Raw genomic sequence first — 57,671 nt, 5'->3', positions numbered from 1 at the left:
GTTGTCGAATGATATTTTCATCATGAATACCTTTCTTTTCAGGGCTAATATAAGGACCTTCAAGGTGCAAGCCAAGTGCTTGGTTTTTATGCGTCGTTAGATATTCACGCATCACTTTAACCGCTTTTATCATGAATTCATCAGTCGATGTGATTAAAGTGGGTAAATAACTAGTACAACCAGAGATAAGATTTGTTGCCTGCATTGCTTCTAATGTTTCAACACTTAGTGCATCAAGCGTTTCATTAAATTGTACACCGCCACAACCATTGACTTGAATATCAATAAACCCAGGCGCAACTATTGCGCCTTGTAAATTTTTAATGGTGATGCCCACCGGCAATTCGTTTTGTTTACAGATTTTTGCAATCTTATTGCCGTCGATAATAACAGCGTGATTTTCAAGGATTTCATAACCTGTATAAATACGGCAATTTGTTAATGCGTACATAAGTTTATCCTTTATAAAATGGTTACTTTAAGATTATCAGTTTCCATCTGTTTAAAATATTTTAAGGTTTTCACTTTAAGATCATCAGTACTTGGTTCATCACAAACAATAATTGATGCAGGGTGCATTTGTAGTGCAGTTACGGTCCAAAGATGGTTAACACTACCTTCAACACCTGCTTGTAGCGCTAAGCTTTTGTTATGACCGCAAACTAACAAAATCACTTCTTGCGCGTCCATTAAAGTTGCAACACCAATAGTTAATGCATGTTTTGGCACTTGATTGACATCATTATCAAAAAAGCGAGAGTTAGCAATGCGTGTGTCTTCGGTTAATGTTTTAATACGCGTACGAGAACAAAGTGAAGATCCTGGTTCATTAAAGGCAATGTGTCCATCTTGGCCAACGCCACCGACAAAAATATTAATTTTGCCATAAGCTTTAATTTTCGCTTCGTATTGACGGCATTCTTCATCAATATCAGGTGCATTACCATTTAGTATATGGATGTTATTTTTGTCAATATCAATATGGTTGAAAAAATTTTCATACATAAAAGTATGATAACTTTGCGGGTGATCTTCTGGAAGTCCTACGTATTCATCCATATTAAATGTAACAACATGTTTAAAGCTAACATTTCCGGCTTTATACTGTTTAATGAGTTGTTGATACATAACTAATGGTGAACTTCCTGTTGGTAAACCTAGCAAAAAAGGGCGCTCAGATGTTGGTTGAAATTGGTTAATTTTATTAACAATACGCTCTGCAACCCAAGCGCCGACTTCTTGTGCATTTTCTAAAGGAATAAGTCTCATGAGATATCACCTCTTTTGATATAATTAAATAAACTCTTTTTTTTTCAAGTAAAAAATGTTGAACATATTTTACTATATTAAGACAATAAATCAAAAAATATAGTGATTTTAGTCACAAAAAAGCAATAATTAATTTGCGAAGTAAAATAATATAAGATGAAATATAATAACCAAGCTGTTTTTACTTAAAAATATATAATTACATATACTTCTTTAAGTACCATTTCAACAAATATGAGGTAACACTTATGGGAATTTTAGCTTATATGCAACGTATCGGGCGCTCACTGATGGTGCCTGTTGCCGTTCTGCCGGCTGCGGCAATACTCCTCGGGATTGGCTATTGGATTGATCCCAATGGTTGGGGGCAAAACAATATTTTCGCCGCTTTTTTAATTAAATCTGGTGGTGCAATTATTGAAAATATGCCAATACTTTTTGCTATTGGTGTTGCTTACGGCATGTCTAAAGATAAAGATGGTGCGGCTGCCTTGTCTGGTTTGGTTGGTTTTTTAGTTGTTACAACCTTACTTTCTCCAAATTCTATTGCCTTATTTAATGGCATTGACACCAGTTTAGATGGGTGGGATGCTCAAGTTCCAGCGGCATATAAAAAAATAAATAACCAATTTATTGGTATACTTGTCGGTATTATTGCTGCGGAACTTTATAATCGTTTTAGCCAAGTTGAATTACATAAAGCATTATCTTTCTTCAGTGGTAAAAGGCTTGTACCTATTATTGTTTCAGTTGTTATGCTATTAATTTCAGCTATTTTATTTTTTGTTTGGCCGACTATCTATGATGCATTGGTCGCTTTTGGTAAATATATTAAAGAATTAGGCGCTGTTGGTGCAGGTATTTATGGGTTCTTCAACCGCTTACTTATTCCGGTTGGTTTACACCATGCTTTAAACTCAGTATTTTGGTTTGATGTGGCTGGAATTAATGATATTCCAAACTTCCTAGGTGGACAAAAATCTATTGAAAGTGGGTTAGCAACAGTAGGTATTACTGGCCGTTATCAGGCAGGATTTTTCCCTGTTATGATGTTCGGCTTACCTGGTGCAGCGTTAGCTATGTATCATACAGCTAAAAAAGGTAATAAAGATAAAACGGCTTCAATTATGTTAGCTGCTTCATTTGCTGCATTTTTTACAGGCGTTACCGAGCCGTTAGAATTTGCCTTTATGTTTGTTGCACCTATGCTTTATTTTGTACACGCTGTTTTGGCTGGTATCTCACTTTATATTGCTGCTGCAATGCAATGGATTGCAGGATTTGGTTTTAGTGCTGGTTTAGTGGATATGCTACTTTCAAGTCGTAATCCGCTTGCTGTTCACTGGTATATGTTAATTCTTCAAGGATTAGTGTTCTTTGTTGTTTATTATGTGGTATTCCGCTTTGTTATTATTAAATTTAACCTTAAAACACCGGGTCGTGAAGACGATGATACTACTGTTTCATCAACCGAAAATGTTCAGCAAAAGCAAGCTGTTGGTGATATTTCTAAACTTGCCGAGCAATATTTAGCAATTGTAGGTGGTAAAGAAAACCTAACTAATATTGATTCTTGTATTACACGTTTGCGTTTAGGTGTAAATGATTCTGATCTAATTGATGAACCAGCAGCCAAAGCACTAGGAGCAATGGCAGTTATTAAATTAGGTAAAACGGGTGTACAAATTGTCGTTGGAACGCAAGCTGAAAAAATTGCCGACATGATGAAAAAGCTAGTCTAATTAAGTTAAAATAAAACTTATTCGATTAAATCGACTTAACATGGTAATCCATCTTATTAATCAGCTTTGCTGAAAGGTAGGGTGGATTATTTATACTATATGAATTTATATCGTATAAAAATATAGCTAATAAAAATCAGATTAGTTTTATTGTTGAATATTATATTTGTAAAGAAGTTTCAGGAAATATATACTTTTCACTATAAAATCAAAACCGTAAGATGACATCTTGAATAGAAAGTAGTTGACTTATAGATAGCGCATCAAGCACTTTATTAGGAATATTTAATGTGGCATTTGCTAAATTTCGTGCTTCTAATGAAGATTCGCATACATAAACATCTTCGATATCATAAAGTTCAAGCATATTAAGTGTAGCAATATAATCACGCATCAAAATTTGATTAGGTTGTTGATTAGGCAATAAATGCAATACCCCATCATTTATGAAAAAAACCGAAACATGATTGATGGCTGATACAGCTAAAGCTACATCGAGCGCTTCTCGACCTTTAGCATTTCCATGCGGTGGTGAGCTAATAATAATTGCCACTTTTTTCATTCTAACGACCTTAAATCAAAATTGAACCGTACGATCTGACATAGCAATTGATTCACTCAGTTCACCAAGCCCTGTTAATTCAAAATGTTCAGCAAGATTACCCTCAGTAACACCACGTCTTTGCGCTGCTGCGACACACACAGCTAATGTTAATGAATATTTCTTTGCTAACTGTTGCCATGCTACAACTAAATTAAACTCATCATTAGCTGGATCTGTATAATGATTAGCATTATATATGCCATCAGCATAAAAAAAGATATTTTTAATTGAATGAGAAGTTTTTGTCAGCAATGTATGCGCAAATTGGTAAGCGCAATAAGCAGATTGGGTCCCATAAGCAGGACCCAAAACAACAAGTGTATAGTTTAATGAGTTCACAAAATTATTTTGCTTTCTGTGAGTTAGTTTCTTGTGAATTTTGATCCTTGGCATTACCATTATCAATGCCCAATAATTCAACTTCAAAAACCAAGGTTGAAGCAGGTTGAATAGAGGCTTTATCATTTTGACCAGGGAAACTTTGATCTCCATAAGCTAATTCAGGTGGAACCACTAGTTTAATTTTACCGCCAACGCCAATTAATTGAATGCCTTCTGTCCAACCTTTAATTACGCCGTTAAGTGGGAATGTTGCTGGCTCACCTCGATCATAAGAGCTATCAAATTTACGCCCATCAGTTAATGTCCCTGTATAATGAACAATAACTGTATCTTCAGCTGTTGGATGGCTCTCTGAACCCTCTTTAATGATTTGATAAAGCAATCCAGATTTGGTTTTTTTAACGCCATCTTGTTTAGCAAATTCTTCACGAAATTTATTGCCAGCAGCTGTATTATCTGCTTTTTCTTTTTCAAAACGGGCTTTACTTTCTTCTTGAATACGTTTACCAAACGCATCTAAAATAGTTTTAACATCATCTTTTGAAAGTTGCGATGCATCACGGAATGTTTCATTGAAACCACTGATTAAATATTCTTGATCAGGCTTAATTTCATTTTGTTCCAAATTTGATTTCATATAGGTTGCGAATGATGAACCTAAAGCATAAGCTTCTTTTTGTGCATCAGTTGAAAGAGTGACTTTGCTTTCCGTTGTTTCAGTATTCGATTCAGATGTTTTTTTATCATCACATCCCGATAATGCTAAAACAATGGCGCCACTTACTAAGGTCATTTTAATCAATGATTTCATTATACTTCTCCAAGTTATAAACTTTTTAGTTGATTATTTTAATTATTATATATGATTTGGTATAGGATAATATAGTGCTTGTGGATCATTTATTTTATAAATCTGTATTAATATGTTGATAACAAATTAGGGCAGACAATATTTCGCAATTTAAATCATCCTTGAGTGAAAGCGGTATCCTCAGTTATAATGTATAGAATTTAGAGTAAATAATGTATAAGGATAGCTATTTTGACTACCGAACTTAATGCCCTTGATATTGAAGAGATCATCAGTTTATTACCCCATCGTTACCCATTTTTAATGGTTGATCGCGTGATTAGTTATGAAAAAGGTAAAACATTAAAAGCGATAAAAAATGTGACGGTGAATGAGCCATTCTTTCAAGGACACTTCCCAAACAAACCGATTTTCCCTGGCGTATTAATTTTAGAAGCCATGGCACAAGCAACGGGTATTTTGGCATTTAAAAGCATTGAAGAGCTGTCCCCTGGGCAACTTTATTATTTCGCTTCAATTGACAAAGCACGTTTTAAACGTCCTGTTGTACCTGGTGATCAGCTTGTACTTGATGTTGAGTATATTAAAGAGCGTCGTGGTATTGCGCTATTCCATGGTGTTGCAACTGTTGATGGTAAGTTAGTTTGCGAAGCCGAAATGATGTGTGCTCGTAAATAACATTTGGTATTTTACATATTCCAAACTGTTTTAAGGAAATACTATGGCAACAGAAATACACCCAAGTTCAGTCATTGAAAAAGGTGCTAAAATCGGCGATAACGTCAAAATTGGTCCTTTTTGTTTTATTGGTGAAAATGTTGAAATTGGTGACGGAACATTTTTAAAATCGCACGTTGTCATCAATGGTCACACCAAAATTGGTAAAGATAACCAAATTTATCAATTTGTCTCAATTGGTGAAGTAAACCAAGATTTAAAATATCGTGGAGAGCCAACGCGTACCGAAATTGGCGATCGCAATATGATTCGCGAAAGCGTCACTATTCACCGTGGTACGGTTCAAGGTGGCGAGTTAACTCGTGTTGGTAGTGATAATTTATTGATGATTAATGCTCATGTTGCACACGATTGTTATATTGGTGATCACTGTATTTTAGCAAATAACGCTACTTTAGGTGGGCATGTTCAATTAGGTGATCATGTGATTATTGGCGGTATGACCGCAGTACACCAATTTTGTGTTATTGGATCGCATGTGATGGTTGGTGGTTGTTCAGGCGTTGCGCAAGACGTTCCACCTTATGTTATTGCTCAAGGTAATCATGCAACACCTCATGGCGTAAATTACGAAGGCTTAAAACGTAGAGGGTTTAGCAAAGAAGCTTTACAAGCGATTCGCAACTGCTATAAAACTCTTTATCGAAATGGTCTAACGTTAGAAGAAGCTAAAGTTCAAATTGAAGCTGCTGCAAAACAACAGCCTGAAGTCCAACTTTTTATTGACTTCTTTACTCGTTCAACGCGAGGCATCATCCGTTAATGGTCAATAAACCGTTAACTATTGCTCTAGTTGCTGGAGAAACCTCTGGTGATATTCTTGGCGCAGGATTGATTCGTGCGCTGAGAAAACATCATCCAAATATTGAATTTGTTGGTATTGCTGGCCCTCAAATGCAAGCCGAAGGTTGCCAAGCTTGGTATGAAATGGATGAATTATCGGTTATGGGCATTGTTGAAGTATTGGGGCGTTTACGTCGTATTTTATCAATCCGTCGAGATATCACTCAACGCTTAATTCAGCTTAAACCTGATATATTTATTGGTATTGACGCGCCTGATTTTAACCTTTCTTTAGAAGGTAAATTAAAGCAAGCAGGTATAAAAACCATTCATTACGTTAGCCCTTCGGTTTGGGCTTGGAAACAAAAACGTGTTTTCAAAATTAAACGCAATACCAATCTTATTTTAGCTTTTTTGCCATTTGAAAAAGCGTTTTATGATAAATTTGATGTACCTTGCCGTTTTATCGGTCACAAAATGGCGGATGACATTGCACTTAACCCAAATCAACACGCTATGCGCCAACAATTAGGTATTCCGCTTAATAGTCGTTGTATAGCTTTATTACCTGGTAGTCGTCATGCTGAAGTTGCATTATTATCAGCACCTTTTTTAAAAGCGGCAATACTCTTGCGTAAGCGCTATCCTGATCTACATATTGTTGTGCCACTAGTCAATGCGAAAAGACGACAAGAGTTTGAACAAATTAAAGCCGAAATAGCACCAACACTTGATGTACAATTATTAGATGGTCATGCCCGTGAAGCAATGATTGCCAGTAATGCTGCAATTTTAGCATCAGGCACAGTAGCACTAGAATGTATGTTAGCTAAATGTCCTATGGTTGTTGGCTATAAGATGAAGCCTTTCACCTTTTGGCTCGCTAAAAAATTAATTAAAACTCCTTATGTCTCTTTACCTAACATTTTAGCTGGTAAAGCCCTAGTTCCAGAGTTATTACAGCAAGATTGCACACCTGAAAATATCGCGAATCACATTATTGCTTTGTTAGAGGGTGATAATACTGAGCTAAAACAGACATTTTTATCTTTGCATAAACAAATCCGTTGTAATGCCGATGAGCAAGCAGCTAAAGCAGTACTTGATGTATTAGAGGATGCACATTGTTGTTAGAATTTACCTATCCAGATGCCACTTTAATTGCTGGTGTCGATGAAGTCGGACGCGGTCCACTGTGTGGCGATGTTGTTACTGCTGCCGTCATTTTAGATCCAAACAAGCCAATTAAAGGCTTAACTGACTCTAAAAAATTGACTGAAAAAAAGCGCGAACAACTGTTTGACATAATTAAACAAGATGCTTTAGCGTGGAATATTGCCCGCGCTTCAGTGGATGAAATCGATAAATTAAATATATTACATGCCACTATGCTAGCAATGCAGCGTGCTGTATCTGGATTAACTATTAAACCCAATTTTGTATTAGTTGATGGTAATCGTTGTCCTGATTTTGGTATTGAAACCAAAGCAGTCATTAAGGGCGATTTATTGGTGGCAGAGATTAGTGCTGCTTCAATTTTGGCTAAAGTTACACGTGATCGTGAGATGGTTGAGCTTGATAAGTTGTATCCACAATATGGTCTGGCTAAGCATAAAGGTTATCCAACTAAAGCGCATTTAGCGGCGATAAAAGAACATGGTATTAATCATTTATATCGTAAAAGTTTTGCACCAGTTAAGCGTTTAGCCGTATTTTAATTTACCATTGTTTGTCAACTGTTGTCAGTAAGGGGGAATTAAAAATAGAAACTGGTGAAATAACCGTTTCTTGATAAGGAATTTTGTTTCCATAACGCTCTTTTAATTTTTTCTTCACGACAGGTGATGAAAGATTAAAATCTTTGATAGTTTGTAATTGACCAATTTTCAATTTCAAAGCCTTATTATAAATTTTCCAGATTAACTCAGAACAATAGATATAATTATTGTCCCAACCAAACCAGATATCATAAGGTTTGCCTTCAAAACTACTTGCGACTTGCTTTAATTTAGCAATTTCGCTATGGGATAGATTGTGATTTTTTAAACGTTTTATGATGTAGTTTTTATTTTTACCACGTGCAATCCAACTATTTAGTGGTGTATAAACGACTTTATTAGCAGCTTCAAAAACATATGGCTTACCATTATTTTTAATAAAAATAATTCCCATATGACTGTATGGAGAGTTTGTAGCTTGTTCAACTGCCAGGCTTTGTCTTGATTGTGAGGATTGAAAAATAATATCCCCATCTTGAGGTTTATAACTAGCAATACTAATAAAGCTAGCTAAAGACAGCATAAACAATATAACAAAACGCATTAAATTTACCTTTAGCTGTAAATAATGCTATAAATTATAAAATAAAATAGCCACTTATAAAATAGTGTTTTGTAAGTAGCTATTTAAATGGGAAACTAGTCTTGATGAGTAAAGATAGAAGCAAATTTATTTTTATACGTTTCTTTACTGGTTTTAGCGAATCGAATTGTTTTGAATATACCCAATAAGCTTGCTTGATGCATGCGGTACAATAGGCGATGGATCGTTAAAGCAAAAAAGCCTTTAACGCTCATTTCTCCTTTTCCAGCAATTTTAACCACACCTTGAGCGGTATCATGCAAAGAAATAATTGTTCCATTATCTGTATAACTGAATGATTTCATGGATTTATTATTTAACATGTTAACAATGTTTTCATAACAAATTTTTGCCATTTGATGTGCGGCTTGTGCGGTAGCGGGAGCGGCTCGTCCGCTGTCTTGCATTGCGTAAGCACAATCACCAATAACAAAAATATTATCATCACGTGTTGTTTGTAATGTTGGTTTTACTACAAGCTGATTAGAACGACTTGATTCTAATCCAGAAATATCTTTTAAATAATCAGGTGCTTTTACCCCAGCAGTCCAGATCATAATATCTGCGTGAATGGTATCGCCTTCTTTTGGATAAAAGCCATCACTTTCCGCTTTAGTGATCATGGTTTTTGTTAATACGCGAATGCCACGGTTTTGTAAAGTTTCAGTGATACTTAATGCTGTTTTTTCAGGTAGGGCAGGTAAAATACGATCAGTTGCTTCAATAATGGATACATCTAGTAAATCTGAACACATTTTATTGTGACCACAAGCGCCGAATGTTTCAACCATGTGAGGTAATTCAGAGGCTAATTCAACACCTGTTGCACCGCCACCAACAATAGCAATACGAATTTTATCTTCAGTTTTTTCTTGTTTTTCATCAATAATTGAACAAAAACCAGCAAATTTGGCAATCAGTGTTTCACGTAAACGAATTGCAGCACTTTGGTCATCTAAAAAGATACAATGCTCTTTAACACCAGGTGTGCCAAAATCGTTTGAGGTACTTCCTATTGCTACAACTAAAATATCATAGGGTACAGAGATAGATTCGTTGTTTAAATCTTCAATAATAACTTGTTTTTCTTCACGGTTAAGATCTTTAAATGTACCTTGTGTAAATTGAAAGCTGTGTTGTTGCCCTTGTGTAGCATAATCAATTTTATCAGCTTGTTCGTTCAAAACACCTGTGGCAAATTCATGTAATAAAGGTTTCCACAAGTGATAGCTGTTTTTATCAATTAGTCTAATTTCGGCTTGGTTGTCTTTACCTAGTTTATCGCCAAGGTCTGTAGCTAGCTCTAAACCACCGGCTCCACCACCAATAATTATTATTTTTTTCATAAATTTCGAACCTTATCGTATATTAATTGAAAATATCATACTAAATAAGTAGGTTTTTATCTATTTCTTTTAACTAATATCAATTATAAATAAAACCTATTAAAGTGATGTTTTATAATTATCAAAATTTATTTAAAAGCTAAATAGAATATAGCCATATTGACTATTCATAATGTTAATATATTCTTATTTTTTAAAATAAAAATTCTGCTTTAGCTGTTGAAATAAAGCATTTTTGGTATAACCTATAATATAGTAATCGTTACAATTTAAGTATGTAAAATCTGTAATGCATACCATCGTCCTAATTGTTTAGGTCTTATCTAATCATTATCACTCTATACAAAATTTATGAATAAAAAAATTTTTATTACGATTGTGTTAATTGTTATTTTAATCTCAATGACAATTTTAATTCGCTCACACAATAGTCAGCTTATCTTACAAGGTGAGGTTGATGCTCCTAATGTTAGTATTTCGTCAAAAGCGAAAGGACGGGTGCAGGCTATCCATGTTAATCGAGGCGATGATGTAAAACCAAACGATATATTAATAACGCTTGATAGCCCAGAGCTATTAGCACAAGTCAAAGCGGCGCAAGCGGCTTGCGATCAAGCACGCGCCCAAGTCGCGCTTTCTGAACATGGAACACGTGAAGAAAGTATTCGCTACTATCAAGCGTTACTTCAACAAGCTAAAGTTGCTTATGATAATGCATCCAAAGAATATGATCGTAACAAAGCGATTTCGGCCAAAGGTTATGTTTCTCAATCTATCTTAGATAATGCATTAAAAACGCGTGATGCAGCTTTTCAACAAGTTCAGTCAGCACAAGCTAATTTAGATCAAGCCAAAAATGGTGATCGTATTGAACAACGTGAAATTTATAATGCTAAATTAAAAGAAGCAGAAGAGCAGCTTAAACAATTACAAATTCAATATGATGATTTACAAGTAAAATCTCCTGTTGAAGGTGAGGTTGGTTCAATACCAGCCGAAGTTGGTGAGTTATTTAATGCCAATAGCCCATTATTGACTGTAATTCAACTACCAAAAGCGTACTTTATATTTAATCTTCGTGAAAACATTATGCCTAATATTCATAAAGGCGATCATGTTAAGCTTGAAGTGCCTGCTCTTGGTAATAAGGAAATTGAGGCTGAAGTTCGTTATATTGCGCCTATGGGTGATTATGCAACAAAACGGGCAACGCGAGCTACTGGTGATTTTGATTTAAAAACCTTTGAAGTTAGGCTTTATCCAACAAAGCCTATTACTAATTTACGTGCAGGTATGAGCACACTATGGAAATTAGACAACTAATTTGGGATTTTTGGCACCGCTTTAAACAAGCGTTTAATGCTGAAATACCCACCATTTTTAAACGATTTACTTTCCATTGGCTAATGTGGATTTTGCCACTAATTATTTTTGTATTAATCAGTAGCATATTCCACCGCGGTGTGCTGTTTGATCTACCTGTTGGCTATATAGATCATGATAACAGTGTTTTATCACGTGAAATTGTGCGCAATCTTAATGCCGGTGCACATGCAAGCCTTGTTAACTATGATAGCCAGCTTTCAGAGGCCGAGCGCGATTTGCGAAAAGCAAAAATTTACGCCATTTTTTATATTCCCCCTAATTTTGAAGCAGATGTATTAGCTGGCCGTCAGCCCACTCCAATGCTATATTACAATGCGTTATACTATAGTGCGGGCTTGTATTCTATTATGGACTATTCTGGCCTTATTGCCGCATTAAATACTCAATACCGTAGCACAATGGCAACTAGTATTGGGATACCAGTACCTAAGCTTGCAAAAGTAAACTTCAATTATGATGGATTGTTTAATGCCAGTGGTAACTCAATGTACTTTCAGCAATTTTCTGCTGTTGTGCATCTACTACAACTGTTTGTTGTCACAATAACGATTCATCTATTAGCACAATTACCAAAGCGAACTCGCCCTAATTATCCTTTTGTTTTAGGGAAATTAGCGCCTTATACCATTTGGTTTACTATGTTACTTATTTTTGAAATTGCTATGCTGGTTTTATTTTCTGATGCGCGTGTATCAGGATCGCCCTTTGCAATGATGATAGTGGTGTTTTTCTATGTTATTGCTGCGCAAAGTATCGGTATTTTGCTGTACACTTTTACAAAAACGCCAATTGATGCTTATTCCTATATCGGTCTTTTAGTTGGACTGGCGTTAACTTATTCGGGCATTGTTGTGCCAGAACTATCAATGCCATGGATTGCGAGATTCATTTCATCTTTAGAGCCATTAACTTATGCACTTAATAAACTGTTTGATCTGTTTTTACGCCATTCTAGCTATCTTTCAGTGCTAAAAGTCTGTGGTATTTTAATGATCTATCCAATAATTATTACTGTGTTAGTAAGAAAACGTCTAGTAAGACGACTACATTCACAGTAAGGGGAAAAACCAAGATGCTTAAAATATTTTGGTCTTCATTTGTAAAAATATTTTTGCTTATGTTAGTGAGACCAAGGTGGTTATTGTTACTCTTATCTGTCTCATTGATGAGTTTAGTTTATAGTAATGGAACCATAACCAGCTTGCCAGTAGCCATCGTCGATCAAGATCATACACCAACAAGTCGAGGTTTAATTCGCTCTTTAAATACTAGCTCTAAAATCGAGACCATCATATATGAAAGCTCTCTGCAAGCTTATGATGATATTAATAATCATCGACTCTTTGCAGTATTTACAATTCCAAGAGATTTTGAAAAGCGGTTATTAAATGGCGAAGAAGTGACAATACCTGCATATGGTGATGCTTCAAGTCGTTTAGCCAATGGTTTAATACAAGTCGATATAAAAGGGATCTATCAACAGATATTAACTCAATATAATACTCGAATAATGCGTAATAGTGGATTCTCAGATAAACAGATCAATATTATTTTATCGCCAATAAATGGTCAAACTGAACCACTTTATAATCCTGGCGTCAGTTTTGCCGCTATTACCTTTCCGGGTTTATTAGTAATGTTATTGCAACACTCATTTTTAATTGCTTCAACGCGTACTAACATTACTTTAAACTCACTACCGAAAGGTAAACCGCCGAAAATAGTCATATTTGGTAGTTTATGTGGTCTTATACCGATCTGGTTATTTTTATCCATTGTTCTGTTTGGTTTATGGCCTTGGGCACTTGGCTATCGACAACTCGCTAATATACCCGAAATTCTAATTATGACATTTCCATTATTGCTTGGCGTTTTAGGGCTCAGTAAATTACTGACTGAATGTTTACGTAAAACCGAAATGATCTATTTGACACTCGCATTTTTGACAACCCCCGTATTTTATTTATCGGGTACAATTTGGCCGCTTGATGCCATGCCTTTTGGGGTACAAATAGTTTCTAAAATGTTACCATCAACTTGGGCAACCAATATGATAGCAGGTGTCAATCAAATGGGGTTAAGCTTAAAAGATAATTTATTTAATGTATTTATGATTTTGTTGCTTGGGATTATATACGGTTCACTTGGCTTTTTTATTGCAGCATTGCGAGAAGGTCGAGTAAGAAAATTTTTAAAAAACTCAACGTCTAAATCTAGAAAAATATAATAATCAATAGATTATCAATGATATAAAATATAAATCCAGTGGCTTATTGTTATTAGCTTTACCGATTGATATTAAACATTGCTATGATGATTTAAATTGATCGTTAATAACTTTTTATTAGTACAAGATTAGTACAAGCAGTTAGGCTTGTTTTATTGGTTAATTTATTTTATTGTTTGAGAATTATCTTGAATTAGCACTCGTTTATTTAAATTTAATATCGTTTTACTTGTATTCGCGTTATACTAAATAAACTTATATACCACAGCAAAAGGAGACTTGATAATGGAGTTTGATACTTCAGTTCTTTGCGATTATTACCCAGAAGACGTTAACGTTGTTGAACCGATATTTAGTAATTTTGGCGGTGTGACATCATTTTCAGGTCAAGCTGTAACAGTTAAATGTTTTGAAGATAACGGGCTACTATACGAAATTTTACAATCGGACGGTTCAGGTAAAATTCTTGTTATTGATGGTGGTGGTTCTGTTCGTCGTGCATTAATTGATGCAGAGCTAATCGATATTGCCGTGCAAAATCAGTGGGAAGGGATTATTGTTTATGGCGCTGTTCGTCAAGTTGATCACCTGGCTGAAGCTGATATTGGTATTCAAGCGCTGGCAGCAATTCCAGTTGGTGCTGAGGATCAAGGAATAGGTGAAATCGATATTCGAGTTAACTTTGGTGGCGTAACTTTCTTTTCTGGTGATTTTATCTATGCTGATAACACTGGTATTATTTTATCTGAAATTGCGCTCGAAATTGAAGATAAATAAAAAATAACCTATACCGCCGAAGCCTATCGGCGGGTTTTATATTTAGATGCGCGCTTTTCTGAAGTTTTTTAACAAGGATTTTGTTAATGCTAAATTATTCGATTACGAATATAACCGCCAGTTACCGTTTTAATCAGTCCCTCTAGTTCCATATCCAATAATTTAGTTGTCACTTCGGAAATCGGTAAATTGACTTGCTGGGCAATAATATCAATAGGAATAGGTTGGTGGTGAATCACAGCAAAAATTTCCGGATACAAAATAGAATGACTTGGCGCTTCTTTAATTGAATTAAGCGAGTTATTTACTACTGATAAATAGTTATAATAATGCTCTAAAATATCAGCAGGCTTAGAAACCAAATAAGCGCCTTGTTTAATTAAATAATGAGTTCCACTACAGTTTTCATTATCAATATCGCCAGGTAAAGCAAAGACATCGCGATTTTGTTCAAGTGCATAGCGTGCTGTAATTAGTGAACCACTTTTTTCTGATGCTTCAATCACAAAAGTACCTAAACTTAATCCGCTAATAATTCGGTTTCGACGAGGGAAATAGACTGATCTGGCTTTTTCAAATGGTAGAAATTCAGAAACAATGGCGCCACCTTGTGACAAAATATCATTGGCTAAGCTTAAATTTGATCTTGGGGCAATCTTGGCTAATCCACTGCCTAGAACTGCAATAGTCGGGCCAGATACTTCAAGCGCACCACGATGGCAAATTGCATCTAACCCTAGCGCCAAACCACTGGTTATGGTTAAACCATTAATAGCTAATTCGCTTGCAAAATATCGTCCCCATTGTGCTCCATATTCACTAAATTCGCGACTGCCCACCATAGCCAATTGAGGAGAATCTAGTAACTGCCGATTACCTAAAACAAATAATAATAAAGGCGGAGAATCAATTTGCTTAAGTAGTAAAGGATAATCATTATCGCAATAGGCAATAAGATATTTTGGTGGAAAAGGTGAATCTAACCATTCAAGTATTGGCTCAAAATGTAGGTATGATGTTTCATAAAAAAGTGCTAATTGAATGTCTGATAATCCTAGTTTATTTAATAGAAGAGAGACATCTTTTATGCTACTAGGTAAACCGTTAACAAAAAGTTGCATAATTTTTTCAAAAATGGCTCGTTTTCCATATCTAAGCATTGAAATTCGTAATAAAAATTCATATTTACTCATCATAACCCTTTTTTATATACAGCTTAAACAGGCGTCATATCTTGAATTGATAAGATATATTTTATCAATAGCCAACAAGGGCTATTCATCAGTATGATAAATGTTTACAATGAATAATAGATGGAATAAACCCGAAATTTGAGGAGTAGATCGAATAATTTATGGCTATTTTACCAGTATTACGTTTTCCTGATGAGCGACTTCGCAAAGTTGCTAAGCCTGTTACCAAATTTACACCAGAGTTACAAACCATTATTGACAACATGATTGAAACCATGTACGCCGAAAATGGTATTGGTCTGGCTTCTACCCAAGTCGATGTGCATGAACAAATTATCGTAATTGATGTATCAGAAGACAAAAGCCACGTTTATGTGATTATCAACCCAGAAGTCATTAGCCAAGACGGTGAAACAGGTATTGAGGAAGGCTGTCTATCGGTACCTGATTGCCGTGGTTTTGTGCCAAGAGCTGAAAAGATTAAAATTAAAGCACTTGATCGTAATGGCAATCCTTACGAAATTGACGCTGATGATCTATTGGCTATTTGTATTCAACACGAAATGGATCACTTAAAAGGTAAGCTTTTTGTCGATTATCTTTCACCATTAAAACGCCAACGAATCGAACAAAAAATGAAAAAACTTGCCCGAGAAGAGCAACGCAGTAAATAAAATTAACCGCCAGTACTTGGCGGTTAAACTCATTACGCTTAGCTATTTAGCGACAATAACCATGGCAGGGCGAATTAAACGGCCATTTAAGGTATAGCCTTTCTGAATGGTATTAACAATTTGTCCTGACTGATGTTCAGGTGATTCAACCATACTTATCGCTTGGTGTACATCAGGATTTAATTGAGAATCTTCGGTATTAATCACTTCAATACCAAATTTTTTGACAGTGTCTAAGAATGATTTTAATGTCAGTTCTAATCCTTCAACTGTCGCTTTATGTTCTGGATTCGCTTTGTCTGTCGATTCTAAAGCGCGTTCTAAATTATCAATAACGGGTAATAATTCGTTAGAAAATTTTTCGAGTGCAAACTTACGCGCTTTATCAACATCTTGCTCGACTCGTTTACGAACATTATCAATTTCAGCTCGCGCACGAATCATGGCTTCACTTTCATTTTTTTTCGCTAATTGCAATGCTTGTTCAAGCTCTGCAATACGAGCATCTTTTGCACTTAATTGTTCTTCAAGATTTGGTTGCGCAGTTACTTCTTGCTCGGCTGTTGCTTCTACTGGTGTGTCAATGTTAGTTTCATTTTCTGACATATTTTTATCTTGCTCTGTCATAGGGTACTCCAAATAATGTAGTCGAAAACTTAGTGAATAACGGTTATTATGGGGGCAATTTTTATGATTACAAGCCTATCATCATATTGATATGTGATTTTTTGAATTATTATCAAAAAATACAGATGGTTGTGTAAAAAATAACAAGGATATTTTATGGATACACCATTTAAATGTATTGGCTTAATTGGGCTTCCGCGTAAATTAGAAGCAATAGAAACTCATCAAGTGCTTTATGATTGGCTTGTTAAACTTGGTATTCGCGTGCTGGTTGAAGAGCGCTTAGCGGATCACATTCAATTTTCTGTTAGCCACTACGCCTCGTTGGAAACAATTGGTGAGCAAGCCGATCTCGCTATTGTTGTAGGGGGAGATGGAAATATGTTGCATTCAGCTAGGCGACTATCGCACTATAAAATCAAAGTTATTGGTGTCAATCGCGGTAACCTCGGTTTTTTAACTGATATTTCTCATGAACAAGTGATTGAACAATTAAGTCCTGTTATTGCTGGTAAATATGAGGATGATCCCCGCTTTTTGTTAGAAGTGTCTATTTATGATAATGGTAACTTGATTAACTCAAGTTTTGCCGTCAACGAAATTGTTGTTACTCCTAATACCGTTGCACATATGATTGACTATGATGTCTACATTAATGAACGCAATGCCTTTTCACAGCGAGCAGATGGGTTAATTATTGCCACACCGACAGGCTCTACCGCTTATTCACTATCGGCGGGAGGTCCTATTTTAGCTCCTCATTTAGATGCATTAATTATTACACCAATGTTTCCACATTCATTAGCGGTCAGACCATTAGTGATCAAAAGTGATAATGCTATCCGCTTAAAATTCCCAACGACAGCACTGGATCTTAATATTGCTTGTGATAGCCAAATTATTTTGCCTGTCAAACCCACACAAGATGTGATTATTCGCCGTTCTTCGTATGAGTTTAATTTAATTCACTCTAAGGATTATGATTATTTTAATAATCTTTCAAGCAAATTAGGATGGTCACAAAAGATGTTTTAGCTAGTGTTATTAAAAAATTTCAGAGAAATATGCATGTGAATATCAGATCATTGAGCCTTACCTTATTGGCGACATAAAACCCATCTAATTGCCCCAAGCTTAGTATACGATATTAGAAACTAGGGCTATGATGTATCAGAAAGAATATAAATTAAGCACGATAAAAACCATTCAGAAAAGCTATTGATTTTATTTTGGTTTTTTATTTAAGCGATTATAAACAATAATATTCATCTTTTTACCACAAGTCTATCGCATGAAGTACGACCCAATACATTAAATAGACCGTTTAATCCGGTTAAACTCAACCTAGTTTGGATGACCGACATCACTGATATCCCCCCTCTTGAAGGTGGATTATACTTCGGTGTAATGATTTATTCGGTCGAAAAGTGATCTGCCAGCAAATAAGCTCATATATTGATAGGTATTGAGTTTGTAGCATGCGCAAACATACCTTATTTCGTCGTCAATTTAGTGTATTGATAGTGGCGAGTATTGTCTTATATTTTGGCGAGGATCACGCTTCATCTCTTAAATAATTAATGTCATGACATAAACTGTGAATGATGAAAAGATAGCTGCAATCACATCATCTACCATAATGCCAAATCCACCGGGGATACGTTTATCAAACCAGCGAATTGGCCAAGGTTTTGCCATGTCAAACACTCTAAATGCCACGAAAGCTATGGCAATCCACATAACTGAAAGTTGCGGAATAAAAAATAGGGTGATCCACATGCCGACAAATTCATCCCAAACGATATGCCCTGAATCGTGCGTATGGGTATCATCCGATGTTTTTTGGCAAATAAAACAACCAAAAATAAAAGTCACTAAAATAAATATCCAGTATAAAGCTGGCTGTAAACCATAAAACAAAAGCCATAACGGGATAGCCATTAATGAACCCATAGTTCCCGGCATAATCGGTGACATGCCGCTACCCAATCCTACTGCTAAAAAATGAATGGGATTGGTCAGTTTTAGGTATTTTTTAAAATTTTTGTTTCGCTCTTGTTTGGTCATGATTCAATATTCTTTTAGATAAAATTATGCCGACATTAAGTCGGCAAAAAGAAAGGCGCTTATGTTAACAAAACACCTTTGTATTAATTGTGACAATATTATTCGTCTTTGGTTAATGTTGCAACCATTACCGCTTTAATGGTATGTAGCCTGTTTTCGGCCTCGTCAAATACAATACTATGCTCAGATTCAAATACATCATGAGTTACTTCAAGCCCATTGGTTAAGCCATATTGTGCTGCCATTTGTTTACCCACTGTCGTATTTATATCATGAAAAGCAGGCAGGCAGTGCATAAATTTGACATTTGGGTTACCAGTGAGTTTAATCACGTTTTGATTTACTTGATATGGTGTTAATAGCTTAACTCGCTCATCCCAAACATTTTTAGGTTCGCCCATTGACACCCATACGTCCGTGTATAAAAAGTCGACGTCTTTAACGCCTAAAGTCACATCTTCAGTTAAGATAATTTTTGCTCTTGTCATTTTGGCAATATCTTGGCACTTTTGCACAAGTTCGGCTTCCGGCTGACAAGCCTTTGGTGCAACTAATCGAATCTCCATCCCCATTAACGCTGCACCTTCCATTAATGAATTTCCCATATTATTCCGAGCATCACCTAAATAGGCAAATTTAATACTGCTTAATGGTCGATCTCCTATATGCTCTTGCATTGTCATAAAATCGGCTAATATTTGGGTTGGATGTGCTTCGGTCGTTAAACCATTCCAGACTGGCACACCTGCATATTTTGCTAAGGTTTCAACAATTTCTTGACCATAACCACGATATTCAATTCCATCATACATTCGACCTAGCACGCGCGCGGTATCTGCAATCGATTCTTTATGCCCAATTTGGCTACCACTGGGGCCTAAATAAGTGACATTCGCACCTTGATCAAATGCACCAACCTCAAAAGCACAGCGTGTACGGGTGGAGTCTTTCTCAAAAATTAACGCGATATTTTTACCAATCAAATGTTGTTGTTCTCGCCCTTGTTGTTTGGCTTGTTTTAATTCTATGGCAAGATTAATTAGTTGATTGATTTCGGTAGGGGTAAAGTCGAGTAATCGTAAAAAATGGCGCTGATAAAAACCGTGCATGATATTGCTCCTAATAACCGTAATTATTCAAAAGATTCTATTTGAATAATTATGCAAATTCAAGTTAAACATAATAATCATCCCAATATTTTGTTTTTACGTTGAGAACGTCTCAAAAATTAGACATGATTATCAAAGTAATTTTTATAATATTACTTTTTTTGTACAAAAAAGTGTAATAAAATGACCAATTATTATATCTTTATAGATAAGTAAATTTGAATTTATATTCAAAATTAACGATCATTTATTCAAAAGGTCTTTTTTATCATGCAAACTTATGCCCTCCTTATGTTACAAGATGGTTCGCAATTTATCGGAAAATCAATTGGTGCTGATGGGCACTCTGTTGGGGAAGTAGTATTTAACACCTCAATGACCGGCTACCAAGAAATCCTTACCGATCCTTCTTACTGTGAACAATTGGTTACACTGACCTATCCTCATATTGGTAATGTCGGAACAAATGATAATGATGCTGAATCCAGCCAAATTTATGCAAAGGGATTGATTATTCGTGATTTGCCATTATTAGCCAGCAACTACCGAAGTGAACTCGATCTTTCCAGCTATTTAAAAAAGCATAATGTTATTGCCATCGCCGATATTGATACACGGCGCTTAACGCGTATTTTGCGTGAAAAAGGAGCACAGCATGGTGTTATTATAACGGCAACGGATAAAAAGACCTTACTTGAAAAAGCCGAAATAGCCAAACAACAGGCAATAAATTTTAAAGGATTAAGTGGGCTTGATTTAGCTAAAGAAGTGACGTGTTTGACAAGTTATATTTGGACTCAAGGCATATGGACAAGACAACAACAGCCTAATCCAATACCAGAAAAACAATTACCATACCATGTTGTTGCTTATGACTTTGGCGTAAAACGCAATATTTTGCGCATGTTAGTTGAGCGTGGTTGTAAATTAACAGTCGTACCAGCCAAAACGACAGCAGAACAAGTCCTTGCATTAAAGCCAGATGGAATATTTTTATCTAATGGCCCAGGTGATCCAGCCCCTTGCCGTTATGCAATTGAGGCTATTAAGCAGTTTTTAAATGCTGACATTCCCATCTTTGGTATCTGCTTAGGTCATCAACTTTTAGCACTAGCATGTGGCGCTAAAACGATTAAAATGAAGTTTGGTCACCATGGCGGAAATCACCCCGTTAAAAATCTTGAAAATAATCAGGTTATGATCACCGCTCAAAATCATGGTTTTGCAGTAGATGAAGCAAGTTTGCCTGCTCATTTAAGAGCCACTCATAAATCACTATTTGATGGTTCACTGCAAGGTATTCATCACAATTACAAACCAGCTTTTAGTTTTCAAGGTCACCCAGAAGCCAGTCCCGGACCACATGATGCCGCACCTCTTTTTGATCATTTTATTGAGTTAATTAAAATTTATAAGCAGGAGCAATAATTATGGCGAAGCGAACAGATATCAACAGTATATTAATTATTGGCGCAGGTCCAATTGTTATTGGTCAAGCATGTGAATTTGATTATTCGGGAGCACAAGCCTGTAAGGCGCTACGTGAAGAAGGCTATCGCGTTATTTTAGTTAATTCCAACCCAGCCACTATCATGACGGATCCTGAAATGGCCGATGCCACTTATATCGAGCCAATTCATTGGACATGCGTTCGCAAGATTATTGAACAAGAAAGGCCAGACGCCATTTTACCAACCATGGGCGGTCAAACAGCGTTAAACTGTGCATTAGAGCTTGAAAAACAAGGTGTATTGAAAGAATTTAATGTTGAAATGATAGGTGCAACAGCAGATGCTATTGATAAAGCCGAAGATCGTAAACGGTTTGATGAGGCGATGAAAAAAATCGGCCTTGATACCGCTCGTTCAGGCATTGTGCATTCGCTTAAAGAAGCTTATGCCGTTCTTGAGCAAGTTGGTTTTCCTTGCATTATTCGCCCGTCCTTTACCATGGGGGGAACGGGGGGCGGAATTGCATATAACACAGAAGAATTTGATGAAATTTGTACCAGAGGACTTGATCTTTCACCAACCAATGAACTGCTCATCGATGAATCATTGATAGGTTGGAAAGAGTACGAAATGGAAGTGGTGCGAGACAAAAATGATAACTGCATTATTGTTTGTTCAATTGAAAACTTCGATCCAATGGGTATTCACACCGGTGATTCAATTACTGTTGCGCCGGCACAAACCTTGACGGATAAAGAATACCAAATCATGCGTAACGCTTCGATCGCGGTACTGCGTGAAATTGGCGTTGAAACCGGTGGCTCCAATGTACAATTTTCCGTTGATCCAAACACTGGGCGATTAATTGTCATTGAGATGAATCCGAGAGTATCACGTTCATCAGCGTTAGCTTCTAAAGCTACCGGTTTTCCAATTGCTAAAATCGCTGCTAAATTGGCAGTTGGTTATACACTCGATGAATTATCGAATGATATTACAGGGGGTAAAACACCCGCCTCATTTGAACCGTCAATTGATTATGTTGTTACCAAAATTCCACGCTTTAATTTTGAAAAGTTTGCTGGTTGTAACGATCGTTTAACCACACAAATGAAATCAGTTGGTGAAGTGATGGCCATTGGGCGTACCTTCCAAGAATCAATACAAAAAGCGTTGCGAGGGCTTGAAGTTGGTGCTTCAGGATTTGATCCTAAAATTGATAATTATACTGATGAAAAAAATATCACCAAAATTCGTTATGAGCTCCAAGAAGCGGGTGCTGATCGGATTTGGTATATTGCTGATGCTTTTAGGGCAGGATTCAGCTTAGAAGATATCTTTTTACTTACCAATATTGATCGTTGGTTTTTAATACAAATTGAAGAGTTGGTTAACCTTGAAAACAAGCTAAAGAAGCAGTCACTTGCACAGCTCGATTTAGAAACATTATGGCAATTAAAACGTAAAGGTTTTTCAGATTTACGCATTGCTAAACTACTTAATACCACCGAGCAATCGGTTCGCGATTTACGTCATCAATATCAAATTCACCCTGTTTATAAACGTGTTGATACCTGTGCGGCTGAATTTGCAACCGATACCGCTTACCTTTATTCAACCTATGAGCAAGAGTGTGAAGCCAATCCTCAATTTCGCCGTAAAAAAATTATGATCCTAGGTGGTGGTCCTAATCGAATTGGTCAAGGTATCGAGTTCGATTATTGCTGTGTGCATGCAGCATTAGCTCTGCGTGAGGATGGTTATGAAACCATTATGGTTAACTGTAACCCAGAAACCGTGTCAACCGATTATGATACTTCTGATCGCCTCTATTTTGAGCCAGTTACGCTTGAAGATGTGCTTGAGATTGCGCATGTTGAAAAGCCAAATGGTGTTATCGTGCAATATGGTGGGCAAACACCACTAAAACTCGCCCGTGCACTTGAAGCGGCAGGTCTAGCTATTATTGGTACTTCACCCGATGCTATAGATAAAGCCGAAGATCGCCAGCGTTTTCAAGAAGTCGTCGATAAATTGAAATTAAAACAACCAGCCAATGCAACGGTGACCGATATTGATGAAGCTATCACCAAAGCGGAAAAAGTCGGTTACCCATTAGTGGTTAGGCCATCTTATGTATTAGGTGGTCGGGCAATGGAAATTGTCTATAATGAGCAAGATTTACGGCGTTATTTTAAAACAGCGGTAAGCGAATCGAATAATGCCCCTGTCTTACTTGATCACTTTTTAGATGATGCCATTGAAGTAGATATTGATGTGATTGCTGATGGTGAACAAATTGTCATTGGTGGTATTATGGAACATATTGAACAAGCAGGGATCCACTCTGGCGATTCAGCTTGTTCATTACCTACACACACACTAACCCCAGAGATTTTAGACCAACTCAGGCAACAGGCTAAACAGTTAGCACTTGAGCTTGATGTGAAAGGCTTAATGAATGGACAGTTTGCTGTTAAAGATAACCAGATTTATTTAATCGAAATCAACCCGCGAGCAGCTCGCACTGTCCCTTTTGTCTCAAAAGCAACTGGCTTACCTCTCGCTAAAATCGCCGCACGAGTGATGGTAGGAACAACCTTGGCACAACAAAATGTAACTAAAGAAGTCATTCCTTCTTATTACTCAGTAAAAGAAGTGGTCTTACCGTTTAATAAATTTAGTGGCGTTGATCCTATCTTAGGACCTGAAATGCGCTCAACGGGTGAAGTTATGGGCATCGGTAAAACCTTTGCTGAAGCCTTTGCTAAAGCACAACTTGGTAGTTTATCAAATATGAAAAAATCAGGGAAAGTGCTACTATCTGTGCGTGACCAAGATAAAACAAGGCTGTTAGGCGTTGCTAAACGATTAATTGCTCATGGATTTACTATTGACGCCACCATCGGGACGGCAAAAGTGCTACAACAAGCTGATATACCATGCCAAATTGTTAAAAAAGAAAACGAAGGGCGTCCAAATATCCACGATCATATAAAAAATGGGGAATATAGTTATATCCTTAACACCACATCAGGACGAGCAGCTATTGAGGCATCCAAAATATTGCGCCGAAGTGCCATTCAATATAAGGTGCATTACGATACGACAATGAATGCAGCTTATGCCACAACAGCAGCGTTAGATTACGATCCTACGCATAACGTAACACCACTACAGGCGCTTTATCCATAGCCTAAAAGACGAGCAATGCTCGTCTTTTATAATCTATTAACTGATATAATCGATTAACTTAAATTAGCTTGCTGGTGAAGGCTCTGCTGACATCGCCCAAATATCTGCCTCAGCTAAATCATGAATATGATTTGCAAAATTATAACAACGTTGAAAAATCTTATTATCAAAATTGCTTTTATACAAGATTGCTTTGCTAGAATAAAAAGAATGAACTTACTGCTTGTAACCACAAGAAAAAGCTCGTTTTTTCTGCAATATCGTGTTAATTTATTTATTATATTTTAATTAATTTAACAAGTTATCATATATGGATATGATTCATTCCTCTGATCTAAAAACGATCATGCATTCCAAGCGTGCCAATATTTATTATTTAGAACATTGCCGTGTTTTGGTTAATGGTGGGCGTGTTGAGTATGTGACGGAGCAAGGGCAACAGTCTTTATATTGGAATATCCCAATAGCTAATACTACCTGTATTTTATTAGGCACCGGAACGTCATTAACGCAAGCAGCCGTGCGAGAGCTTTCACGTGCAGGCGTCATGATTGGTTTTTGTGGAGGAGGCGGAACCCCACTTTTTTCATCAACTGAATCTGAGTTTGCCTGTCAATTTTTTTCGCCACAAAGTGAATATCGTCCTACAGAATACCTACAAAGCTGGTGTCAATTTTGGTTTGATGACAAGCGTCGGTTACAAGCAGCTAAGTTATTGCAACAAACCCGGCTTAAGATTATTAGCGAATGTTGGCCCAAATTTGATTGGGATATCGATAAAATGAAATTAGAGCAAATCCTTGTGGATGCAACACAACAATTTACTGATGTGGATAATAGTCAAGCACTTTTAGCTGCTGAAGGGCGAATTAGCAAACGCCTTTATGGCATAGCAAATCAATTAACACTACAAGATGATAAATTTAAGCGTGAGCATGGTACGCATGGTAAAAGTCATGACCCGGCTAATCAATTTTTAGATCATGGTAACTACTTAGCCTATGGTCTTGGTGCAACGGCTTGTTGGGTGTTAGGTCTCCCTCATGGGCTGGCTATTTTACACGGAAAAACTCGGCGCGGTGGTTTAGTTTTTGATGCGGCCGATATTATCAAAGATGGCATTGTATTACCCCAAGCCTTTTTATCAGCTAAACAAGGGGATAGTGAAAAAGAATTTCGTATGGCGTGCATTGCGCAATTTGCCCAATTAGAAGCACTTGATAAAATTATTGATACCTTAAAACAGATAGCCGATCAAATATGAATATTTTACTTGTTAGCCAATGCAAAAAGAACGCCTTAACTGAAACACGGCGGATTATCGATCAGTTTGCTGAACGTTGTGGAGAACGCACATGGCAAAGCCCAATGACCGAAGCTGGTCTACAAACACTCTATAAATTGTTACGCAAAACCGCACGAAAAAATACCGCGGTTGCCTGCTATTGGACACATGGTAAAAATTTAACTGATCTTTTGTGGATTGTGGGTGATCGCAGTCAATTTAATCAAGAAGGGCGCGTCCCAACCAACCGTACGTGGCGTAATATTTTACGCAGTGACAGCGAAAATTGTTGGCAATATGCAACCACTATTCAATTAATCACAACCATAGCAGCATTACTTCATGATTTAGGTAAAGCAACGATTGGTTTTCAATCTAAATTACGAGCAGAAACAGCTGTGGCTGCTGATCCTTATCGACATGAATGGATTTCGTTGCAATTATTTTTATTAATGATTCAAGACTGCCCCACCAACGAAGCCTTATTTAATCGATTAGCAAATTTTACTGAATATCGACAACAGCATCCTCATTGGTACAAACAGCTCACCCAAGTCGAAAAAAATGATCTTACCCAATTGCCTTTATTGGCACAGTGGATCGCGTGGCTCATTGTGTCGCATCATCGAATGCCGTTTTTATCGGTCTCATTAGATGGCGATAAAGGAAAGAAGCAAAAGCAAGAATTATATCTTTCAGGTTTAAAAACAACAACTTTCTATAGAATACTAACAGCTGTTGATAAATGGGTTAAAAACAGCTATAGCCAACACTCATCCCCCAACGATTTTTGGCAACTAAAAAGTGATATCACCTTAAGCCAACCTTGGCTTAAAAAATTAAGCCGTTATGCAACCAAAGCCCTAAACCATATTCCTTTAATGCACTTATCTACTATTGACCCGTTTGTATTGCATATTTCGCGTTTAAGTTTAATGGTGGCTGATCATAACTACTCAAGCTTGTCTTTAGCATGTGAAGAGGCAAAAGAAAATGAAACAATACTGATTGCTAACACAAATTACCAAAAAAAGCCTAAACAGTGTTTAGATGATCATTTAATTGGGGTCGCTAATTTAGCGGCTCGCTTTACTCGTTTATTACCTAAAATAATCACAGAATTACCTGCCATCAATCAACATAAACCTTTCACCAAACGAACAACTATAAAACGATTCCAATGGCAAAATCACGCGTTTGATTTAGCCAAAAGTTATCAACAACTATCTGATGAATGCGGCTTTTTTGGCGTGAATATGGCATCGACTGGCTGCGGTAAAACCTTAGCCAATGGGCGGATTATGTATGCACTTTCTAACCCTAAACGGGGCGTGCGTTTTACCATTGCATTGGGATTACGTGTTTTAACGTTACAAACAGGTAAAGCATTAAGAGAAAGATTACACTTAAGTGATGAGCATCTGGCGATTTTAGTGGGTGGGCGTGCCACAAAAACCTTGTTTGAACTGAGTAATGAAGAAATTCAACAAAACGATTCTCAAAAAAAATCAGAAAACCAAGGTAGTGAATCTATCGAATCGTTACTTGATGAATATATTGATGTAGCAGAAAGTGGTATTGCGGATTGTGAGTTAGGGACGATTATCGAAGACAGTAAAGCACGGCAATTACTTTATGCGCCCATTGTGACATGCACTATTGACCATATTATTCAAGCGAGTGAATGTGGGCGTGGTGGTAAATATATTGCACCCACGTTAAGATTGTTAACCTCAGATTTGATTTTAGATGAGCCGGATGATTTTGATCAACATGACTTACCTGCACTGGCTCGCTTGGTGCATTTAGCTGGGTTATTTGGTAGCAAAGTGCTACTCTCATCAGCAACCTTAACACCAGATTTAATTGCCGGATTATTTGATGCTTACCAAGCAGGGCGAAAAATTTGGAATCAAAATAACCAATATGCCAATAATGCCATTGTATGTGGTTGGTTTGATGAATATGAACAGTCGATATCACCAATTGCTGATACTAAAACGTTTAGCGATCACCATCAACAATTTGTAGCAATGCGCATTCATCAATTAGCACAAAGTGCAATCCGTCGCCAAGGACATATCTTAGATCTATTAAACTACCAAGAAAAGCAAACCGAGAACCAACAAAAACTCAATTATAGTGTACTTGCTGAGCAACTATTAGCACAAGCTTATCAATTCCACCAAGATCATCATCAAATAGATAAAGAATCACAAAAAAAGGTAAGCATTGGTTTAATGCGTTTTGCCCATACCGAAGATGTTATTTCACTTACAGAACAAATTTATGCCCAAACCAAGTTACCTACTGATACTGCTTTTCATATCGTGGTTTATCATGCTCGGCAACTGCTGTTATTGCGTAGCCAGTTAGAAGAAAAACTTGATAGAATTTTAAATCGTAGTGATGAACAGGCATTATTTCATCAGCCTGAAATTATCGATGCCATCAAAGATAGCGATAAACAAAACCATATTTTTATTGTTATCGGTACGCCAGTGACCGAAGTCGGACGCGATCACGATTATGATTGGGCAATTGTTGAACCATCATCCATGCGCTCTATTATCCAGCTAGTGGGGCGAGTATGGCGTCACCGACCACAAAAAATGGCACAAAAAGCCAATGTGGCGATATTAGGATCGAATTTAACGGCAATTAAAGCTAATTATCGTACGGATAAGGCCTGTTTTACTAAGCCTGGATTTGAAGAAGAGTCATTATTCTTGCTGAAAACCCATAAAACAAATGAACTCATTCCTGCTCATCAGTTAGTGAATATAGATGCGGTTCCTCGTATTAAGTCTTGCCCTGAAGATGGGCTAACGCTCGCCGAATTAGAACATAAGGTCATGGCAAATCTCTTTGCGATTCATGCCCGTAAAAGTAATTATGTTACCAGCTATTGGCAACCAGACTTAGCACATCACCATTGTGTGCATTTACAGGCAATTTCACCATTTAGAGGGAATAATAAGACACAAGATGAATATATCTGCCAACTTAATGATGATGGCGATTATCAATTTAGCTATGCAGATATCGCATGGCAAACACCAGATGAGCGCTGCCCAAGTACTCAAAATAACCAAATCAAATACAAACACTGGTTATTTGAAAATCCGCAAGTGAAACCATGGTTAGAAAATAGTGTAGAACAAGCCATAACAAAAATAGCGGAACATTTCCCCAATAAAAACTTATACCGATTAGCCAATGAGTTTTGTAGTGTCAGCTTATATCGGAATAGCAATTGGCATTTTCATCCTTATTTTGGTTTTTATAAAAAGAAAGGATAAAAGAATATTGTTTTATACTGAAACACATAGTTACCTGAAACTTTTTTGAGAAAATATCAGCAGGTGAATAATGGTTGCTAGTAAAAGCGAGGTAATTCTTTTATACTTGATGGCACTGCTGTGTAAGCAGTTTAGAAACATTAAATTTTTGTTTTAATTTAATAGTTCCACCGCCGCATAGGCGGTTTTTATTTGTCAATAACGCTTAATTTATTAAAATAACATTCCCATTAAATTTTATTTTTAATTTATTATTGATCTATTTGCTTCTTTCGTATATATTTGTTTCGTGATTTACTCACAAATATTAAGAAGCTCTTATCCGATGTTTACGTCATTTGATAAGAGCATATTTCAACCTAGGCATAAATGAAGGAGAAATACTATGTCTAATAATAAATATTTTGTTATACCTCGTCAAATTTCTTTTGATAAAGAATTACTAAATCAAGTACAAAAATTTGTTATTGATTCACCCGCTGCTAATGATGAATTGATTGTTTTATCAGTGCAGTCTAAATATTATTCAATTCGAGATCTAATGAAAATTCTAAATATTTCGACAATTAAAGAAATTAAATATTTGATTAAGAAATTAAAGCTTGAACAAGATAATTATAGATATCTTAATTCCAATAAAGAATGGGTGTATAACAGTAATGCTTTAAATATATTGAATTTATACTTAAAATTTAAAGCAGCATAGCATTAAATTAAAGGCTTATATTTAATGATATAAGCCTTTTTAATTTCGAAAAAATATAAGGAGGGTCAATGAACAATATTTCTTGGCAAGATATAAGAAAGGTAATTTTAGACTTTCTACAACAACGGCTTGCCAATAATAGTAATTATAAAAGTGAAACTGCTAAGCTAGAAAAAGCAAAAGAGGCGGGTGATTTAGTTGCAGTTAATGAAGCTCAGCAAAAATTAGATGAGTTAGCCAAGCGATTTGATTTTGAAACGTGGATGGAAGATGCAGCAACAAGGAGAATATTTTGGATTTCTTTATGTCATTTTATATCAAAAGGAATTCATTCTTCTAGCTTGGGTGATAATATTAATCATTCAACACGATCTCAACCAACAGGACAGCAATATATTTCTTCAGCAACACCTACAATTATTCCGATAGATTGCTCAGGGAATGCGGCTGCTCTTGATATTTTTTCTTTATTAAATCAATCTATTAAAGATGATATAACATTTTTACAATTGATAGTAGATGAGCATCCAGCTATTTTACCCGCTCTTTCAGATGATCGACAAAAAGCATCGCTTTATTTAGCTAATTTTAAAAAAGCAATCTTTAATGATTTTAGCAAACCTAAAACCTCGGAATTGAATAAGCAATTATATTGGACGAATAGTGAAGAGACTTATTTATCTGATCAAGAAAATAATTATCGATTATTAATTCCTTTGCATCCGAGCTCATTGTGTCATTTGGTTTATCAAAAAGTACAATCACGATTTTCAGAAGAAAATAAATATGCACGAGAATTGCGTAAGAAAAAGGATGTTGTACATCAGCCTTATTTTTCTTTTCATGATTTAGCCGTTGTTAAATTGGGAGGAAGTAACCCTCAAGGCGTAAGCCAGTTAACTAGTAATCAGGGCGGGCGCAACTTTTTATTACCCTCAATGCCGCCAAAATTGGCTAAAACTGCTTTTCCTTCAATTTCAAACTTTAAGGAAACTATTTTTGATCAAGCTCTTCAATATTATTGCCGATATGGTTTTAAATTATTATTTGAGACAGTTCAAGACAAAAAAAATAATTTCTTAGTAAGAAATAAGAGAAAAGAGGCATTTTTTATCATTTTAACATTAGTTCTTAAGTTTGCGGCACATATCCAAAAAACCAAAGATGCCGGTTGGAGTCGGGAATCTTCGCTTAAATTTTCGCAACAACTTTGGCTTGATCCAAAACGAGCACTATTGGATGGTGAAACAGATTTTAAACTAAGATACGAACAAGGTGATTGGCAACAAGAGCTAGAAAAACAATTTGCCTCTTGGATTCAAACGATTTTAAAAAATAAATTCAAAAATATTGAAAAACAATTTGATGATGTTGAATATAGTGAATGGCGAAGTGAATTTAATGCGGCAGTAAAAGCGAGCCAACGCAAAAGAGAGGGGATATTTTAATGGCATCATTAACTTATTATTTATTCTTTGATCATGTCCAAATTCATAATGCTAATGCAATCTCTAGCCCATTAACCTATGGATTCCCTGCTATTTCAGGATTTTTAGGGGCGATTCATGCTTTAAGTCGAAAAATTGAATCAGAAAATCCCATTTACTTAGATGGTGTGTTAATTGCATGTCATGAATGTGATGTACAAGTTTATCGACCAAGCAACTATGCGGATTATACGTTTCGATTAACGCGCAATCCACTCTCTAAAAATGGCAGTACTCGTTCCATTATTGAAGAAGGGCGCGCTCATTTAGATGTTTCATTACTTGTCGAGGTAAAAATTGAAGATCCGGAGACATTATATGACGTCGAGCAAAAACAAGCATTTATCCAACAAATGGAACAGAAGCTTTACCAACAACGTATAGCGGGTGGTCATGTGGTATTTATTGGCGATGTCAAATTAATTTCTTCTGATGAACCAGATATTGATTTAGCTAATTTATTATTACCGGCATTTGTTTTAGTTGAAGCACCACAAGATTTACAAGATATTACTGCTGAATTACAGCAACAAGATCCTAATGCTACCGCACTGGATGCATTAATTGAAACGGCAATGCTACACCATAATCCGCAAGAAGATGGGCATTGGCAAACCACGTCGGTTAAGCAAGATCGTGGTTGGCTTGTTCCTTTACATTTGGGCTATCAAGCAATTTCGCCGCTGTTTGCCGCAGGTAAGGTTGAACATGCACGCAGTAATGAACATGCCACGCAATTTGTGGAGTGTATATATGGGCTGGGTAAATGGGTCTTTCCTTTGCGTTTGCAAAAGAATTTATCACAGGCTTTTTGGCGTTATCAATGTAGTGAATTGCAATCTAATGATGCAGAAATTTATATTATTAATCAAGAAACCAATTAAGTAAATTTAGAAAATTATAGAATAAGGAATACATTATGAGTAAAGATAAAATTACCACCGCCAGCGTACTTGCTTTTGAACGTAGTTTTGATATTTCAGATGCCATTTTTGCACAGCAGGATCCTAAAGATAGCAATAAATTATCCCCTGTTGTGGTCACTGAAAAATCAGTGCGAGGCACTATTTCAAATCGCCTTAAAAATGCAGTAGCCAACGATCCAACCAAATTAGATGCTGAAATACAAAAACCAAATTTACAGACAGTTGATGTTGCAGCATTAGATGCCGATAAAGAGACTTTAGTGATTAAATGGAGCTGTAAAGTGTTACCTTTTTTAGGTAAACCGTCGGTATGTAATGAAATTGAATATCAAGAAGCGTTAGAAAAAACAACCCAAGACTATATCCAAACACAAGGGTTGACTGCGTTGGCTAAGCGTTATGCCATTAATATCTTAAATGGTCGTTGGTTATGGCGCAACCGTATGGCAGCGGAGCAAATTAGCCTGTCAATTACTCGTAAAGTTGATAAAGATAATAAAGGTAGTAAGGGTGAAAAAACAATCGTCGAAGTGAGTGATGTTAAGCAATATCAACTGAACTCATTTGATTATGATGATAAAGCAGTAAATGATCTCGCAGTGCTGATTGAAGCAGGCTTATTAGGTAAAGAATTTGTGATTTTTAATGTTGAAGCTAAACTAAAAATGGGCTTAGGGCAAGAAGTTTACCCGTCACAAGAATTAATTCTAGATACTGGCAAAACTAAAAGTAAAGTATTGTATGAGAAGAACAAACAAGCGGCTATGCATTCCCAAAAAGTCAGTAATGCCATTCGAACTATCGATACTTGGTATGACGATAATGCACCATTCCCAATCGCAATAGAACCGTATGGCTCGGTCACTTCAATGGGGCATGCTTTCCGTCAACCAAAACAGAAATTAGATTTTTATACTTTGTTTGATAATTGGGTATTAAAGGGTGAAAAACCAACGCTTGAGCAGCAACATTATGTGATTGCGGTATTAATTCGTGGTGGTGTATTTGGTGCCAGCGGTAAGGAGTAAATAATATGCACTCACACTATTTAGAGTTGCGAGCGATTTCGCAAATTGAAATCACCGAGGTGGATGTGATGAATCAAGTGATGCAGTCTCTCCACCAAATTTTGGTCAATCATCAAGGAAATATTGCAATAAGCTTTCCTTGCTATAATGTGCACCGAACATTAGGCGGAGTAATTCGCCTATTTGGTACCGAGCAGGAGCTACAAAACCTTAAAGCAGATATACAGCAAAAATCATCAATTAGTGATTATGCTTTACTGATGTCTATTGAAGCTATTCCCGTTACGATAAAAGGTTATTTACGTTTAATTCGTATTCATCCAAAAGGGCAAAGCGCATTGAGGCGTGCTGAAAAACGATTAACAGCACAAGGTAAATGGTCGGCAGAGGTTAAACAAAAAATGATAGAAAAATGGGGAAGCGTTAATTTGCAATATCCTCATATTCACCTTGCCAGTAAAAGTACAGGGCAAAAGTTTATTTTGTGGTTAAAACAAGAAAAATGCTTAAAGCCTGTATCAGGTACATTTAATAGCTATGGGTTAAGCCAAACAGCTACCGTTCCCGATTTTTAAATTGGCAACCCTTTTTTTGAGGATAATTTTAACTAATTGATTATTATTGATATTAATATGAGCTCAAAAAAAGGGTAAAAATAGGGGAAAATATCGAAAGCTCTTTTACAATAAGGCAATTTTGCAAAAAAACTCTAGTTTACTGCCGCATAGGCAGTTTAGAAAACGGCCTGGCAGCTGCTTGTTCTTCGATATAGGTTTACTGCCGCATAGGCAGTTTAGAAAAATGGTATTGTTTATTACTTTCAACTGCCCAAGTTTACTGCCGCATAGGCAGTTTAGAAAATTGCCGATACAATACTTTGTGCAAGGTTTAAGTTTACTGCCGCATAGGCAGTTTAGAAAATTCTCGACCTCTACTATCATGATATTTATCTGTTTACTGCCGCATAGGCAGTTTAGAAATAACAACTTCTGAAGTGAATGATAACAAGTGGGTTTACTGCCGCATAGGCAGTTTAGAAAGTTATTCTCAATCAAATAAATGTTACCGGTACGTTTACTGCCGCATAGGCAGTTTAGAAAACGATTGTATTTTCTATTCTACCGCCGACTAAGTTTACTGCCGCATAGGCAGTTTAGAAATTTGTAGAATTCGAATTGTGTTCCCAGACTTGGTTTACTGCCGCATAGGCAGTTTAGAAAACTGTAAATTTCAGTCCAATTATCTCCAGAATGTTTACTGCCGCATAGGCAGTTTAGAAATCAACAAGTAACATATCTGGATGTGGTTTATAGTTTACTGCCGCATAGGCAGTTTAGAAATACAACTCATAAAAAAATCTGTAATGATTTGAGTTTACTGCCGCATAGGCAGTTTAGAAATTGAAAAAGCCGAAGAAGTTAAGAGTGAAAGTTTACTGCCGCATAGGCAGTTTAGAAAAGAGTGGGGGTTAACCTTGCTTGATAATATAAGTTTACTGCCGCATAGGCAGTTTAGAAAAAAGTGTTTCTAGTTTTTATTAACTGAAACACTTTATTATTAGTATCATCAAGTAACTATTCTGCGCCAATTTGTGTACTCATTTTTATCTCTCGATTATCGGCGATTTCTAAATTTGACAATACGGCTAATTGAGGAAAATTCTGACGTAAAAATTGTGATAACATCGGTCTTAGTGTATGGTTCACTAATAATACTGGTGGAGCACCGATTGCTTCTTGTTGATTAATGGCTTGCTTAACTTGCTCTATGATATGCTCAGCTAGTCCTGGCTCAAAATTGCTTGTATTTTGTAGAGCTTGTAATAATAAGCGTTCTAAATTGATATTTAATCCTATTACACTGATTGGATCTGAACCTGGAAACCATTGTTGGGTGATAACTCTGCCTAAAGCCATTCTGACCATACTAAGTAATTGATAAGCATCATTTTGGGTAGGCGCATGTTCACAGATTGTTTCAATAATGGTACGCATGTCACGAATTGATACTTTTTCGGCGATCAAGTTTTGTAATATTTTATGAAAAGTGGTTAGTGTAATAACCCCAGGGATAAAATCTTCCACTAGTTTTGGAATATCTTGTTTGATTCTTTCGAGCAACTCTTGGGTTTCTAAGCGCCCTAATAGATCGCTGGCAAATTGTTGTAATAAATGATTAAAATGAGTGGCAATCATGGTACTTGTATCCACAACAGTGTAACCTAATATTTGTGCATTTTCCTTATTGCTTTCATCAATCCATATTGCAGGTAATCCAAAGGCGGGTTCAGTTGTTGGAATACCTTCGATAGTTTCGGTGACATTACCCGGATTAATAGCTAACCATTTATTATTAACAATTTCACCTTTGCCGATTTCGCCACCTTTGATAAATATCTTATATTGATAAGGTGCTAATGAAAGATTGTCTCTTATATGAACTTGGGGCGGTAAAAATCCCAGTGTTTGCGCAAATTTTTTGCGTAAACTGCGGATCCGACTGAGCAATTCACCGTTTTGGGTTTGATCTACCATAGGGATAAGCCCATATCCTACTTCCATTGCTAATATATCTTCAATATTAACATCTGACCACGTCGCTTCGATATTGGTTGGTGTAGTTGCTTGTGCATTAACTTGTTTGGGTTGCGTTGTTTGTTGTGTTTTTCTCTGTTTAGTTAGCCACCAAGAAAGTGATGATAAAATAGCGGTAAAGAGTAAAAATACTAAATTGGGCATACCAGGAATTAGCCCAAGTAAACCAATGACAACCGCGGTTAAAATTAATACTTGTGGATTGTTAAATAGCTGGCTGAGCATTTGTTCGCTGATATTGTCTTGTGATGATACACGCGTAACAATTACACCAGCTGCTGTTGAAATGATTAATGAAGGAATTTGCGCAACTAACCCATCACCAATAGTGAGTAATACATAGGTTTTACTCGCATCAGATAGTGTCATATCATGTTGGATAACTCCAACGAGTAACCCTCCAATAATGGTAATTGCCATTATCAATAACCCAGCGATAGCATCGCCACGGACAAATTTACTGGCACCATCCATTGAGCCATAAAAATCTGCCTCTTGACTTACTTCAGCTCGGCGTGCTTTGGCCTCGTCTTCTCCTATTAAGCCAGCGTTAAGATCGGCATCAATAGCCATTTGTTTACCTGGCATACCATCTAAAGCAAAGCGTGCACCAACTTCAGCTATTCTACCTGCCCCCTTGGTGATGACCATAAAGTTAATGATAACTAGAATGATAAATACGACGATACCGATAGCAAAATTACCACCAACCAAAAAGTGCCCAAAGGCTTCAATAACTCGCCCAGCTGCAGCGCTACCCGTATGCCCTTTTAGTAATACCACTCGTGTCGATGCAACGTTTAACGATAGCCTTAGTAAAGTTGCAAACAATAAAACAGTTGGAAATGCTGCAAAATCAAGCATGCGTTTAGTAAATAATGCCACAATTAATATAATAATTGATAACGCAATATTAAACGTAAAAAATAGATCTAAAATAAATGCCGGAAGTGGTAATACCATCATTGAAAGAATCAATAAGATTAGCATTGGGCCAGCTAAGATCTGATAATGTCCACTCTTTAATGTATTTATTGATAATAAAGTTAGTAGTTTAGATTTAATCATAAGATTAGTAATTACCTTTATTTATTTTCGGATAATGATTCAGGTACAGGTAAATTATTCGGCACAGGTGGTTTATCACCGCCGTATTTATGCCAATGTTTTAATTGATATACCCAAGCTAATATTTGTGCGACAGCAGTATATAATTCAGTTGGAATCGTTTCACCTATTTCGCCATGGCGATATAAAGCCCGCGCAAGAGGAGGGGCTTCTAATTGGGGAATGTCATGTTTATTAGCAATTTCTTTAATGCGCAGTGCAAGTTTGTCAGTACCTTTTGCCAATAACTTTGGTGCAATCATTGTTTTTTCATCATATTGCAGAGCAACGGCGTAATGGGTTGGGTTGGTAACAATGACATTGGCTTTTGGCACATCTTTCATCATTCGTCGCCTAGCAATTGCTTGTTGCATTTGGCGAATACGTCCTTTAATTTGCGGATTTCCCTCTTGCTCTTTAAACTCATCTTTAATTTCTTGTTTTGACATTTTCAGTTTTTTTAAATTGCTCCATATTTGATGAAAGATGTCAAAACCCACCATGGGTATTAACGATATAACGCTTAGTATTGCGCAAAGGATCACTAACTGTATTGCTTTAGCTAGTGCATCATTTAAATGCATATGGGGCAACGAAAGCATGTCAGGAAAATGGTGCATTAAAAACAATGTTGAAGTGATAGCAATTAAAATAACTTTAAGTATACTTTTTAGTAACTCAGAAAAAATTTTAGTACTAAATAACCTACTCAACCCAGATATTGGATTGAGTTTTTTAAAATTTGGTTTAATTGATTGTAGGCTAAAAAGCAATCCCCCCACACAAAGTGGTGCAAAGAGAGCAATAATCACTAAACCCAAAAAAATTGGCGCAATTGACAAAAAACCATGGGTGAATGAGTTAACTAAATTGGAGATGATTAACTTCTCATCTTTGACTTTGTACGAAAACTTCATTGCCGTTTTTATGATTGCGATTAACTGGTTAACTAAATATGAGCCCATCAACCAAAATAATATCGTACCGATTAACAAGATTAATAACGAAGTTAATTCACGAGATCGAGGGATCTGTCCTTTTTCCCTAGCCTTTTTTATTTTGCTATCGGTGGGATGTTCGCTTTTATCTAGATCATTATCGTCAGCCATGATGAATTAAATGAAACTTCATAGTTTAATTAACGTTTACCATGCTAACAGTATGAACTAATCGCTAATAAGTTATTGGCTTAATAAGAGGGCATTTTTGGGGGTATTTATCTCGTTTACCATCGACAAAGATCAATTTTCTCAAACTTTGGCTCGCTTAGATAAGATAACATCGGTTTGTTGATAACCATTATTAGTATAAATAGCAGGGCTATTTAGGCCTTTAAGATAATTAATCGTTTGTTGGGTTATATTCATACGATTTTGGATAATTAATCCATTATCGCGATTTATATTGGCTAACAATTTTGTTTTATCAGTAATTAATTGCCAATGTGTTGCGATTGCTGAGTTCTCTATATAAGGCGGTTGAATATTAAATTGTTTATTTAATTTTATCCGTTTTTCATCAAGTAACTTTAATTGAATGAGTAACTCATTTTTTTTATTGATAATATCATTTAACTGATTGGTTGTACTATTTTCAATTAATAGTTGCTGCTCTGTTTGTAGAATTGTTGAAAGTGTTTGTAACATTTCTGTTATTTTATTTAGGATGTCATTGAGTGCTAACATTTTGGTATCCCTTGTAAATCTGACTTATTTTCAAATATCTTCTAGTAATTGTTTTATCAATTTATCGGCAATTTTATGCGTATCAATAGCCAATGTACCGTTAGTAATTGCCTGTTTTATTCTTTCGATTTTTTCTTCATCAACGTCTTTGTCAGTTGCGTGTAAAAGGTGCATTGCGTCTTGAGTTATACTCACGGTGGTACTTGCATTAGCACTCATTTTTGATGGTACAGATGCAGTATGATTTTTCTGTTGCTCATTAACTATATCACGGCTAACTATGCCTGATATGGTTGTGATGGATTTTGTTACATCTATACTCATAAAATACCTTTAATCAAATTTACGATTTAAGTGACTGGTTTAATGTTATTATCGGCAATAATAAAAAAATCATTAATATTATTTATTGAAAATGATTACTCCTTGATAAGTTAACGTGCCTTCAACAATATTGTCAGAATTAACTTTAACTTTAACTTTATCATTTAATACTGCATTGCTTAGCGCTTTCCCCTTAGTGGCTATTTCATACCCATCGCCATTTATTATCACTTTAACTTGTTGCCCAGCTTTTACGAGCCAATTTTTTTGAAGCATGGTTGTTTTTATTGGTTCATTGTGATCAATATTTCTTAATGCAATATGATTAAGAATATCGGCTTTATTTAAAATGATTGTAGCAGGTAGTTTATCTAGCCTGCCTGATTGTATATGTATATGATCTTCGTTAATTACAGTTCCTGCACTTATTGCTTGCTTAGCCACAACATAATTACTTATGACAGCCACATTAATCCGCATAAATTTTTTCTTATTATCACATTGAGCATAAATGGTCATGTTTCCCCATGGCTTTTTTTTATTCAATAATGAAAGTATTGGGGTATCGCAACTCAATTGCGGTTTAGGGGTAAGGTAAGTAATTAAAATATCCTCTACTTTATGGTTAAACTGCTGAGATATTAAATTGTTAATTTGTTTATCAAGACAACTAGCTAAAACACTATTCCAGTTACATAGCATAACAACAGTTAGTATTAGTTTTGCAATCTTAATCATATTGATCGGCATTCAATTAGTGATAAGTTGATTGTACTTTATGATTGCGTGAAGTGAATCTTGAAATAAGGGCAATTTTTACCGTTATTTGCGCGATGACTTTTTTTTTATTCGCTTAAAATCCTCATTATCAAAAAAAGTGAGATGATTTTATGTTTGATAAATTGGATAACTGGGTTAATTTTCACCAACAAGCATTGAATATACGCGAAATGCGACAAAATATTTTAGCGGCAAATATTGCTAATAGCGATACACCTAACTATCAGGCTCAAGATATTGATTTTAATGCTGAGTTAAGCAAAGCGATTAATAATCAGAGTAATATTAATCCCGTTGGGCTCAATATTACCTCAAATCACCATATTCAGGTAAAAGCACCAATCACACTTAATCAAAATGTACTTTATCGTATTCCTTATCAAGCATCGGCTGATGGTAATACGGTCGAAATGGATCAAGAGCGTACCGCGTTTATTGACAATAGTATTCACTATCAGAGTAATTTAACGTTTTTAGGTGAACAATTTAAAAATGTGATGTCGGTATTACAACAAGGATAAGTGTAATGAGTTTTTCTATTTTTGCTATTTCAGGGTCGGCATTAATGGCGCAAACCCAACGAATGAATGTCAGTGCCAGTAATTTAGCCAATGCTGACAGTATTACAAGCACGTCTGGTGAAGCTTATCGAGCTAAACAAGTGATTTTTCAAGTGGATGATAAAGGTCAGACCAACCCAATTGCAGGTGTGAAAGTGTCGCAAGTCATTGAAGATCCCTCACCGATGAATCTAGTGTATGAACCACATCACCCCTTGGCCGATGCAAAAGGTTATATTCAAAAACCGAATGTTGATGTTGTTGCCGAAATGGTTAATACCATTTCGGCTTCACGTAGTTATCAGGCCAATATAGAAGTGATTAATACGGCAAAAAGTTTAATGCTAAAAACCCTTACATTAGGGCAATAATAAGGAGTAACCGATGGGCGTATCTAATGTACTCGTTTCACAGTCACCAGGGGTAAAAAGCCCACAAACGACGCAAAAAAGTACATCTGATGGTAATTCAAGTAAAGAATTGCAAGATAATTTTTTAACGTTATTAATTGCACAAATGAAAAACCAAGATCCGACCAATCCAATGGATAATAGCCAGTTAACATCACAACTTGCTCAGATTAATACTTTAGCCGGTATAGAACGGCTTAACACAACATTAGGGATGGTTTCAGGTCAGATCGATGATAGCTTATCGGTTAACGCTAGCAACATGATTGGTAAAGGTGTAATGGTGCCTGGCAATAAAATTTTAGTTGCAACGTCTGAGCAAGAAGCTTCAGAGGCAGGAAAAGAAACCATTACAACACCTTTTGGTTTTGAGTTAGTTCGTGATGCAGACTCAGTTGTTATTACGATTCAAGATGACAAGGGTAATGTGGTGCGAGAAGTTGATTTAGGCGCAATTCCCGCAGGTGTAAGTTCTTTTACTTGGGATGGTATGCTTTCAGATGGAACGGTAGCGCCAGATGGTAGTTATACTTTTTCAGTTAACGCAAGTTGTGACGGGCAAAAAGTGTCATCTACTTCATTATCCTATTCAGTGGTATACGGTGTTATTAATAGCAAAGTTAATAATAAAGTATTACTTGATTTAGGAATACTTGGTTCAATTAGTATTGACGAAGTACGTCAAATTCTTTAAAGGAGATAAACTTCAAATGGGATTTTCTCAAGCGGTAAGTGGCATGAATGCCGCATCAAAACAATTAGATGTCATTGGTAATAATATCGCTAACTCTGCAACGGTAGGCTTTAAAAGTGCCAGTATTTCCTTTGCTGATATCTATGCTGGCTCAAAAGTTGGTATGGGGGTAAAAGTGGCTGCGGTTATGCAAAATTTTAATGATGGAGCAACAACAACAACCAACAACAGTTTAGATGTTGCTATCTCGGGTAATGGTTTTTTTCGTTTAGTGGATAGTAGTGGTCAAGTTTTCTATACCCGTAATGGGCAATTTCAGTTAGATGCTGAGCGAAATATTGTTTCTGCTGATGGTCTTCAGTTAACGGGATATCTTGCAACAGGAACACCGCCCAAAGTGCAACAAGGTGCAGCGCCTGGTCCATTAAAAATTTCACAAGAAATGTTAAATGCTACAGCGACAACAAAAGCTACTTTACAAACCAACTTAAACTCTAATAGTAAAGTTCCAGCCAAACAACCAATCAATGCACTTGATGCTGATACTTTCAATTATTCTACAACCATTACGACTTATGATTCGCTTGGTAATCAACGTAATGTTCAGCTCTTTTATGTTAAAACTGCGGATAACCAATGGGATGTTCACTGTCTTGATAGTAGTGATCCTAAAGCCACTTTACAAAAAGTAGGTAAAATGGAGTTTGATTCTTCAGGCAAATTAATTAGCGATCCTGAAATGACCATTAATATTAATGGATTAAACGGCTCGGCTGACAACACCTTTACTTTATCATTAGCGAATAGCTCTCAGCAAAATATGGGTAAAGAACTCGGTAGTATTAAAACGCCTGTGGTTGATGGTTATGCGCCGGGTGATTTAGTCGGTTATAGCATTAATGATGATGGCTCTATTTATGGTGTGTATTCTAACCAGCAGACAATGTTATTAGGTCAAATTGCGATGGCTGATTTTGCCAATGTTAACGGGCTTGAATCAGCAGGAAACAATAATTGGCGATCAACCATTAATTCTGGCGGCGAAGTATTAGGCGTGGCAAATTCAGGCACTTTTGGATCATTAGCCAGTGGCGCACTTGAATCGTCAAATGTTGATATGAGTCAGGAATTAGTGAATATGATTGTAGCTCAGCGAAATTACCAATCTAATTCGCAAACAATTAAAACGCAAGATCAAATTCTCAATACGCTAGTTAATTTGCGTTAGTATAAAGGCTATTTATGGATCGTGTTATTTATACAGCCATGTCGGCAGCAAGCCAGACATTAAATCGGCAGTCAATTACTACCAATAATCTAGCTAATGTTTCTACGACAGGGTTTCGTGCACAATTGACGACGATGAAAGCTGTTCCTATTGTCGGCAATGATACGCCCACCCGAACCATGGTGGTTGCAACAACCCCAACGTTTGACTCGACAATGGGGGCATTTAACTATACAGGTAGAAATCTCGATGTTGCTTTGGCAGAAGATAACTGGTTGGCAGTGCAATTAGCCGATGGTAGCGAAGCGTACACCCGCAATGGTGCCATTGAAATTGACGAAAATGGCACCCTTAACATACAAGGCTATCCATTACTTGGTGATAGTGGTGTATTGACTGTGCCACAAAAATCGCAAGTGAGTATTAGCAGTGATGGTACACTTTCAGCATTAGGGGCAGGGGATAAACCAACGACCATAGCTCAAGTCGGTAAAATAAAAAAAGTCCATATTGAACCTCATCAAATAGTACGTGGTGATAATGGCTTTTTTCAATTAACCGAACAGGCGCGTAATGAAAACGGTATGTTGATGCCAGATAACCCACAAGCTAAGCTGATGTCTGGTGTATTAGAAGGAAGTAATGTTAATCCTGTTACTGCTATGGTTGATTTAATTAGCCACGCTCGCCAATTTGAAATGCAGATGAAAGAAATCACTACTGCGGATGAAAATGCACAAAAAGCGAACCAAATTTTATCGCTAACTTAACTTTATCAATAATTTAAGTAGGAAAAACTATGATTAAATCATTGTGGATTGCCAAAACAGGCTTAACCGCACAACAAATGAATATGGATATTATTTCCAATAATCTTGCCAATGTGAGTACCAGTGGTTTTAAACGGCAACGTGCTGTATTTGAAGATTTATTATACCAAACTGTTCGTCAACCCGGTGCGCAGTCTTCAGAACAAACAACACTACCATCAGGTTTGCAAATAGGTACAGGTGTTCGTCCTGTTGCAACAGAGCGGGTTCATAGCCAAGGTAATTTAGAAGCAACGGATAACAGCAGTGATATTGCAATTAACGGACAAGGTTTTTTTCAGGTGCTATTACCTGATGGAACGCAGGCTTATACACGCAACGGCGCTTTTCAAGTCAACCAAAATGGTCAATTGGTAACCGCTGCGGGATATGAAATTCAGCCAACTATTAGTATTCCATCCAATGCAATCAAAATGACGGTTGCACGTGATGGTGTGGTTAATGTGACGTTAGCTAATCAGTCAACACAAGTGCAAGTTGGTCAATTAACATTACATACGTTTATTAATGATGCTGGGCTTGAAAGCATGGGCGAAAACCTTTATTTAGAAACGGAAAGTTCAGGTGCTCCCACTGAAAATACGCCAGGATTAAACGGTGCAGGGTTGCTATATCAAGGTTATATCGAAACATCTAATGTCAATGTTGCTGAAGAATTGGTGAATATGATCCAAGTTCAACGCGCTTACGAAATTAACAGTAAAGCGATTTCAACATCAGACCAAATGTTGCAACGTTTAAATCAGTTATAAATTTAACAATATAATAAGCGTAATGAGATATTTTTATATTTTAATTGCATTTTTTTTGTTTAGCTGTGCTCAATTACCTAAACAAGCCTTAGTTGAGGGTAAAACGAGCATTGTTCCACAAATGCCAGAAACTGTGAACAATAATGGTTCAATTTATCAAGCTAGCCAGCCCAGTAGCTTTGGTTATCAGCCGATATTTGAAGATCGTCGCCCGCGCAATATTGGCGATGTGTTAACTATTGTTTTACAAGAAAACGTGAGCGCTAGCAAAAGCTCATCTGTTAATGCTGGACGAAATGGCTCGGTGAATTTAGGGGTAAAAACCATACCGACATTTCTTGATGGGCTAGTGGGTCGTGGTAAAGCCAATACCGAAATGTCTGGTGACAATGACTTTAAGGGATCTGGTGGCGCTAATGCTAAAAATACCTTTAGTGGCACAATCACGGTCACCGTTCAAGATGTCATGATCAATGGTAACTTGAAAGTGATTGGTGAAAAACAGATTGCAATTAATCAAGGCACTGAATTCATACGCTTTTCTGGTGTTGTTAATCCAAGAACCATCAGCGGCAATAATACGGTAATTTCAACGCAAGTTGCTGATGCACGCATTGAATATGTGGGTAATGGTTACATTGATGAAGCGCAAACAATGGGCTGGTTACAGCGATTATTCTTAAATCTTTCACCATTTTAATGAGTCTCATTATGATAAAAAAATTGCGTCCTTTTTTCTGCTTTACCTTGATGATGATATTGGTTATACCGAATGGTCATGCTGAGCGTATACGTGATTTGGTCACCATTGAAGGGGTAAGAGAAAACGCCTTAGTTGGTTATGGGATTGTTGTCGGGCTTGATGGCACAGGCGATCAAACATCACAAACACCTTTTACTATCCAAAGTATCACTAATATGCTATCCCAATTAGGGATTACTGTGCCAACAGGCAGCAATATGCAATTAAAAAATGTTGCTGCAGTTATGGTTACTGCAAAATTGCCTTCTTATTCACGCGTTGGGCAACAAATCGATGTGGTGGTATCTTCGCTTGGTAATGCAAAAAGCTTACGTGGTGGCACATTGATCATGACGCCATTAAAGGGGGCTGATAATCAAGTCTATGCTATTGCACAAGGCAATCTTTTTGTGGGAGGAATGGGCGCAAGTAGTAAAGGAAGTAGTGTCAGTGTTAATCAAACGGCCGGTGCAACTATACCTAATGGGGCAACCATTGAACGAGAACTAGCAACCCGTTTAGATGAACGAAATGTTATCCACTTACATCTTAATCAATTTGATTTTACACGTGCCTTAAAAATTGCTGATGTCATTAACAAGTTACAAAAAAACACTGCGGTTGCACTAGATGGTACAACAATAGCACTACAGATGCCAAAAGAAAATACAACTCGAGTGCAGTTACTTTCTCGAATACAAGATCTTGAAATTGGCACAACCCCTATTTCAGCAAAAGTGGTCATCAACACAAGAACAGGTGTTGTGGTCATGAATCAAAAGGTTAAATTGGATAATTGCGCCGTAGCACATGGCAATTTATCTGTTGTTGTAAATAGTAAATTAAAAGTCAGCCAACCCAATACGCCATTAGCGGGTGGTGCAACAGTGGTTACGCCTGATAATCAAGTCAGTGTTGAGCAAGAAGGTGGCGCATTACATAACATCGCATCGGGCACTGATTTAAACCGAGTGATTAATTCGCTAAATTTATTAGGCGCTAATCCTACTGAGTTAATGTCGATACTTGAAGCCTTAAAGACAGCGGGCTGTTTGCATGCTTCATTGGAAACTATCTAAAAAACGATTTATAAAAGAAATGACATTATGAATAATAAAATTGGACAACCTTTTAATCGCTTTGCTTATGACTTTTCAGGGCTAAACCAGCTAAAGCGCAATGTTGCTAATGGTTCTGCTCAAGGTATTAAGCAAGTTGCTGAGCAATTTGAGTCCTTATTTATTAATATGATGATGCAAAGTATGCGCAAAGCGGTGCCTGAAAGCGGTTTATTTAGTCAATCTGCTTCACAACTATTTACTGCAATGTTTGATCAGCAAATTGCGCAACAAGCTGCTGGTAAAGGGTTGGGTTTAGCTGATATGCTTACTAAGCAGTTAACTAATAGATCATCAATTAATGCTAATTTGCACTCTAATACTAACTTACAATCTAATAATCACTTACAATCTAATACAAACAATACTGCGCAAAATCTTCAATTAGCCCAATCTTTATTTAGTCAGGATCCATCTAACATATCACCTCAAGCATTAGGGCAAATGCTATATCGTAGTGCTAACAACATGCTTGAAAGTCAGCATAACGAAAAAGTATCAAAAACAACGCGTGATAATACAAATGAAAATCATGTTACCCAATTTGTGAAAGAATGGCTTGAGCCAGCCAAGCAGGCTGCTAAACAGTCGGGAATTCCTTATGAAATCATTATTGCACAAGCTGCATTAGAAACAGGCTGGGGGCAAAAACAAATCAAGACAGAACATAATCAATCAAGCTATAATTATTTTGGTATAAAGGCAACTCCATCATGGCAAGGGCGTTCAACGCGTTTAACAACGCAAGAATTCATTGATAACCATATGATAAAAATTCAAGATGAATTTAGAGTCTATAATAGCAAACAACATGCAATCACCGATTACCTTAATTTATTAACCAAAAATCCTCGCTACCGCGCAGTAGTTAAAGCTCCTGATGCCAGAACAGCAGCTAAAGAGTTGCAAGCAGCACATTATGCAACCGATCCTAACTATAGCGACAAACTTATCCAAATCATTAGTCGTATTGAAAAAATTGCAAAAAATAGCCAGCCAACGGCCATATCAGGCTTTAAGCAAGTTGCATTTAATTGATAATAGGATTAAGCGCCCAATACTGGGAACCGCAGTTTTTTGCCACGTTACCCATTAATTCAAGTTGAAATTCAAGCTGTTGATAGCTAGGTAGATATAGTTAAATAGGGGTTTGATATGAGATGCCGTTTAGGGTGTGATATTGCGACAGAAAGGATTGCCGTAATAATATCTTCCCCCTTTTTGATGCGTTAAAGTACCAGTAAACATTGAAGGGGAAACGTTGTTGCTAAATTAGATAACAAGTGGGTGCTAAGGTCATTTTGAATGATAAGGGTTTGGTTATAGATCTGTCTGATGTTATCAAAAATTATAAAATGATTTTCAATAGTGCTACCTCTAAAGTAAATAATGTTGTTCATGATAATATTGAAGTTGTTATGTTAGATTTCTTTTCCACTGAATTTAAGCCTGATAAATTGCTATATTTTGATTTTATTAGTAAAAATAGCATAAGCATTGATTTTAAACACAAGCAATTGTTGATTAAGTCTAAAGTAAAACAATAAAAATGGTTCAGAAAACATATTGATTTTATTGAATTTTTTAAGGTGGATTTTTAAATCTCTTCCTTCTGGTAAATTAAGAGCAATGCCAATACCAATGTTTAACATCTCACGATGAAGTCATCGATGATATTGAACGTTAGGCAGCACAGCCAAAATGATAATATTCACAAGAGATGCTAAAATTAGTAGGATAAATGGCTTTATGTTCTAGTCTCATTGGTAAACGTAGTTATCTTAGTTCGTGTATAACAATTAGGAGAGGAATAATGAAATATTATGCAAAGTTAATTGCCTTTGATCCCTATATTGAGGAGCAGGCTACTTTCGCTTTTGGACAGTATCAACTCTGTTGTTTTATTAACTCTTCTCCTTGGGCGCTTAACACGGGTAATATTTACTTATTAGAGCTTGGCTTGTGTTTTATTAATAAAATAAAACCTGAATTATCTAAAGATAAATGCTTTATCATTAAACAACAACAAGACACGTTTACCCATCATATCAACGGATACTTATTTGAAAATAAATTAATATTATCAAATTTAGTTTTTCAAGATGATCTATTTTATGATTTTTCTTATCTAAGTGGCGACTTTATTAAGTGCAATATTGATAGATTTTCTGTTGATATTTTAGATAAACAGTAGTCTGTTTATTATAAATCACCACGGTAGAATTAATATACAAGCTACCATTTTGTATCATTTCTTAATCTGGCGAAAATTTGGTTATTAATTTTGTTCTCTTTTCTTGATTAACAAATGTGTAATAAGTCTCTCCACCATCAAAATATTGTATAATCTCTAGCTTATTTTTCCCTTTCCATTTATATTCAACTAAAACACTTAGGAAAACCCCAGCGTAAATGCTGGTCTGTGATAGCATTCAACACCGAAATAATTACGGAGTCATCCTGCAACTTAGGTTGGTAATAGTAAGCACAACGGCTTAAACCAACAATGGCACAACTCATAACAATAGTAACCGAATGATTTTGTTGTAGTTGCTGTGCCCACGTTTTACGTGCCTTGGTGGGCACTAAAGCTTTTTTATGATTTCTTCCTGAAGCTGGGATTTTAAGCTCAGTTCGGCAAACATCTGTTTAAGCTTACTGTTTTCCGCCTTGAGTTCTTTTAGACGTTTGATGTCTGAAGTTTCCATACCGCCCTATTTTTCCCGTCATTTATAGAAAGTTGAATTACCCATGCCATATTTACGGCACAGTTCTTTAACGGGAATACCCGCTTCAGCTTCTTTTAAAATAGCTACGATTTGATGTTCAGTCATTTTTTTCATAATTGAATCCTCTTTTACTTTTATCATAGAGAATTTTCTACTTTTTTGCTGTACTATTTTAGGGGATAGTTATGCTGTTCATATAACAAGTTTATTTGTTTATCCCGATTATAAGTTAAAAATAAAATTTGTGTTTGGCAAGGAAGTCAGCACAGCTAAGGTTGAAGATAGAAAACGGCGTTATGAATATACAACCGAAGAAGCGGATGAATTACGCAAACAGACAGGAAAAAATTGGAGCCAGATCGGTAAACAATTAGTTCCTGAGGAGTCCTCAAATGAATTAAGTGTAGAGGCTGAAATCGGTGAGTTTAAGGAAAGCCTGACGTTTAAATTAAACGAAAGTGAACGCACTTCTGATGATAATCCAATTTTCAAACAATATATATTGTTTGAAACATAATAAGATTTGAATAACAGTCCATATTTGTTACGATATGATGCACATGGTTTCTAGTTGTTTATCCTAATTCATATATATATTGTTATAAATCAATTAAAAAAAGAGATATTCGTACTAATTTGTACTGAAAATACTAATAATCATCATGACTATTGTTTGAGTACAAATTTAGAGCAGGGAAAAATGCAATTTTTGAAGTTGATTTAGTCTAAACGAATAATGAAAAATACATTATAGAATTATAGATAACATGGTTCGAACAGTACCATAAAATGCATTTTTACGTATCCTTACATTTCAATGACAAGACCAACAAAGTAGTCATTAACTAATCGTATTAACAGCTACCTTGTTATTAAAATGGATAATTTTGAACTAAATGGTTTGCTTTTAACCCTTCGAAGAATTTAAGCATTTTCAATATCAATTTTATCTATAATATCATATATATACATTTTTTCATTCGTAAAATCTCTTCCTTCAACTCCAAAAATTGTAGTGCATGTAATCATACCCTCCAATATCAACATAATTAAACAAGCCGCCGCTTCACATGATTGAGTCCCACCCAAACACTGATGAATCGAATTCTGAATCCACTGTTTGTGCATTCTTACGATAGCGCAAATTTCCTCACTTTTATTACCATATTCAACCTGAGCACGAACAAACATGCAACCCCGATAATTATCATCGTGAAACCAGCGAATATGCCATGAAATAATGGCATTTATTTTATCTTTTTTCTCAGTGAATACAGCAATCACATCTGTGAGCGATTCTTGAAAAAAAGTATCTCTTCTTAGTAATACTTTACTGACTAGCCCATTTTTATCGCCGAAGTATTTATACAACGTTCTTTTCGAAACACCTGCTTTTTCAGCAACTAACTCCAAACTAACTGGGCAGTACCCTTGCTCATTGAATAATAATTCTGCAGAATCCAGTATGATGTCTATAATTTCAGGCTTTAGTTTCATATATTCATTCTCATTGCTCTTATTCTTTTTAATCATTTCCACTTAGGTCTCTTATTCTATCATAACAACCCAATAATGGATAATTATAAATATAATTTGACCGACATTGTTTTTTAATGTAATTTATATAAACGATATCGTTTACTTAAATAGTTAATGTAAACTATTTCGTGCAAATCTTCATTAAATAAGGAGCGAAAATGTTAAAAAAGATGAAAGGTGGAGACGTAATACAACCTAGGCCTGGTGTTATCGCGGTGCTGCGTGGTTTTATTGGTGGCACTTTGGGTATTTTAATGTTGTTTATGGTGACCTATTGGGGGGGGACGCTATCAATTATGGCTCCATTTGGTGCAACATGTGTTTTATTGTTTGCCCTCCCCAAAGCTCCTCTAGCACAACCGAGAAGTGTTATTGGTGGACATTTTATCTCAGCTCTAGTGGGACTTTTGGTCGTCAATTTATTCGGTGATGGGATGATATTCATCGCATTGGCTGTCGGAATATCTATTGCATTGATGCAAATACTTCGAGTTGTTCATGCGCCGGCCGGGGCAAATCCGATCTTGATAATCATGTCTGGAACCCATGATTATACATTTCTATTCACACCAGTACTCAGTGGCGCTACGGTTTTAGTGCTCGTTGCATTAGTTGTCAATAATATCGGTAGTGGAGCGAGTTGGCCTTGCTATTGGTTTGGATATCCTCTATTTAAAAACAAAACCATAAACACAAAGGAAATGTAAAGATGCCTATCTTATCCCTAACAACATCTGTTGATGTTGAACAATCAAAGCTAAAACAAATTGCAAAGAATTTGACTGAATTGACTTCACAGTTCTTACGTAAAAATAAAGATGTGACGGTGGTTAATATTCTTCCTCATCATGGCTCATGGTTTGGTGTGAATGGTTTGGTAGATGGAGCTGTCTATCAGCTAACCATATTCATTACAGCGGGAACCAACACTGAAAATGAGGTCTCTTCATGGCTCAGTGGGACATGGGAATACCTTAAAACAGAATTTTCAATTCCAGATAATGCCATTTGTTATACATCTGTGGTCAATAATGATGGCATCAATTGGGGGTTCAATGGTATTAGTCAATCAACAAGAAGCAAACTTTAACAATATTAGGAGTCTATATATGGAATTTAAAACACCCCCAGAAAAAAGAGATTTTGTGATTAATTTTGGTTTTCCACAGGATATCAAGTTACCTGATGACGTCCAATTTGTTCCCTATCAGAAAGGATTAAGAGAAGGAGTAGATATTGCTGTTATTTTCGATGAAACGATTGCCAATCCTAATGGTCCCGATTTAGCATTTTTAAGATATGAACCAGGAGCTTATGTACCTGGCCATGTTCATATGGGATTTGAAACCGTTCTAGTTCTGAATGGGGATTACATCGAAAACGGACAAGTATTTACTGCCGGAAACTTTATCGTTCGGGCACCAGGCACCTGCCACAGCATGGCATCAAAGGGGGGATGCACAATTCTTGCATCTAGATATATCCCAGTGAAACAGTTAACTGAGGGGTGGGTTGACGAGGGGAAAAACATAAATTCAGATTATGAGGCTCATGCATGAAACTTATAACAGCGGATGAGGCTGCCCAACTGCTTTCGGATCGGGCAACGATCATTCCTGGCGGATTTGGTAGCTGTGGGCACCCTGATGCACTAACCGAAGCGATAGAAAGGCGTTATTTGAATACTGGGTCACCAAAAAATATTAGCCTACTGTTTGCTTCAGGGGCTGGGGATAGATCTGATGCAGGACTTAATAAATGGGCGCATAAAGGATTGGTCGTTTCCGCCATTGGAGGCTATTGGGGCTTGTGTCCGAAGCTTGTCAATATGGCGAAAAAAGGATTACTTGAGGGACATAATTGGCCTCAAGGTATCATAAGTAACCTCTATAAGGAAGTTGCATCTGGTTCACCAGGAATTTTATCCAAAGTAGGCATGAATACTTTTGTTGATCCGAGATATGAAGGCGGACTTATTTCGCCATCAGGTAAATCTATGGTCAAAATTAAACATTTTGAGGGTGAAGATTACTTGTTTTATCCAGCGATTAGCGTTGATTATGCTTTGCTTAGGGGGACCGAATGTGACCAAAACGGAAATATAACCATGATAGATGAGGCAGCTTATCATGATGCCTTAGCACAAGCACAAGCAGTCAAAAAATGTGGCGGAACAGTAATTGTTCAAGTAAAAATAATTGTCGATAAAGTCGATGCTCAGTCAGTCAAAATACCAGGGTTTTTAGTCGATTATGTTGTTGTCAGTGATTCCGATGAAATCCATCCACAGACATATGGTCATGCACTATTACAGGATGATAATACTGAAAAGGCACTCTACAAATCAATTATTGCAAGAAGAGCTCTGCGTGAAATTCCCTCGGAGAAAGCTGTTATCAATTTAGGGATCGGAATACCTGCGCTCATAGGAGCGATGTTGGAACAACGAAAAAGCAATGCAACGCTGACTATTGAATCGGGTGTAATTGGGGGGAATCCCCTCTATAACTTATCATTTGGAGCATCATGCAACCCACAAGCCGTAATAGAACAATCCTCTTTATTCAATTTTTATGACGGAGGAGGAATTGATGTGGCATTTCTAGGTTTTGCTGAAATAGATGGCAGTGGCGCAGTGAACGCCAGTAAATTCGGTGAAACACTGATGGGGGCTGGAGGATTTATTAATATTGCTCAGTCAGCAAAAAAACTTGTTTTGTGCGGGGCGTTAACAACCAAAGGTTTGGAAGTAGAGATTATAGATGATGTTGGACTAAATATTGTTAGTGAAGGCGGCCTCAGAAAATTTGTTCAGTCTGTGCAACAAATTACAGTTCATTGTAGCTCTACCTGTAAGGATATCATCATAATTACTGAACGAGCAGTGTTTCGTTTAGATGATAGTGGGCTGACTTTATTTGAAATTGCACCCAACATTTCTCCTGATTCTGTACAGCAATTAATTGCGTTTCCAATACGGATTTCAGAAAACATCACAACTATGAATTTATAAAAGAATTTATAAAATTTTTTAATAAGGAAAATTATTAATGGATACTGCTATAGGCGTTATAGGCGGCGGAGCCGCTGCGATTGCATTGCTTCATAATTTATCGAAAATGACATTGAACAACAAAATCACAATCTATTTATTTGAAAAAAACATGTCATTTGGCCCAGGCAACGCTTATTCTACGTTAGACCTAGATTCAAATCTACTCAATACTAAGGCTGGGTATATTACGGTTTTCAGAGATAAGCCTGGTGATTTTTTCCGTTGGTATTTAGAAAATTATTCTCGTTTCGAACATCAATTTCCAAAAAAATATACTGAGAATGATTATGTTCCTCGTTCTTTATTTGGCTTATACCTAAAATCATCCATGTGGTCGAGTATAAAGCAGGCTTCGCAAAATGGAATAAAAGTTATACCAATAAATGCTCATGTTATTGACATTAACGAGCAAGTGGAGGGTCAAGCGTATATATTGGAAACAGAAAGTGGTGAACAATTTGCAGTTCAGCACGTCGTGTTGGCCTGCGGTACAATGAAAAGAAAAGTTTCTAATAATGAAAAACTTGGGACTAATCTATTTCCTGATCCTTACCCAATTAGTAATTTAGTGACTAAAGTTTGTAAAACAGACAGTGTTGCTATCATTGGTTCGAGATTAAGTGCAATTGATTCAGTAATTGGTCTCATAGAAAATGGACACTGTGGAAAAATAACTATCTATTCCCGTAGTGGTTTCTTTCCTTGCGTTAGGGGCACGCAAGGGCGCTATGAGTGTAAATTTTTGAATAGATCAACTTTGAAGGAATTGATTAGTCTAAAAGGAAAAATAACATTATTAGATTTGCTGGATTTGTTTAAAAAAGAGCTAACTGCATATAAAGAAGAAAATGATGATCAGGATGAACAAATTGTCTTTCCACCAACTCCCATCGATGACCTAGGTGATTTCCTGTCAAGGGAGATTTCCCTAGCCGAGGGACCTCGTGGTTGGCAGGCTATTCTCTATAACACTAACCACTTATTAGGATTGATTTGGGATGCTATACAGGATGAGGAACGAAATATTTTCTTCTCAAGCCTCCTTGCCGCAGCAATCTCAATGAGGGTGTCTATTCCCAAAGAAAATGCACAAAAGTTGCTTCATTATTTTAATGAAGGAAAAATTGACTTTGTAACGGGTAATGCTCATGTTACTGAGAATATTGATGGTGGATTTAATATAACCTCACCCAACCAGATCCAACAAGCGGATACTATTATTTATGCAACAGGCAGTCCTAGGAATATAGCAGAAGCTGATGCGCCTCTTCTAACTAAATTGATAAAAAAAGGCATTGCTGCGGAACATCAATTTGGGGGGATTAATGTAGACAAAAATCACTTTGTGCTTAACCAAGAGAATGAAGCTAATAAGAAATTCTTTGCTATTGGCGAAATTGTGAGTGGGAAGTTTTTGTTTACTAGCGCTCTGGATATCATTATTTCTCAGAGTGAAAAGTGTGCTCATTCGATTAAAATAGCGAATGCAGAAAGATATAATGCTTATGGTGAGGGAGGTAGTTTATGAATATCAAATTGATAGGTAATAAAACTAGTCCTTTTGTTCGAAAAGTTGAAATAGTTTTACAGGAACAGGAGTTACTATATGATTTTCAATTAGACTCTCCATGGGAATCAGCTAGTAAGGTAGTCGGTATCAATCCAATCGGAAAGATCCCTGTTCTTATTATTGGTGGAGAAACCACCTTATTTGATTCATCACTTATAGTTGAGTTTTTATTAAAAATGGTGCCGAATACTGAACTATCGAGCAAATCTGAAACACTTAATGACAAGTTATTAATGACGGTCGCAAATGCTGCACTCGATACTGCTGTATTGTGCTCATGGGAGCTGAAACGACCTAACGATAAAGTCGATTCAAATGTTATGAACAAATATAAAAGAAGAATAGAGTCTTGCTTGCGGTATATGAATGGGGTTTACAGCGTGGAAAAAGATACGTTTTCTATGTCAGATGTATCAGCATTATGCTGCATTGATTATTTACTATTGCGCAATTTCGTACCTCTCATCGAGGAGGACTATCGTAATTTGTTTAACCGACGAAAGCAGTTATACACTCGTCAAAGTGTAAAAACAACATCTCCACTCCCTAACTCAGCCGTTCAGTGTGGAGGACACGAAAATGCATAAAATAATAATTTTAGATGGAATCACAGTACCCGGGCTGTTTTTAACATTAGATTTTCCAAATGAAGTCATCTATCAAGAGTTGTGTGCAGATCGTGACGTAAGCGAGGCCATAGCTGGGAGTGATATTGTTATTACTAATAAAGTAAAAGTTACACGGGAGCATATGCAAAGTAATCCTCAATTGAAGATGATCGCAGTTGCAGCAACAGGTTTTAATCATATTGATATTGATGCAGCAAAAGAACTTGGTATTACGGTCACTAACGTCAGAGCTTACAGTACTCAGTCCGTTGCCGAACATACAGTAATGATGATGTTGACTCTATCACACCAATTAATCGCATACCATCAAAGTGTTGATGTAGGCAAATGGCAGCAGTCTCCTTTTTATTCACTCCCTGGGCCAGCCTATAACGAACTTTTAGGTAAAACACTCGTTATTATTGGCAAAGGAGATACAGGGCAAGCTGTTGCAAAACTAGCTTGTGCATTTGGTATGAATGTATTGTTTAGCGAGCGCAAAGATGCAACTAATTGTCGTCCTGGTTATACCAAATTTGAAGATGCTCTATGTCAAGCTGACATATTAACTTTGCATTGCCCATTAAATGATTCGACTTTAAATCTAATTGATCATGATGAGTTAATACAGATGAAGAAAACAGCATTTTTGATTAATATAGGTCGAGGTGGATTAGTGAATGAACAAAGTTTGGCTGATTCTCTACGGCGTGGGGACATAGCAGGTGCAGGATTCGACGTACTAACAATAGAACCACCTATAAATGGAAACCCTCTGTTACAAAAAGAACTTGGTAATTTTATTTTAACGCCACATCTGGCTTGTAGGAGTTCAGAAGCCTTTCAGAGGCTAACTGAAGGGCTAAATAACAATTTAAATGCTTTTATTGCAGGTAATCCCATCAATGTCGTCTAGATAAATAACAAGATAGTTAAACGGGAAGTGAGTGAGAAACTGATCAGTTTAAGGCTTTTCCCGTTATTTTTAATTAGTCATAATGTAACTATCCCCTAAAATAGTACAGCAAAAAAGTAGAAAATTCTCTATGATAAAAGTAAAAGAGGATTCAATGATGAAAAAAATGACTGAACATCAAATCGTAGCTATTTTAAAAGAAGCTGAAGCGGGTGTGCCGTAAATATGGCATGGGTAATTCAACTTTCTATAAATGGCGAGAAAAATACAGCGGAATGGAAACGTCGGATATCAAACGCTTAAAGGAGCTGGAGGCTGAAAACCGCAAGCTTAAACAGATGTTTGCCGAACTGAGCTTAAGATCCCAGCTTCAGGAAGAAATCATAAAAAAGCTTTAGTGCCCACCAAGGTACGTAAAACGTGGGCGCAGCAACTACAAAAAAATCATTCAGTTACTATTGCTATGAGTTGTGCCATTGTTGGTTTAAGCCGTTGTGCTTACTATTACCAACCTAAGTTTCAGGATGACTCGGTGATTGTTTCGGTGTTGAATACTGTCACAGACCGGCATTTACGCTGGGGTTTTCCTAAATGTTTTAATCGTATCAGAAAGCTCGGCTATCAATGGAATCATAAACGGGTATATCGGGTGTATTGTGAATTAAAGCTTAATCTCAGGGTAAAGCGTAAAAAACGCATTCCTCCACGATGCTCAGAAAGATTATTAGTCCCCAATAAACAAAGTGACTGTTGGTCAATGGATTTTATGAGTGGCAGTAGCCGTAATCAACGTCGCTTTAGAACATTCAATGTCATCGATGACTTTAATCGTGAGGCGTTAGGTATTGATATTGCAGTAAGCTTACCAGCAGGAAGGATTACCCGTTACTTAGATAAACTGGCCGAATATCATGGGTATCCATTAAAAATACGGGTCGATAATGGGCCAGAATTTACAGGAAAAACCTTTACCAACTGGGCTAAATTACATGGT

62 protein-coding genes and 1 CRISPR repeat array (1 of these 63 running past the window's edge) are annotated in these 57,671 nt (G+C 36.5%); of the genes, 41 read left to right on the top strand and 21 right to left on the bottom strand.

Annotation, left to right across the window (positions count from 1 at the left end):
* Both nagA and nagB read right to left on the bottom strand, forming a co-directional pair.
* Window positions 1-451 carry the beginning of an N-acetylglucosamine-6-phosphate deacetylase gene (gene nagA, locus A9G41_RS01965; RefSeq protein WP_065581527.1) on the bottom strand. The gene continues 692 nt to the left of window position 1, outside the view, so only the first 451 of its 1,143 coding nucleotides appear in the window; it begins with the start codon at window positions 449-451; its stop codon lies beyond the left edge, outside the window.
* 11 nt (window positions 452-462) lie between these two features.
* Window positions 463-1,269 (bottom strand): glucosamine-6-phosphate deaminase, encoded by an 807-nt coding sequence (gene nagB / locus A9G41_RS01960; protein WP_065581526.1) that lies wholly within the window; start codon window positions 1,267-1,269, stop codon window positions 463-465.
* 248 nt (window positions 1,270-1,517) lie between these two features.
* Here nagB and nagE point away from each other — a divergent pair, with 248 nt between their 5' ends.
* A complete protein-coding gene (gene nagE, locus A9G41_RS01955) occupies window positions 1,518-3,011 on the top strand; it encodes an N-acetylglucosamine-specific PTS transporter subunit IIBC (RefSeq protein WP_075539255.1) in 1,494 nt (497 codons plus the stop codon).
* 208 nt (window positions 3,012-3,219) lie between these two features.
* On the opposite strand, the gene tusC is transcribed toward nagE, so the two are convergent.
* Genes tusC through fkpA form a run of 3 tightly spaced genes read right to left on the bottom strand, consistent with a single transcriptional unit; the run spans window position 3,220 to window position 4,768 of the window.
* Window positions 3,220-3,573 (bottom strand): sulfurtransferase complex subunit TusC, encoded by a 354-nt coding sequence (tusC, locus tag A9G41_RS01950; RefSeq protein WP_065587855.1) that lies wholly within the window; start codon window positions 3,571-3,573, stop codon window positions 3,220-3,222.
* Between the two features lie 15 nt (window positions 3,574-3,588).
* Window positions 3,589-3,954, bottom strand: a complete 366-nt coding sequence (gene tusD, locus A9G41_RS01945; protein ID WP_065581523.1) for a sulfurtransferase complex subunit TusD — start codon at window positions 3,952-3,954, stop codon at window positions 3,589-3,591.
* Window positions 3,955-3,958: 4 nt separating this feature from the next.
* Window positions 3,959-4,768 carry an FKBP-type peptidyl-prolyl cis-trans isomerase gene (fkpA, locus tag A9G41_RS01940; protein WP_075539254.1) on the bottom strand — a complete coding sequence of 270 codons (810 nt, stop codon included), beginning with the start codon at window positions 4,766-4,768 and terminating at the stop codon, window positions 3,959-3,961.
* A gap of 231 nt (window positions 4,769-4,999) precedes the next feature.
* Between fkpA and fabZ the strand changes: the two genes are divergently transcribed.
* Genes fabZ through rnhB form a run of 4 tightly spaced genes read left to right on the top strand, consistent with a single transcriptional unit; the run spans window position 5,000 to window position 8,007 of the window.
* Complete coding sequence (gene fabZ / locus A9G41_RS01935; RefSeq protein WP_065568254.1) at window positions 5,000-5,446, top strand: 3-hydroxyacyl-ACP dehydratase FabZ; 447 nt, start codon at window positions 5,000-5,002, stop codon at window positions 5,444-5,446.
* Between the two features lie 43 nt (window positions 5,447-5,489).
* Entirely contained in the window at window positions 5,490-6,269 is a 780-nt protein-coding gene (lpxA, locus tag A9G41_RS01930; RefSeq protein WP_075539253.1) for an acyl-ACP--UDP-N-acetylglucosamine O-acyltransferase, read from the top strand.
* Window positions 6,269-7,423 carry a lipid-A-disaccharide synthase gene (gene lpxB / locus A9G41_RS01925; protein WP_075539252.1) on the top strand — a complete coding sequence of 385 codons (1,155 nt, stop codon included), beginning with the start codon at window positions 6,269-6,271 and terminating at the stop codon, window positions 7,421-7,423. Before lpxA ends, lpxB begins: the two co-directional genes overlap by 1 nt.
* Window positions 7,417-8,007: a ribonuclease HII gene (gene rnhB, locus A9G41_RS01920; RefSeq protein WP_075539251.1), complete on the top strand. Its 591-nt coding sequence runs from the start codon at window positions 7,417-7,419 to the stop codon at window positions 8,005-8,007. The genes lpxB and rnhB overlap by 7 nt, the downstream gene beginning before the upstream one ends.
* A 1-nt stretch (window position 8,008) precedes the next feature.
* On the opposite strand, the gene A9G41_RS01915 is transcribed toward rnhB, so the two are convergent.
* Both A9G41_RS01915 and A9G41_RS01910 read right to left on the bottom strand, forming a co-directional pair.
* Window positions 8,009-8,611, bottom strand: coding sequence for a YiiX family permuted papain-like enzyme (locus tag A9G41_RS01915; RefSeq protein WP_075539250.1), 603 nt, complete (start codon window positions 8,609-8,611; stop codon window positions 8,009-8,011).
* A 95-nt stretch (window positions 8,612-8,706) separates the two neighbouring features.
* Window positions 8,707-9,996, bottom strand: a complete 1,290-nt coding sequence (locus tag A9G41_RS01910; protein WP_075539249.1) for an NAD(P)/FAD-dependent oxidoreductase — start codon at window positions 9,994-9,996, stop codon at window positions 8,707-8,709.
* Window positions 9,997-10,347: 351 nt separating this feature from the next.
* On the opposite strand from A9G41_RS01910, the gene A9G41_RS01905 reads away from it, so the two are divergent.
* From A9G41_RS01905 to rraA, 4 genes are all read left to right on the top strand, one after another.
* Window positions 10,348-11,319 carry an HlyD family secretion protein gene (locus tag A9G41_RS01905; RefSeq protein ID WP_065581517.1) on the top strand — a complete coding sequence of 324 codons (972 nt, stop codon included), beginning with the start codon at window positions 10,348-10,350 and terminating at the stop codon, window positions 11,317-11,319.
* Entirely contained in the window at window positions 11,301-12,440 is a 1,140-nt protein-coding gene (locus A9G41_RS01900; RefSeq protein ID WP_065581516.1) for an ABC transporter permease, read from the top strand. The genes A9G41_RS01905 and A9G41_RS01900 overlap by 19 nt, the downstream gene beginning before the upstream one ends.
* Before the next feature lie 14 nt (window positions 12,441-12,454).
* Window positions 12,455-13,609: an ABC transporter permease gene (locus A9G41_RS01895; protein ID WP_075539248.1), complete on the top strand. Its 1,155-nt coding sequence runs from the start codon at window positions 12,455-12,457 to the stop codon at window positions 13,607-13,609.
* A 285-nt stretch (window positions 13,610-13,894) separates the two neighbouring features.
* Window positions 13,895-14,386, top strand: coding sequence for a ribonuclease E activity regulator RraA (gene rraA / locus A9G41_RS01890; protein WP_065568263.1), 492 nt, complete (start codon window positions 13,895-13,897; stop codon window positions 14,384-14,386).
* 89 nt (window positions 14,387-14,475) lie between these two features.
* On the opposite strand, the gene dprA is transcribed toward rraA, so the two are convergent.
* Complete coding sequence (gene dprA / locus A9G41_RS01885) at window positions 14,476-15,579, bottom strand: DNA-processing protein DprA (protein WP_218057909.1); 1,104 nt, start codon at window positions 15,577-15,579, stop codon at window positions 14,476-14,478.
* A 161-nt stretch (window positions 15,580-15,740) separates the two neighbouring features.
* On the opposite strand from dprA, the gene def reads away from it, so the two are divergent.
* Complete coding sequence (gene def, locus A9G41_RS01880) at window positions 15,741-16,253, top strand: peptide deformylase (protein WP_065581514.1); 513 nt, start codon at window positions 15,741-15,743, stop codon at window positions 16,251-16,253.
* Between the two features lie 42 nt (window positions 16,254-16,295).
* On the opposite strand, the gene grpE is transcribed toward def, so the two are convergent.
* Window positions 16,296-16,880 carry a nucleotide exchange factor GrpE gene (gene grpE, locus A9G41_RS01875; RefSeq protein WP_065581513.1) on the bottom strand — a complete coding sequence of 195 codons (585 nt, stop codon included), beginning with the start codon at window positions 16,878-16,880 and terminating at the stop codon, window positions 16,296-16,298.
* A 156-nt stretch (window positions 16,881-17,036) separates the two neighbouring features.
* Here grpE and nadK point away from each other — a divergent pair, with 156 nt between their 5' ends.
* Window positions 17,037-17,915 (top strand): NAD(+) kinase, encoded by an 879-nt coding sequence (nadK, locus tag A9G41_RS01870; RefSeq protein WP_065588334.1) that lies wholly within the window; start codon window positions 17,037-17,039, stop codon window positions 17,913-17,915.
* A gap of 534 nt (window positions 17,916-18,449) precedes the next feature.
* On the opposite strand, the gene A9G41_RS01865 is transcribed toward nadK, so the two are convergent.
* Together A9G41_RS01865 and argF are read right to left on the bottom strand one after the other, a co-directional pair.
* On the bottom strand, window positions 18,450-18,947 hold the full coding sequence (locus tag A9G41_RS01865) for a phosphatidylglycerophosphatase A family protein (RefSeq protein WP_065581511.1): 498 nt from the start codon (window positions 18,945-18,947) through the stop codon (window positions 18,450-18,452).
* A gap of 98 nt (window positions 18,948-19,045) precedes the next feature.
* Window positions 19,046-20,056, bottom strand: a complete 1,011-nt coding sequence (gene argF, locus A9G41_RS01860; protein WP_075539247.1) for an ornithine carbamoyltransferase — start codon at window positions 20,054-20,056, stop codon at window positions 19,046-19,048.
* 270 nt (window positions 20,057-20,326) lie between these two features.
* On the opposite strand from argF, the gene carA reads away from it, so the two are divergent.
* Together carA and carB are read left to right on the top strand one after the other, a co-directional pair.
* On the top strand, window positions 20,327-21,484 hold the full coding sequence (gene carA / locus A9G41_RS01855) for a glutamine-hydrolyzing carbamoyl-phosphate synthase small subunit (RefSeq protein ID WP_075539246.1): 1,158 nt from the start codon (window positions 20,327-20,329) through the stop codon (window positions 21,482-21,484).
* 2 nt (window positions 21,485-21,486) lie between these two features.
* Window positions 21,487-24,702, top strand: a complete 3,216-nt coding sequence (gene carB, locus A9G41_RS01850) for a carbamoyl-phosphate synthase large subunit (protein ID WP_075539245.1) — start codon at window positions 21,487-21,489, stop codon at window positions 24,700-24,702.
* A gap of 63 nt (window positions 24,703-24,765) precedes the next feature.
* On the opposite strand, the gene A9G41_RS14630 is transcribed toward carB, so the two are convergent.
* Window positions 24,766-24,888 (bottom strand): hypothetical protein, encoded by a 123-nt coding sequence (locus A9G41_RS14630; protein ID WP_257005078.1) that lies wholly within the window; start codon window positions 24,886-24,888, stop codon window positions 24,766-24,768.
* A 124-nt stretch (window positions 24,889-25,012) separates the two neighbouring features.
* Between A9G41_RS14630 and cas1f the strand changes: the two genes are divergently transcribed.
* From cas1f to cas6f, 7 genes are all read left to right on the top strand, one after another.
* Window positions 25,013-25,966 carry a type I-F CRISPR-associated endonuclease Cas1f gene (gene cas1f / locus A9G41_RS01845; protein WP_065579847.1) on the top strand — a complete coding sequence of 318 codons (954 nt, stop codon included), beginning with the start codon at window positions 25,013-25,015 and terminating at the stop codon, window positions 25,964-25,966.
* Window positions 25,963-29,289 carry a type I-F CRISPR-associated helicase Cas3f gene (cas3f, locus tag A9G41_RS01840; protein ID WP_075539244.1) on the top strand — a complete coding sequence of 1,109 codons (3,327 nt, stop codon included), beginning with the start codon at window positions 25,963-25,965 and terminating at the stop codon, window positions 29,287-29,289. Before cas1f ends, cas3f begins: the two co-directional genes overlap by 4 nt.
* 385 nt (window positions 29,290-29,674) lie before the next feature.
* Window positions 29,675-29,995 (top strand): hypothetical protein, encoded by a 321-nt coding sequence (locus A9G41_RS01835; RefSeq protein ID WP_065579849.1) that lies wholly within the window; start codon window positions 29,675-29,677, stop codon window positions 29,993-29,995.
* A gap of 68 nt (window positions 29,996-30,063) precedes the next feature.
* A complete protein-coding gene (gene csy1 / locus A9G41_RS01830; protein WP_065579850.1) occupies window positions 30,064-31,443 on the top strand; it encodes a type I-F CRISPR-associated protein Csy1 in 1,380 nt (459 codons plus the stop codon).
* Window positions 31,443-32,366: a type I-F CRISPR-associated protein Csy2 gene (gene csy2, locus A9G41_RS01825; RefSeq protein WP_065579851.1), complete on the top strand. Its 924-nt coding sequence runs from the start codon at window positions 31,443-31,445 to the stop codon at window positions 32,364-32,366. Before csy1 ends, csy2 begins: the two co-directional genes overlap by 1 nt.
* A gap of 35 nt (window positions 32,367-32,401) precedes the next feature.
* Window positions 32,402-33,436 (top strand): type I-F CRISPR-associated protein Csy3, encoded by a 1,035-nt coding sequence (csy3, locus tag A9G41_RS01820; RefSeq protein WP_075539243.1) that lies wholly within the window; start codon window positions 32,402-32,404, stop codon window positions 33,434-33,436.
* Window positions 33,437-33,441: 5 nt separating this feature from the next.
* The gene (gene cas6f / locus A9G41_RS01815; protein ID WP_065588418.1) at window positions 33,442-34,011 is read left to right on the top strand and encodes a type I-F CRISPR-associated endoribonuclease Cas6/Csy4; all 570 of its coding nucleotides are present in this window, start codon (window positions 33,442-33,444) and stop codon (window positions 34,009-34,011) included.
* Window positions 34,012-34,148: 137 nt separating this feature from the next.
* A CRISPR array of direct repeats spans window positions 34,149-34,954; the repeat unit is 28 nt; unit sequence GTTTACTGCCGCATAGGCAGTTTAGAAA.
* Between the two features lie 56 nt (window positions 34,955-35,010).
* On the opposite strand, the gene flhA is transcribed toward cas6f, so the two are convergent.
* The 5 genes from flhA to flgA form a co-directional block, all read right to left on the bottom strand.
* On the bottom strand, window positions 35,011-37,098 hold the full coding sequence (gene flhA, locus A9G41_RS01810) for a flagellar biosynthesis protein FlhA (RefSeq protein ID WP_075539242.1): 2,088 nt from the start codon (window positions 37,096-37,098) through the stop codon (window positions 35,011-35,013).
* 17 nt (window positions 37,099-37,115) lie between these two features.
* Window positions 37,116-38,246: a flagellar biosynthesis protein FlhB gene (flhB, locus tag A9G41_RS01805; RefSeq protein WP_075539241.1), complete on the bottom strand. Its 1,131-nt coding sequence runs from the start codon at window positions 38,244-38,246 to the stop codon at window positions 37,116-37,118.
* A gap of 141 nt (window positions 38,247-38,387) precedes the next feature.
* Window positions 38,388-38,822 carry a flagella synthesis protein FlgN gene (locus A9G41_RS01800; RefSeq protein WP_065581500.1) on the bottom strand — a complete coding sequence of 145 codons (435 nt, stop codon included), beginning with the start codon at window positions 38,820-38,822 and terminating at the stop codon, window positions 38,388-38,390.
* A 30-nt stretch (window positions 38,823-38,852) separates the two neighbouring features.
* A complete protein-coding gene (flgM, locus tag A9G41_RS01795) occupies window positions 38,853-39,146 on the bottom strand; it encodes a flagellar biosynthesis anti-sigma factor FlgM (protein ID WP_065581499.1) in 294 nt (97 codons plus the stop codon).
* A gap of 78 nt (window positions 39,147-39,224) precedes the next feature.
* A complete protein-coding gene (flgA, locus tag A9G41_RS01790) occupies window positions 39,225-39,884 on the bottom strand; it encodes a flagellar basal body P-ring formation chaperone FlgA (RefSeq protein WP_065581498.1) in 660 nt (219 codons plus the stop codon).
* A 152-nt stretch (window positions 39,885-40,036) separates the two neighbouring features.
* On the opposite strand from flgA, the gene flgB reads away from it, so the two are divergent.
* The 11 genes from flgB (at window position 40,037) to A9G41_RS01735 (ending at window position 48,454) form a co-directional block, all read left to right on the top strand.
* A complete protein-coding gene (flgB, locus tag A9G41_RS01785; protein ID WP_065581497.1) occupies window positions 40,037-40,447 on the top strand; it encodes a flagellar basal body rod protein FlgB in 411 nt (136 codons plus the stop codon).
* Between the two features lie 5 nt (window positions 40,448-40,452).
* Window positions 40,453-40,857: a flagellar basal body rod protein FlgC gene (gene flgC, locus A9G41_RS01780; protein WP_065579858.1), complete on the top strand. Its 405-nt coding sequence runs from the start codon at window positions 40,453-40,455 to the stop codon at window positions 40,855-40,857.
* Window positions 40,858-40,870: 13 nt separating this feature from the next.
* Window positions 40,871-41,590, top strand: coding sequence for a flagellar hook assembly protein FlgD (locus A9G41_RS01775; RefSeq protein ID WP_065579859.1), 720 nt, complete (start codon window positions 40,871-40,873; stop codon window positions 41,588-41,590).
* 16 nt (window positions 41,591-41,606) lie between these two features.
* A complete protein-coding gene (gene flgE / locus A9G41_RS01770) occupies window positions 41,607-42,818 on the top strand; it encodes a flagellar hook protein FlgE (RefSeq protein ID WP_065588037.1) in 1,212 nt (403 codons plus the stop codon).
* 14 nt (window positions 42,819-42,832) lie between these two features.
* Complete coding sequence (locus tag A9G41_RS01765) at window positions 42,833-43,588, top strand: flagellar basal body rod protein FlgF (protein ID WP_075539240.1); 756 nt, start codon at window positions 42,833-42,835, stop codon at window positions 43,586-43,588.
* A 29-nt stretch (window positions 43,589-43,617) separates the two neighbouring features.
* On the top strand, window positions 43,618-44,400 hold the full coding sequence (flgG, locus tag A9G41_RS01760; RefSeq protein ID WP_065581494.1) for a flagellar basal-body rod protein FlgG: 783 nt from the start codon (window positions 43,618-43,620) through the stop codon (window positions 44,398-44,400).
* Window positions 44,401-44,422: 22 nt separating this feature from the next.
* A complete protein-coding gene (locus A9G41_RS01755) occupies window positions 44,423-45,100 on the top strand; it encodes a flagellar basal body L-ring protein FlgH (RefSeq protein WP_065568283.1) in 678 nt (225 codons plus the stop codon).
* A gap of 11 nt (window positions 45,101-45,111) precedes the next feature.
* Window positions 45,112-46,221 carry a flagellar basal body P-ring protein FlgI gene (locus A9G41_RS01750; protein ID WP_065568284.1) on the top strand — a complete coding sequence of 370 codons (1,110 nt, stop codon included), beginning with the start codon at window positions 45,112-45,114 and terminating at the stop codon, window positions 46,219-46,221.
* 27 nt (window positions 46,222-46,248) lie between these two features.
* Window positions 46,249-47,298, top strand: coding sequence for a flagellar assembly peptidoglycan hydrolase FlgJ (gene flgJ / locus A9G41_RS01745; RefSeq protein WP_075539239.1), 1,050 nt, complete (start codon window positions 46,249-46,251; stop codon window positions 47,296-47,298).
* Window positions 47,299-47,543: 245 nt separating this feature from the next.
* On the top strand, window positions 47,544-47,807 hold the full coding sequence (locus tag A9G41_RS14160) for a hypothetical protein (protein ID WP_075539238.1): 264 nt from the start codon (window positions 47,544-47,546) through the stop codon (window positions 47,805-47,807).
* A gap of 266 nt (window positions 47,808-48,073) precedes the next feature.
* Window positions 48,074-48,454, top strand: a complete 381-nt coding sequence (locus tag A9G41_RS01735) for a hypothetical protein (RefSeq protein WP_075539237.1) — start codon at window positions 48,074-48,076, stop codon at window positions 48,452-48,454.
* A 185-nt stretch (window positions 48,455-48,639) separates the two neighbouring features.
* On the opposite strand, the gene A9G41_RS01730 is transcribed toward A9G41_RS01735, so the two are convergent.
* Genes A9G41_RS01730 through A9G41_RS14895 form a run of 3 tightly spaced genes read right to left on the bottom strand, consistent with a single transcriptional unit; the run spans window position 48,640 to window position 49,103 of the window.
* The gene (locus A9G41_RS01730) at window positions 48,640-48,846 is read right to left on the bottom strand and encodes a hypothetical protein (RefSeq protein WP_065581490.1); all 207 of its coding nucleotides are present in this window, start codon (window positions 48,844-48,846) and stop codon (window positions 48,640-48,642) included.
* The gene (locus A9G41_RS14900; RefSeq protein ID WP_442902695.1) at window positions 48,846-48,968 is read right to left on the bottom strand and encodes a hypothetical protein; all 123 of its coding nucleotides are present in this window, start codon (window positions 48,966-48,968) and stop codon (window positions 48,846-48,848) included. Before A9G41_RS14900 ends, A9G41_RS01730 begins: the two co-directional genes overlap by 1 nt.
* Before the next feature lie 18 nt (window positions 48,969-48,986).
* Entirely contained in the window at window positions 48,987-49,103 is a 117-nt protein-coding gene (locus A9G41_RS14895; protein WP_141675080.1) for a transposase, read from the bottom strand.
* Window positions 49,104-49,233: 130 nt separating this feature from the next.
* On the opposite strand from A9G41_RS14895, the gene A9G41_RS01720 reads away from it, so the two are divergent.
* Window positions 49,234-49,506: a hypothetical protein gene (locus A9G41_RS01720; RefSeq protein ID WP_065581489.1), complete on the top strand. Its 273-nt coding sequence runs from the start codon at window positions 49,234-49,236 to the stop codon at window positions 49,504-49,506.
* A 407-nt stretch (window positions 49,507-49,913) separates the two neighbouring features.
* Here A9G41_RS01720 and A9G41_RS01715 read toward each other — a convergent pair whose 3' ends face one another.
* The gene (locus A9G41_RS01715; RefSeq protein ID WP_257005083.1) at window positions 49,914-50,522 is read right to left on the bottom strand and encodes a TetR/AcrR family transcriptional regulator; all 609 of its coding nucleotides are present in this window, start codon (window positions 50,520-50,522) and stop codon (window positions 49,914-49,916) included.
* Window positions 50,523-50,686: 164 nt separating this feature from the next.
* On the opposite strand from A9G41_RS01715, the gene A9G41_RS01710 reads away from it, so the two are divergent.
* From A9G41_RS01710 to A9G41_RS01670, 9 genes are all read left to right on the top strand, one after another.
* On the top strand, window positions 50,687-51,235 hold the full coding sequence (locus A9G41_RS01710; protein WP_065581487.1) for an HPP family protein: 549 nt from the start codon (window positions 50,687-50,689) through the stop codon (window positions 51,233-51,235).
* A 2-nt stretch (window positions 51,236-51,237) separates the two neighbouring features.
* Window positions 51,238-51,618 carry a hypothetical protein gene (locus A9G41_RS14155; protein WP_065581486.1) on the top strand — a complete coding sequence of 127 codons (381 nt, stop codon included), beginning with the start codon at window positions 51,238-51,240 and terminating at the stop codon, window positions 51,616-51,618.
* A gap of 19 nt (window positions 51,619-51,637) precedes the next feature.
* Window positions 51,638-52,087 carry a cupin domain-containing protein gene (locus A9G41_RS01700; RefSeq protein ID WP_176700412.1) on the top strand — a complete coding sequence of 150 codons (450 nt, stop codon included), beginning with the start codon at window positions 51,638-51,640 and terminating at the stop codon, window positions 52,085-52,087.
* Window positions 52,084-53,541, top strand: a complete 1,458-nt coding sequence (locus A9G41_RS01695; protein WP_065581485.1) for a CoA-transferase — start codon at window positions 52,084-52,086, stop codon at window positions 53,539-53,541. Before A9G41_RS01700 ends, A9G41_RS01695 begins: the two co-directional genes overlap by 4 nt.
* 37 nt (window positions 53,542-53,578) lie before the next feature.
* Window positions 53,579-55,111 carry an FAD/NAD(P)-binding protein gene (locus A9G41_RS01690; RefSeq protein ID WP_065581484.1) on the top strand — a complete coding sequence of 511 codons (1,533 nt, stop codon included), beginning with the start codon at window positions 53,579-53,581 and terminating at the stop codon, window positions 55,109-55,111.
* Entirely contained in the window at window positions 55,108-55,740 is a 633-nt protein-coding gene (locus A9G41_RS01685; protein ID WP_065581483.1) for a glutathione S-transferase N-terminal domain-containing protein, read from the top strand. Before A9G41_RS01690 ends, A9G41_RS01685 begins: the two co-directional genes overlap by 4 nt.
* Window positions 55,733-56,677 carry a D-2-hydroxyacid dehydrogenase gene (locus tag A9G41_RS01680; RefSeq protein WP_065581482.1) on the top strand — a complete coding sequence of 315 codons (945 nt, stop codon included), beginning with the start codon at window positions 55,733-55,735 and terminating at the stop codon, window positions 56,675-56,677. Before A9G41_RS01685 ends, A9G41_RS01680 begins: the two co-directional genes overlap by 8 nt.
* Window positions 56,678-56,889: 212 nt before the next feature.
* Window positions 56,890-57,075, top strand: a complete 186-nt coding sequence (locus A9G41_RS01675) for a transposase (protein WP_179854669.1) — start codon at window positions 56,890-56,892, stop codon at window positions 57,073-57,075.
* A partial coding sequence (locus A9G41_RS01670) for a DDE-type integrase/transposase/recombinase (RefSeq protein WP_075539235.1) occupies window positions 57,075-57,671 on the top strand: 597 nt, incomplete at its 3' end. The genes A9G41_RS01675 and A9G41_RS01670, both read left to right, overlap by 1 nt.

Source organism: Gilliamella sp. Nev5-1 (assembly GCF_001690895.1).
Classification (GTDB): Bacteria; Pseudomonadota; Gammaproteobacteria; order Enterobacterales; family Orbaceae; genus Gilliamella; species Gilliamella apicola_C.
This window is presented reverse-complemented; position numbering and strand designations above follow the sequence as displayed.

What these genes read in the sequence shown, in the direction of transcription:
- nagB (WP_065581526.1), bottom strand. Translation starts at nt 1,269, where the DNA reads ATGAGACTTATTCCTTTAGAAAATGCACAAGAAGTCGGCGCTTGGGTT.
- nagE (WP_075539255.1), top strand. Translation starts at nt 1,518, where the DNA reads ATGGGAATTTTAGCTTATATGCAACGTATCGGGCGCTCACTGATGGTG.
- tusC (WP_065587855.1), bottom strand. Translation starts at nt 3,573, where the DNA reads ATGAAAAAAGTGGCAATTATTATTAGCTCACCACCGCATGGAAATGCT.
- fkpA (WP_075539254.1), bottom strand. Translation starts at nt 4,768, where the DNA reads ATGAAATCATTGATTAAAATGACCTTAGTAAGTGGCGCCATTGTTTTA.
- lpxA (WP_075539253.1), top strand. Translation starts at nt 5,490, where the DNA reads ATGGCAACAGAAATACACCCAAGTTCAGTCATTGAAAAAGGTGCTAAA.
- lpxB (WP_075539252.1), top strand. Translation starts at nt 6,269, where the DNA reads ATGGTCAATAAACCGTTAACTATTGCTCTAGTTGCTGGAGAAACCTCT.
- A9G41_RS01915 (WP_075539250.1), bottom strand. Translation starts at nt 8,611, where the DNA reads ATGCGTTTTGTTATATTGTTTATGCTGTCTTTAGCTAGCTTTATTAGT.
- A9G41_RS01910 (WP_075539249.1), bottom strand. Translation starts at nt 9,996, where the DNA reads ATGAAAAAAATAATAATTATTGGTGGTGGAGCCGGTGGTTTAGAGCTA.
- A9G41_RS01905 (WP_065581517.1), top strand. Translation starts at nt 10,348, where the DNA reads ATGAATAAAAAAATTTTTATTACGATTGTGTTAATTGTTATTTTAATC.
- A9G41_RS01900 (WP_065581516.1), top strand. Translation starts at nt 11,301, where the DNA reads ATGGAAATTAGACAACTAATTTGGGATTTTTGGCACCGCTTTAAACAA.
- A9G41_RS01895 (WP_075539248.1), top strand. Translation starts at nt 12,455, where the DNA reads ATGCTTAAAATATTTTGGTCTTCATTTGTAAAAATATTTTTGCTTATG.
- rraA (WP_065568263.1), top strand. Translation starts at nt 13,895, where the DNA reads ATGGAGTTTGATACTTCAGTTCTTTGCGATTATTACCCAGAAGACGTT.
- dprA (WP_218057909.1), bottom strand. Translation starts at nt 15,579, where the DNA reads ATGAGTAAATATGAATTTTTATTACGAATTTCAATGCTTAGATATGGA.
- def (WP_065581514.1), top strand. Translation starts at nt 15,741, where the DNA reads ATGGCTATTTTACCAGTATTACGTTTTCCTGATGAGCGACTTCGCAAA.
- grpE (WP_065581513.1), bottom strand. Translation starts at nt 16,880, where the DNA reads ATGACAGAGCAAGATAAAAATATGTCAGAAAATGAAACTAACATTGAC.
- nadK (WP_065588334.1), top strand. Translation starts at nt 17,037, where the DNA reads ATGGATACACCATTTAAATGTATTGGCTTAATTGGGCTTCCGCGTAAA.
- A9G41_RS01865 (WP_065581511.1), bottom strand. Translation starts at nt 18,947, where the DNA reads ATGACCAAACAAGAGCGAAACAAAAATTTTAAAAAATACCTAAAACTG.
- argF (WP_075539247.1), bottom strand. Translation starts at nt 20,056, where the DNA reads ATGCACGGTTTTTATCAGCGCCATTTTTTACGATTACTCGACTTTACC.
- carA (WP_075539246.1), top strand. Translation starts at nt 20,327, where the DNA reads ATGCAAACTTATGCCCTCCTTATGTTACAAGATGGTTCGCAATTTATC.
- carB (WP_075539245.1), top strand. Translation starts at nt 21,487, where the DNA reads ATGGCGAAGCGAACAGATATCAACAGTATATTAATTATTGGCGCAGGT.
- cas1f (WP_065579847.1), top strand. Translation starts at nt 25,013, where the DNA reads ATGGATATGATTCATTCCTCTGATCTAAAAACGATCATGCATTCCAAG.
- cas3f (WP_075539244.1), top strand. Translation starts at nt 25,963, where the DNA reads ATGAATATTTTACTTGTTAGCCAATGCAAAAAGAACGCCTTAACTGAA.
- A9G41_RS01835 (WP_065579849.1), top strand. Translation starts at nt 29,675, where the DNA reads ATGTCTAATAATAAATATTTTGTTATACCTCGTCAAATTTCTTTTGAT.
- csy1 (WP_065579850.1), top strand. Translation starts at nt 30,064, where the DNA reads ATGAACAATATTTCTTGGCAAGATATAAGAAAGGTAATTTTAGACTTT.
- csy2 (WP_065579851.1), top strand. Translation starts at nt 31,443, where the DNA reads ATGGCATCATTAACTTATTATTTATTCTTTGATCATGTCCAAATTCAT.
- csy3 (WP_075539243.1), top strand. Translation starts at nt 32,402, where the DNA reads ATGAGTAAAGATAAAATTACCACCGCCAGCGTACTTGCTTTTGAACGT.
- cas6f (WP_065588418.1), top strand. Translation starts at nt 33,442, where the DNA reads ATGCACTCACACTATTTAGAGTTGCGAGCGATTTCGCAAATTGAAATC.
- flhA (WP_075539242.1), bottom strand. Translation starts at nt 37,098, where the DNA reads ATGATTAAATCTAAACTACTAACTTTATTATCAATAAATACATTAAAG.
- flhB (WP_075539241.1), bottom strand. Translation starts at nt 38,246, where the DNA reads ATGGCTGACGATAATGATCTAGATAAAAGCGAACATCCCACCGATAGC.
- A9G41_RS01800 (WP_065581500.1), bottom strand. Translation starts at nt 38,822, where the DNA reads ATGTTAGCACTCAATGACATCCTAAATAAAATAACAGAAATGTTACAA.
- flgM (WP_065581499.1), bottom strand. Translation starts at nt 39,146, where the DNA reads ATGAGTATAGATGTAACAAAATCCATCACAACCATATCAGGCATAGTT.
- flgA (WP_065581498.1), bottom strand. Translation starts at nt 39,884, where the DNA reads ATGATTAAGATTGCAAAACTAATACTAACTGTTGTTATGCTATGTAAC.
- flgB (WP_065581497.1), top strand. Translation starts at nt 40,037, where the DNA reads ATGTTTGATAAATTGGATAACTGGGTTAATTTTCACCAACAAGCATTG.
- flgC (WP_065579858.1), top strand. Translation starts at nt 40,453, where the DNA reads ATGAGTTTTTCTATTTTTGCTATTTCAGGGTCGGCATTAATGGCGCAA.
- A9G41_RS01775 (WP_065579859.1), top strand. Translation starts at nt 40,871, where the DNA reads ATGGGCGTATCTAATGTACTCGTTTCACAGTCACCAGGGGTAAAAAGC.
- flgE (WP_065588037.1), top strand. Translation starts at nt 41,607, where the DNA reads ATGGGATTTTCTCAAGCGGTAAGTGGCATGAATGCCGCATCAAAACAA.
- A9G41_RS01765 (WP_075539240.1), top strand. Translation starts at nt 42,833, where the DNA reads ATGGATCGTGTTATTTATACAGCCATGTCGGCAGCAAGCCAGACATTA.
- flgG (WP_065581494.1), top strand. Translation starts at nt 43,618, where the DNA reads ATGATTAAATCATTGTGGATTGCCAAAACAGGCTTAACCGCACAACAA.
- A9G41_RS01755 (WP_065568283.1), top strand. Translation starts at nt 44,423, where the DNA reads ATGAGATATTTTTATATTTTAATTGCATTTTTTTTGTTTAGCTGTGCT.
- A9G41_RS01750 (WP_065568284.1), top strand. Translation starts at nt 45,112, where the DNA reads ATGATAAAAAAATTGCGTCCTTTTTTCTGCTTTACCTTGATGATGATA.
- flgJ (WP_075539239.1), top strand. Translation starts at nt 46,249, where the DNA reads ATGAATAATAAAATTGGACAACCTTTTAATCGCTTTGCTTATGACTTT.
- A9G41_RS01735 (WP_075539237.1), top strand. Translation starts at nt 48,074, where the DNA reads ATGAAATATTATGCAAAGTTAATTGCCTTTGATCCCTATATTGAGGAG.
- A9G41_RS14900 (WP_442902695.1), bottom strand. Translation starts at nt 48,968, where the DNA reads ATGGAAACTTCAGACATCAAACGTCTAAAAGAACTCAAGGCGGAAAAC.
- A9G41_RS14895 (WP_141675080.1), bottom strand. Translation starts at nt 49,103, where the DNA reads ATGAAAAAAATGACTGAACATCAAATCGTAGCTATTTTAAAAGAAGCT.
- A9G41_RS01715 (WP_257005083.1), bottom strand. Translation starts at nt 50,522, where the DNA reads ATGATTAAAAAGAATAAGAGCAATGAGAATGAATATATGAAACTAAAG.
- A9G41_RS01710 (WP_065581487.1), top strand. Translation starts at nt 50,687, where the DNA reads ATGTTAAAAAAGATGAAAGGTGGAGACGTAATACAACCTAGGCCTGGT.
- A9G41_RS14155 (WP_065581486.1), top strand. Translation starts at nt 51,238, where the DNA reads ATGCCTATCTTATCCCTAACAACATCTGTTGATGTTGAACAATCAAAG.
- A9G41_RS01700 (WP_176700412.1), top strand. Translation starts at nt 51,638, where the DNA reads ATGGAATTTAAAACACCCCCAGAAAAAAGAGATTTTGTGATTAATTTT.
- A9G41_RS01695 (WP_065581485.1), top strand. Translation starts at nt 52,084, where the DNA reads ATGAAACTTATAACAGCGGATGAGGCTGCCCAACTGCTTTCGGATCGG.
- A9G41_RS01690 (WP_065581484.1), top strand. Translation starts at nt 53,579, where the DNA reads ATGGATACTGCTATAGGCGTTATAGGCGGCGGAGCCGCTGCGATTGCA.
- A9G41_RS01685 (WP_065581483.1), top strand. Translation starts at nt 55,108, where the DNA reads ATGAATATCAAATTGATAGGTAATAAAACTAGTCCTTTTGTTCGAAAA.
- A9G41_RS01680 (WP_065581482.1), top strand. Translation starts at nt 55,733, where the DNA reads ATGCATAAAATAATAATTTTAGATGGAATCACAGTACCCGGGCTGTTT.